Source organism: Stenotrophomonas sp. GD03877, assembly GCF_029840555.1.
GTDB lineage: Bacteria > Pseudomonadota > Gammaproteobacteria > Xanthomonadales > Xanthomonadaceae > Stenotrophomonas > Stenotrophomonas geniculata.
Genome location: NZ_JAOCCT010000032.1, coordinates 1 through 56,891 on the forward strand (window position 1 = coordinate 1; position 56,891 = coordinate 56,891).

Here is a 56,891-nt window from a genome sequence, read left to right on the forward strand (position 1 = left end):
ATGCTGCGAAGTTTCCTTCGTAGCGAGCCGCCCATTATGCCAGACTTTTTCAGTCCGTCAACACCCTCGTTCGATCATCTCGTTCGGCGGTGGTGGGCGCCCTGATGTCGCTGAAGCCCCTTGGTGGCGACCCCTGCGACGGGGGAGGAGAAGTATGTCCCTATTCCCATCATTTGTGAAGGGGGTGTGGCGATTTTTTTCAACGGATGTTGCATCTGTTCATCCGTCGCGCTGGGGGAGGACCGCTCGAAGAGCAAGCCAAGCGCGGGCTTGGCTCTACAAGAGCATCAAGGAAGGGCCGGCTGGCGCCGGCCCTTCCTTTGTCTCAGGCGGCGACCAGGCGCACGCGGGCGAAGGTGCGCTTGCCGACCTGCAGCAGGCCTTCGAAGCCCGGCTGCAGCACCTGCTGGCCGTCTTCCACTACTTCGCCGTCCACCTTGACCGCGCGTTCCTTGAGCTTGCGGTTGGCTTCGGAGTTGCTCGGGGTCAGTCCGGCCGCGGTCAGCAGTGCGGCGATGCGCAGGCCTTCGGCCGGGATCGCCACGTCCTGCAGCGGCAGCTGGGTGATGTCGCCCTGCCCGGTCACCGCCGCTTCCCAGCCGGCAATGGCCTGCTCGGCCGCCGCAGCGTCGTGGAAGCGGGTCGCCAGCTCACGCGCCAGGCGCAGCTTGACCACGCGCGGGTTCAGGCCGCCATTGGCCACCTGCTCGCGCAGCTGCACGGCTTCAGCCTGGCTGATGTCGAAGGACAACAGCTCGATCCAGCGCCACATCAGGGTGTCGTCCACCTTCATGGTCTTGGTGATGATGTCGATGGCCGGTTCGCTGATGCCAATGTAGTTGCCCAGCGACTTGGACATCTTGTTGACGCCGTCCAGGCCTTCCAGCAGCGGCATGGTCAGCACCACCTGCGGCTTCTGGCCGTGATGTTCCTGCAGGCCACGGCCCATCAGCAGGTTGAACTTCTGGTCGGTACCGCCCAGCTCGACGTCGGCCTCCAGGGCCACCGAGTCGTAGCCCTGCACCAGCGGGTACAGGAACTCGTGGATGGCGATGGACTGCTGGGCGGCGTAGCGCTTGGCGAAGTCATCGCGCTCGAGCATGCGCGCCACGGTGTGCTGGCCGGCCAGGCGGATCATGTCGGCCGCGCCCATCTTGCCGAACCACTCCGAGTTGAAGCGGACTTCGGTACGGCTGCGGTCCAGCACCTTGAACACCTGCTCCTCATAGGTACGGGCGTTGGCCAGCACGTCCTCGCGGCTGAGCGGCTTGCGGGTCAGGCTCTTGCCGGACGGGTCGCCGATCATGCCGGTGAAGTCGCCGATCAGGAAAACGACCTGGTGGCCGAGGTCCTGGAACTGGCGCATCTTGTTCAGCAGTACCGTATGGCCCAGGTGCAGGTCGGGCGCGGTGGGGTCGAAGCCGGCCTTGATCCGCAGCGGACGGCCTTCCTGCAGGCGCGCACGCAGATCCTCGAGCTTGAGGATCTCGTCGGCACCGCGGCCGATCAGGGCAAGGGCTTCTTCAATCGAGGACACGTGACTACTCCCGGCAACGCCGATTCTTGTGTGGGGTGTTAAAGCAAAGTTAACCCGATTGGCTTCACAAAAGCCAATGGGCACAAGGGTTTGACGCGGTTTTCTCAGGTGTCTATGGTAACCGGCGATCAGGCCCGCGCTCCCGGGCTGCCAGGAAAAAACCGCCTATGCACAATTCCGAACAAGGGCGCGCACGCAAGCAGCGCTTCCAGGAACGCCTCCACGTCCTGCACGACAACGCCCTGCATCGGAAGCTCAGGCAACATCTTCCCGCCGCCTTCAATGAGCGCTGGACCCGCCGCCATTGGATGCATGCCAGCCTGTTCGCGACCATCGGCGCGCTGGTGGCAACGATCGTCCCAGGCTTCTCGCACACCATCGACGCCCCCTTTGCCGACAGCCATACCAGCCTGGCGCTGCCGTTGCCGCCGCTGACCATGGCCCGCCAGCAGCAGGTGCCCGGTGACAGCTGGCAGGTGCTGCGCGTGCAGCGCGGCCAGACCCTGAGCGACCTGTTCGACAAGGCCGGCATCCCGGCCACCACCCTGCACCGGGTACTGGACCACCCGGGAGCGCGTGAGGCGCTGACCAAGCTCCGCCCGGGTGCCGAGATCGCCTTCGACATGCCGCTGTCCGGTGACCTGCGCAGCATCCGCTTCGACCGCGATGCCGACAACCGGGTGGAACTGAGCCTGACCGGCGACGACATCAAGGAGAAGGTGACCCAGCGCGAGACCTCCACGCGCACCGTGGTCACCAGCGGCGAGATCACCAGTTCGCTGTATGCCGCGGCCCGCCGCGCCGGGCTGTCGCCGTCAGCGATCGCGACGATGACCGACGACATCTTCAAGTACGACATCGACTTCTCGAAGGACCTGCAGCCGGGCGACCGCTTCAGCGTGGTGATGGATGAAACCTGGCGCGAAGGCGAGAAGGTGGATACCAGCAAGATCCTGGCGGCAACCTTCACCACCGGTGGCAAGACCTATTCCGGTTTCCGCTTCGACCGCAACGGCAAGTCCGAGTACTACGACATCAACGGCCGTTCGCTGAAGAAGAGCTTCATCCGCATGCCGATCCCCTTCGCACGCTTGAGCTCGACCTTTGGCGCGCGCAAGCACCCGGTGCTGGGCAAGATGCGCATGCACAAGGGCGTGGACTACGCCGCGCGCACCGGCACCCCGATCATGGCCGCCGGCGATGCCCGCGTGCAGTTCGCCGGCGTGCAGCGCGGCTACGGCAATGTGGTGATCCTCGACCACGGCCGCGGCCACACCACCCTGTACGGGCACATGTCGCGCTTTGCGAACATCAAGACCGGCCAGCGCGTGGCCCAGGGCACGGTGATCGGCTATGTCGGCTCGACCGGCCTGGCCACCGGCCCGCATCTGCACTACGAATTCCGCGTCAACGGCGAGCACCGCAACCCGCTGACCGTGACCATGCCGCCGCCGGAGCCGTTGAAGGGCGCCGAGCTGGTCGCCTTCCGCGCGCAGACCGCGCCGGCGATGGCCCGCATCCAGGGCATGGAAAAGCTGATCTACGCCGATGCCAGCCCAGCACCGACCAGCCGCGACGAGGCCGCCCCCGAGGTGGCCAGCGCCAAGGACAAGAGCAGCACCGGCCGCAAGCGCGGCTGAGCCCCTGCGTTGACGAAGAAGGACGCGGCAGCACAAGCTTGCCGCGTCCTTTTTTTATGCCCGCCATGAACACGACTGCCGACGCTGACGCCCCCCTGTACCTTGGCCTGATGTCGGGCACCAGCGCCGACGGCATCGATGCCGCGCTGGTGCAGTTCCCCGCCGGCGGCGGCTGCCGCTTCGTGCACGGGCTGACCGCCCGCTGGGAGCCGGTGCTGCGTGCGCGGCTGGTGGCGCTGGGTGAGGGCGGCCCGCTGGACTCGCTGGAGGAGCTGGGCGAGCTGGATGCGCGGATCGCGATCAACTTCGCCGAAGCCGCCAACCAGCTGCTGGCCGAGGCCGGCGTGGACCGCAGCCAGGTCCGCGCGATCGGCTCGCACGGCCAGACCGTGCGCCATCGCCCGCTGGCCAACCCCGCCTTCACCGTGCAGCTGGGCGATGGCAACCGCATCGCCGAGCTGACCGGGATCACCACGGTATCCGACTTCCGCCGCCGTGACGTGGCCGCCGGGGGCCATGGTGCGCCGCTGATGCCGGCCTTCCACCTGGGCATGCTGGGCGCCGCCGATGAGGACCGTGCGGTGCTGAACCTGGGCGGCATCGCCAACCTGACCCTGATCCCGCGCGAAGGCGCAGTGCGCGGCTTCGATACCGGCCCGGCCAACGCGCTGATGGATGCCTGGTGCCAGCGCCATACCGGCCGCACCTTCGATGCCGATGGTGCGTACGCTGCCAGTGGCGCGGTAGACGAGGGCCTGCTGGCCGGCTGGCGCTCGGACCCGTGGTTCGCGCTGCCACCGCCGAAGAGCACCGGCCGTGAGCAGTTCCACCTGGCCTGGGCCGAGGTGCACATGGGCGAAGGCCAATACGCTGCCGCCGATGTGCAGGCCACCCTGCTGGAGCTGACCGTGGCAACCGTGGCCGATGCGCTGCTGGCGCAGCAGCCGCAGACCCGGCGCCTGTTGGTCTGTGGTGGCGGCGTACGCAACCGGCAGCTGATGAAACGGCTGGCGGCGCGGCTGCCGGGGGTGCAGGTGGAATCCAGCGCGGTGCACGGGCTGGACCCGGAGTACGTGGAGGCCATGGGCTTTGCGTGGCTGGCGCAGCGGACGATGGACGGGCTGGCCGGCAATCTGCCGAGCGTGACCGGGGCCAAGGGGCCGCGGATCCTCGGGGCGATCCACCTGGCGTGAGGTGGCGTCATCCACGCATGGCGTGGATCTACCGGGCAGCCGAGCGTGGGCTCGGCTCTACAGCATTGCGGCGCGGCCGCTAATCGAAGCCCTGCCCTGCGGGCAAGGCCTGCAGGGCGGCGATGGCGTCGGAGAGCGCGTCCACTTCGGGATCACCGAAGCCGGAGCGGACCTCCAGTTCACTGCTGAACAGGCCCTGCTCCAGCAAAGCGGCGCAGGTCTGTTCGTGGGTCCAGCCGCGGGCGACCGCGACGCGTTTGATGCGTTCCAGCAGCAGCGGGTCCAGGTCCCGCAGCACAACGTCGGCCATGCTCGCTTCCCCGTTCGCAAGGCACCGCCCCCTCGGCGCGTCGGGGCGATGATCCCGCAGACCGGACGGGCAGGCAATCAGGTCGAGCTGGAGGCCTGGCGACGGCGCTGCTGCAGGATCAGCAGGGCGCAGAGGATCACCACCGGGATCGCCACCAGCGCGGTACCGACGAAGAACAGCGCGTAGCCTTCCAGCAGCGTCCGGCCCTGTGCGAGCGTCTGTACCGACCACCCCGAGAGCCCCTTGAGCGCCTTGCCGGGCATCGCGTAGAACGAACTCAGCAGCGCGTACTGGGTTGCGGTGTATCCGATGCTGGTCAGGCTGGACATATAGGCGATCAGCGCCGTACCGGCGAAACCGCTGGCGAAGTTGTCGATGGCCATGGCCACAGCAAAATGGGTCGTGTCTGGGCCCGAATAGGCCAGCCAGGCAAACGCCAGGTTGGAGGCCGGCCCCAGCACGGCACCCACCATCAGCGCCGCCAGCACCCCCCAGCGAACCGAGACCAGGCCCGCCGCAGCAATGCCGACGAAGGTCGCGACCAGGCCCACCGAGCCCCGCACAGCACCCACGGTGTCCTCGTCCAGGCCGAGATCGACGTAGAACGGGTTGGCCATCGGCCCCATGACGAAGTCGGCCATGCGATACACGCTGATGGCCACCAGGATCAGGATCGCACCGCTGCGATGCTCGCGGACGAAAGCGATGAACGGCCCCGCCACGGCGTCGAACAGGCCGCGCGGCGTCCACAAGGAGGTCGCCTGTGCCTGCACGGCAGCCACTTCCCGCGCGGGTTCACGGGCCATGACCACGGCTACCACGCCAAGCGCCATCAGCACCGCCATGATCTCGTAGGAGACCTGCCAGCCAACACGGGCCGCGATGATCAGGATCAGCGCATCGGTGACCAGCAAGGCAGTGCGGTAGCCCAATGCCGAGGATGAGGTCAGCAGGCCAAGCTGCTCGCTGTTGTCAGCACTTTCAATGCGCCAGGCATCGATGACGATGTCCTGGGTGGCCGAAGCAAACGCCACGATCACGGCCATTACGCCGAACACGACGATGTGCTGCCAGGCGATGCCCAGGAACTGGATCTGGCCGCCCTTGGGCTGGACCAGCGCCATGCCGACAAGGCCCACCACTACGACCAGCTGCGACAGCAGCATCCAGCCGCGGCGGCGGCCAAAACGACCGAACAGAGGCACGTCGGTCTTGTCGACGATCGGTGCCCACAGGAACTTCATGGTGTAGGCCAGCCCGACCCATGACAGGAAGCCGATCGTGCTCAGCTCGATGCCTTCCTTGCGCATCCAGAAGCCGAGCGTGTTGCCCACCAGATAGATCGGCAGGCCGGAACTGAAGCCGAGCAGCAGCATCGCCAGCACCTTGCGCTGGCTCAGGTTGGAAACCACCTGCTGCCACGGCCGGCGCGGCTTGGCAACCTCGGTCACAGGTCGTAGTCCACGGTGAACGGCGCGTGGTCGGAGAAGCGCTCGTCGCGGTAGATCGAGCAGCTGCGCAGGCGGTCACGCAGGCCCGGGGTGATGAACTGGTAGTCGATGCGCCAACCGACGTTGTTGGCACGGGCGGCGCCACGGTTGCTCCACCAGGTGTAGTCCTCGCCGGTGGGGTTGAGCAGGCGGTAGGCATCGGCCCAGCCGCGGCCTGCGGCGACATCGGTGGCCTGGCCGTGGTCGGCGCAGAGGGCGTTGAGCCAGTCGCGCTCCTCCGGCAGGCAGCCCGAATTCTTCTGGTTGGACTTCCAGTTCTTGATGTCCAGCGCCGAACGCACGATGTTCCAGTCGCCGCACAGCACGTAGTCGCGGCCGCTGCGCGCCCACTCCTCCAGGATCGGCCGCAGCCATTCCATCACTTCGAACTTGAAGCCCTGGCGCAGGTCGCCCGAGCTGCCGGACGGGATGTAGAAGGAGACCACGCTGAGGTTGCCGTAGCGCGCCTCGATGTAGCGGCCTTCGTCGTCGAACGGGGCCCAGCCCAGCGAGGTGATGACCTGGTCCGGCTCGCGCTTGCTGTAGATGGCCACCCCGCTGTAGCCCTTCTTGGTGATGGCATCGCGGTAGAAGCAATGGTGGCCATCCGGGCGGAACATCGGGTCGGTCAGCTGGTCTTCCTGGGCCTTGGTCTCCTGGATGCACAGGACGTCGGCGTCCTGGGCACGGAACCAGTCGAGGAAGCCCTTGGTCGCGGCGGAACGGATGCCATTGGCGTTGAAACTGATGATGCGCATGCAAGGGACCTACGACAGGAAACCGGGCAAGCATACCGGTTGCCCGCGGGGCTGCGCAGTCTGCCCGGCCAGGCCGCGACGCCCTTCACACGGGTCCGGACGAGCGCGAAACGCCCAGCTGGATTAGGATTTATGCTCCAAATGAAGATGAATCGAGTTTTGATGAGCGACCACCGCCACCGTTTCCTGCAGCTGGCCCTGACCGCCGACGCCCTGCGCTTCGGCCAGTTCACCCTCAAGTCCGGCCGGCTGAGCCCCTATTTCTTCAACGCCGGTCGTTTCGACTCCGGTTCGCTGCTGTCGCAGCTTGGCGCCTGCTACGCCGATGCCATCGATGCCACCGGAATCAAGTACGACGTGGTGTTCGGCCCGGCCTACAAGGGCATCCCGCTGGCCACCGCGATGGCCTGTGAGCTGGCCCAGCGTGGCCGCGACCTGCCGCTGTCGTTCAACCGCAAGGAAGCCAAGGACCATGGCGAAGGCGGCCAGCTGATCGGCGCCGACATGAATGGCAAGCGCGTGCTGATCGTCGACGACGTGATCACCGCCGGTACCGCGATCCGCGAAGCGCTGGGCATCATTCGCGCTGCCGGTGGCACCCCGGCCGGCATCGTGGTGGCGCTTGACCGCCAGGAGATCGCTTCGGAAACCGATCGCCGTTCGGCGGCGCAGTCGGTGGCCGAGGAGGCCGGCATTCCGGTGATCGCCGTGGCATCGCTGGCCGATCTGCTTGATTTCGCCTCCGGCAACCCGGAACTTGTGGGCTACCGGCAGCCGCTGGAAGCCTACCGGGCCCAGTACGGCGTCCGTTCGATCCGCTGACCGACCAGGGGAAAGGTCATGTCCCGAGTTCCTGCTGTTCTCTTTGCCGGCCTGCTGCTGGCCATGCCGTTCACGCTGCCGGCGCAGTCGCGGGGTGGCGACAAGGTGGAGAAGAAGCTGTACTGCTGGAACGAGGGCAAGGAGCGGATCTGCAGTGATTCGCTGCCGGCCGATGCGGTCAACCATGCCCGCGAGGAATTCAACGCGAAAAGTGGCCTGCGCAATGCGCAGGTCCAGCGCGCGTTGACCGACGAAGAGCGTGCCGCCGCCAGCACGGTGGCCGCGCAGCAGCAGCTGGACCTGATGGCCGAGCAGACCCGCCAGCGCACCGAGCAGGCGATGCTGACCACCTATGGCAGCGAGGACGACCTGCGCCGGGTGTTCGCCGAGCGCCAGGAAGTGCTGGACAACAACCTGAAGACGGCCGAGTACAACGTCACCAGCCTGCGCGAGTCGCTGGTGGCCCTGCTGTCGGCCGCCGGTGATCGCGAACTGGCCGGCGCCAAGGTGGCCGACAAGCAGGCCGAGGCGATCCGCCAGCGGCACGTGCAGCTGCAGTCGCAGCAGCGCCTGCAGGCCGGGTTCCTGCAGCAGCAGCAGGCGTTGAAGGCGGAAATTGAAAGCACCCTGCAGCGCTATCGCGAGCTGAAGGGCGTGGCGCCGGCTGCCCCGGCAGGCTGACGACGCTCCTGCCGCCGGGCATGGCCCGGCGCTACCCCGGGCCCGGTTACGGGTTGGCCCACGGAATTTATGCACTCTTTACGCGTCGGCCCGGTCCGGCGCGTAGTGCGTTTATGGTGGGCAGGACGACTATGGCGACCTGAGGTGGAGGGGTTCCACCAGGACGCTATTGCAATGTCCCCCTGGCTGTCGTTGTTGTGTGGCGTGCTGGTGCTGGTCGCCGCCGCCTATCTTCTTTATGTCGTGCTGCGGCCCGAGTCGTTCTGAGCGGAGCCGGCCATGACTGAGATGCTTGTGATTATTGCCGCCAGCCTGCTGCTGGCGTGGCCGCTGGGCCTGTACCTGGCCCGCGTGATGCGGGGCACGCCGATGAAGGTCGACGTGCTGTTCCACTGGATCGAGAAGCCGCTGTACAGGGTGTTCGGCGTCGATCCATCGCGCTCGATGTCCTGGCGCGGCTACGTGCTGGCCTTCGTCCTGAGCAACGTGGTGGTCGCGGTACTGACCCAGGCGGTGTTCATGACCCAGGCCTGGCTGCCGCTGAATCCGGATCAGATCCCGAACATGCGCTGGGACACCGCGCTGCACACGATGATCTCGTTCCTGACCAACACCAACCAGCAGCACTATTCGGGCCAGGCGCAGCTGTCCTACCTCTCGCAGATGACCGGCATCACCGGCCTGCAGGTGGTGACGCCGATGATGGGCCTGGCGCTGGCGGTGGCCACGCTGCGCGCGTTGTTCTCGCGTGCGCCGCAGACTGCGGCCGCCACCGGTAGCGGCGATGACCGCCAAGTGGCGGTGGGCAACTACTACGTGGACGTGGTGCGCCTGTGCGTGCGCTTCCTGTTGCCGCTGTGCCTGGTGTGGACACTGGTGCTGACCAGCCAGGGCGTGCCGTCGACGATGGCCGGTGGACCACAGGCCACGCCGATCGATGCCAGCGCCGGCATGGCCGGACAGAAGCTGCCGTTGGGCCCGGTGGCGGCAATGGTCGCAGCCAAGCAGCTGGGTGCCAACGGTGGCGGCTGGTACGGCCCGAACAGCAGCTTCCCGCTGGAGAACCCGACCCCGCTGTCGAACGCGCTGGAGATCGTCGGCATCCTGCTGGTGCCGATGGCGGTGATCTTCATGATCGGCGCGTTCACCGGCCGGCGCCGCTTCGGCGCCCTGGTGTTCAGTTGCATGCTGGGCATGTCGCTGCTGTCCACCGGCGCGATGATGTGGAGCGAAGGGCATAGCGCCAGCGCCGCCACGCCGTTGCTGATGGAAGGCAAAGAGGTGCGCTTCGGTGCCGACGGCACTGCGCTGTGGGCGGCAGTGACCACCCAGGTCTCCAACGGTTCGGTCAACGGCATGCACGATTCGCTGGCGCCGCTCAGTGGCGGCATCGCGATGGTCAACATGCTGGTCAGCGCGATCTGGGGCGGCATCGGTTGTGGCCTGCAGCAGTTCATCGTGTACCTGCTGCTGGGTGTGTTCCTGGCCGGGTTGATGACCGGACGTACGCCGGAACTGTTCGGCCGCAAGCTGGAGACGCCACAGGTGCGCCTGCTGGCCCTGCTGGTGCTGCTGCAGCCGATCACCCTGCTGGTGTTCACCGCGATCACCCTGGCCGTACCCGGCCTGGCGGGCACCTCCAACCCCGGTTTCCATGGCATCAGCCAGGTGTTCTACGAGTATGTCTCGGCCTACGCCAACAACGGCTCGGGTTTCGAGGGGCTGGGTGACGCCACGCTGTGGTGGAACCTGAGCTGCTCGCTGGTGCTGCTGCTGGGCCGCTTCCCGCTGCTGATCATCCCGCTGGTGGTGGCCGCACAGCTAGCCGCCAAGCGCCAGGCGCCAGAGTCTGCCGGCAGCCTGCAGATCGAAACCCCGACCTTCGCCCTGACCCTGGTCTCGGTGATCGTCATCCTGACCGTGCTGCAGTTCCTGCCGGCGCTGGTACTCGGCCCGATCGCCGACCACCTGAGCCTGGGACTGCACTAAGGACACCCCGATGAGTACCCACGCAAGTTCAACCCGCAGTTCCCTTGCTCCGCGCCCTGCCCTGCTCGATGGCGCCGGCCTGCGCCGTGCGCTGGTCGACGCAGTGCGCAAGCTGTCACCGATGCACCTGGTACGCAGCCCGGTGATGGCAGTGGTGATGGCCGGCACGATCGTCGCCGCCATCGTCACCCTGACCGGCAATGCGCCGCTGGGCTTCGGCCTGGCGGTGACCGCGATCCTGCTGGTGACCGTGTTGTTCGGCAACTTCGCCGAGGCGGTGGCCGAAGCGCGCGGCCGTGGCCAGGCCGCCTCGCTGCGCCGTGCCCGCCAGGATCTGGTGGCGCGCCGGCTGGCTGCGCCGCAGCCGGGCGCGGCCGAAACCCAGGTACCCGCCGCCGAACTGCGCCCGGGCGACCATGTGATCGTCAGTGCCGGTGAGCTGGTGCCGGCCGACGGCGAGATCGTGCAGGGCCTGGCCACCATCAACGAAGCGGCGGTGACCGGGGAATCGGCACCGGTGCTGCGCGAGGCTGGCACCGACCGTTCCGGTGTGATCGGCGGCACCAAGGTGCTGTCCGACCAGATCATCGTGCGGGTGACCGCCGAGCCGGGCCACAGCTTCCTGGACCGGATGATCGCGCTGGTGGAGGGTGCCAACCGCCAGAAGACCCCGAACGAGATCGCGCTGACCCTGCTGCTGGCGGCGATGACGCTGACCTTCCTGGTGGTGGTGGCGACGCTGCCTGCGATCGGCGCCTCCGTGGGCGTCAAGGTCGACCCGCTGTTGCTGATCGCGCTGCTGGTGTGCCTGATCCCGACCACCATCGGCGGGCTGCTGCCGGCCATCGGCATCGCCGGCATGAACCGTGCGCTGGCCGCCAATGTGCTGGCCAAGTCGGGCAAGGCGGTGGAGGTGGCCGGCGACGTCGACGTGCTGCTGCTGGACAAGACCGGCACCATCACCTACGGCGACCGCCAGGCCAGCCACTTCCATCCGTTGGCCGGTATCGATGCCAGCCAGCTGCGTGAAGCGGCGCTGCTGTCTTCGCTGGCCGACCCGACCCCGGAAGGCAAGTCGATCGTGCGCCTTGCGCGCGAACAGGGCTGCGCCACCGCCGAACCGGACCATGCCGACTACCTGGCCTTCACTGCCCAGACCCGCATGTCCGGCGTGGACCTGGAACATGGGCGGCAGATCCGCAAGGGTGCCGCCGATGCGATCCGTGCTCACGTGCAGGCGCTGGGTGGCAACGTGCCTGCGGAACTTGCAGGTCGCGTCGAGCAGGTGGCGCGCAACGGCGCCACCCCGCTGGTGGTGGCCGAGGGCCGCCACGTGCTGGGCGTGATCGAGCTGTCGGACGTGGTCAAGCACGGCATGCGCGAGAAGTTCGCGCAGCTGCGGGCGATGGGCATCCGCACGGTGATGATCACCGGTGACAACCCGCTGACCGCCGCCGCCATCGCTGCCGAGGCCGGTGTGGACGACTACATCGCCGAAGCGCGGCCGGAAGACAAGCTGGCGCGCATCCGCCAGGAGCAGGCCGGTGGCCGCCTGGTGGCGATGGTCGGCGACGGTACCAACGACGCCCCGGCGCTGGCCCAGGCCGACATCGGCCTGGCGATGAACTCCGGCACGCAGGCGGCGAAAGAGGCCGGCAACATGGTCGACCTGGATTCGGACCCGGCCAAGCTGCTGGCGGTGGTGGAAGTGGGCAAGCAGCAGCTGATCACCCGCGGCGCGCTGACCACCTTCTCGCTGGCCAACGACGTCTCCAAGTACTTCGCGATCCTGCCGGCACTGTTCGCCGCTGCCGTTCCGACCATGGCCGCACTGAACGTGATGCAGCTGTCGAGCCCGCGCAACGCCGTGCTGGCGGCGCTGATCTTCAACGCCCTGGTGATTCCCGCCCTGATTCCGCTCGCCCTGCGTGGCGTGCGCTTCCGCCCGGCCACCGCAACGGCGCTGCTGCGCCGGAACATGCTGGTGTACGGCCTCGGCGGCGTGCTGCTGCCGTTCGCGGCAATCAAGGCGATCGACCTCCTTCTTGTCCTGGTATTCGGCGCATGAACCGTACTGTTTCCACTTCGTCTTCTCTTCCCCGCGAACAGAAAGCCGAGGCCCGCGTGGCCAGCCTGCAGGATGGCGCAAGCTGGCGCCCGGCGATCGGCCTGGGCCTGGCCACGCTGCTGCTGGCCGGCGCGGTCTACGCCGGTATCGCCACCGGTTTCGCCGGCCTGGCCTACCCGACACAGGCCGAGGGCAGCCTGCTGCGCGATGGCAACGGCCAGGTACGCGGCTCGGCATGGCTGTCGCAGCCGTTCACCGGTGACGGCTACTTCCAGGCGCGCCCGTCGGCCGCCAACTACGACCCGATGGCCGCGGCCGGTTCCAACATGGCGCGCAGCAACCCGTCACTGGCCGAGCGCGTCGCCGCCAGTACCGCTGCGGTGGCTGCGCGCGAAGGTGTCGCGCCGGCGCAGGTGCCGGCGGATCTGGTCACCCAGTCTGGTGGTGGCCTCGATCCGCAACTGTCGCCGGCCGCGGCGCAGCTGCAGGTGGCACGCGTAGCGCGTGCCCGTGGCCTGCCGGTAGAGCAGGTGCAGGCGCTGGTGCAGGCGCATACCGAAGGGCGCCAGTGGGGCCTGTTCGGCCAGCCGCGGGTGAACGTGGTGACGCTCAACTTCGCGCTGGACCATGCGGCCAAGGCACCGTGATGCCGGCCTGCACCGGCTGCGCGCACAATGGCGGCCATGACAGCGGCACCCATGACTGATGCGCGAACCCGCCAGGCCGATGCCCTGGTCGAAGGCCTGCAACGCGAAGCCGGCGGCAAGCTGACCGTGTTCCTCGGCGCGGCGCCGGGCGTGGGCAAGACCTACACCATGCTGACCCGCGCGCAGGAACAGCTGCGCCGTGGTGTCGATCTGGTGGTCGGGCTGGTGGAAACCCACGGCCGCGCCGATACCCAGGCGCTGCTGGAGGGCCTGCCGCAGCTGTCGCTGAAAGCGGTGGCCTACCACGGCCACACCCTGCAGGAGATGGACCTGGATGCCGTGCTCGCGCGGCACCCAGCGCTGGTACTGGTGGATGAACTGGCCCATCGCAACGCGCCGGGCAGCCGCCATGAGCGCCGCTGGCAGGACGTGATGGAGCTGCTGGACGCCGGCATTGACGTCTGGACCACGGTCAACATCCAGCATCTGGAAAGCCTCAACGATGTGGTGATGCGCATCACCGGCGTACGCGTCAGCGAGACCGTGCCGGACGGTGTGCTCGACCGACTGCACGACATCGTGCTGGTGGACCTGCCGCCGCGCGAACTGATCGCGCGCCTGCAGCAGGGCAAGGTCTATGTGCCCGAACAGGCCGCACAGGCACTGCAGGCGTTCTTCTCACCGGCCAACCTGACCGCGCTGCGCGAACTGGCGATGCAGGAGGCCGCCGACCGCGTCGACAGCAGCCTGCGCGAAACCCGCGCCGCGCGTGGCGAAGGCAATCTGCCCCTGCGTCGCGGCGTTCTGGTGGCCATTGATGGCGGCGGCCAGAGCGAATACCTGGTGCGTGTGGCGCGGCGCATCGCAGAGCGCCGTGACGCGCCGTGGACGGTAGTGACCGTGCAGGGCCGGCGCCAGGACGAGGCGACCCGGCGCGAGATCGATGCGGCCTTTGCGCTGGCAAGGCGGCTGGGCGGCGACGCCGAACTGCTGCATGGATCGAGCATCGCCGATGCCCTGCTCGACCATGCCGCACACAACGGCGTGTCGACCCTGGTGCTGGGCCGGACCCGCGAACGTCCACTGGCACGGATGTTCAACCGCACCCTGACCCAGCAGCTGATCCAGCGTGGCGCACATTACGAGATCACCATCATCAGCACACCGCAGGCACGCGCACGCTCGCGCCGCGAGAGCCTGCTGCCGCCAATGCGCGGTATCAGTCATGAACCGGCACAAGCCCTGATCGCTACCGCGCTGGCCTGTGCGGTGGCGTGGCTGGCCGAACACTGGGTGGGCATGGCCGACCTGTCGATGGTGTTCATCGTCGCGGTGGTGCTGGTGGCGGCGCGCACCCGCGCCAGCGTGGCGGTGATGGCGGCGATCCTGTGCTTCCTGGCCTACAACTTCCTGTTCATCGCGCCACGCTTCACCTTCGCCATCGGCGCGCGCCAGGGCGTGATCACCGTGTTCCTGTTCCTGGCCGCCGCGCTGGTGGCCGGACGCCTGGCCTCGCGCCTGCGCATGCAGGTGATCGCGCTGCGTGCCGCCAACCGCCATGCGCGTGCGCGCCAGCAGTTGGGCCGCCAGCTGGCCAGTGCCGCCGGCAACGGAGAGGTGGCGCAGGCGGGTCGGCATGCACTGGAACAGGCCATGGACGTGCCGGCGTGGCTGCGGATCGGCGCCGATACCGCAACCGGTGGCCGGAGCCAGCCTGGCGATACCGATCTGGCCGCCGCCGACTGGGCGCTGCGCCACGGCCAGCCCAGCGGCCGCTTCACCGACACTCTGGCCGGCGCGCAATGGTGGTTCCTGCCGCTGCTGGATGGCGAAGACCGCGCGATCGGCGTGGCCGGCCTGTACCTGCCCGGCGCGCAGGCGCGCCTGCTGCCCGAGCAGCGGCAGCTGGCCGAAGCGATGGTGGATGACATCGCGCAGGCCGCGCTGCGCACGCGGCTGGTGGCCGAACTGGAACAGGCCCACGTCAGCAACGAGACCGAGCGATTGCGCTCGGCCCTGCTCTCTTCGGTATCGCACGATCTGCGCTCGCCGCTGGCGGCGATGATCGGTTCGGCCGACAGCCTGGCCAGCTACGGTACGGCGATGGATACAGCCGATCGCCGTGCCCTGCTGGACACCATCCTGGTCGAGGGCGAACGGCTGGACCGCTACATCCAGAACCTGCTGGACATGACCCGCCTCGGCCACGAAGGATTGAAGATCAACCGCGACTGGATCGGCGTGGACGAACTGATCGGCTCGGCGGCGCGGCGCCTGCAGCGCTACCAGCCCAAGGTACGGCTGGAGCTGGATATTCCCTCCACGCTGGCGCCGATCTGGGTGCACCCGGCGCTGGTCGAGCAGGCCGTGTTCAATGTGATGGAAAACGCGGCCAAGTTCTCGCCGCCCGATGCCGCCGTGCAGGTGCAGGCGCGCGAGCTGGACGGCCAGCTGCGCATCGACGTGATCGATGCCGGCCCCGGCATTCCCGATGACGAGCGTGCGCGCATCTTCGACATGTTCTACAGCGTCGAGCGCGGCGACCGCGGCCGCCACGGCACCGGCCTGGGCCTGACCATCTGCCAGGGCATGATCGGCGCGCATGGCGGCAGCGTGCAGGCGCTGCCCGGACGCGACGGTCGCGGTACCCTGATCCGCATCAGCCTGCCCCTGCTCAAGCCAGCCTCCCACGATGAGCCCGACCCCGATTGATGCCAGCGTGCCGGCCGCGCGCGTGCTGGTGATCGATGATGAAACCCAGATCCGCCGGTTCCTGGATATCAGCCTGCGCGCGCAGGGCTACCAGGTACGGCAGGCCGCGACCGGCCAGGAAGGCCTGGAGATGGCCGCCAGCGAAGACATGGACCTGGTGATCCTGGACATCGGCCTGCCGGACATGGAAGGCCACGAGGTGCTGGAGCAGCTGCGGCAATGGAGCCAGGTGCCGGTGATCATGCTGACCGTTCGCGCCGGCGAAACCGAGAAGGTGCGGGCGCTGGACAACGGCGCCAACGACTACGTGACCAAACCCTTCGGTACCCAGGAGCTGATGGCGCGGGTACGGGCGCTGCTGCGCACGCGCAGCGTGCCCAGCGACGGCACCCCGCCGGTGTTCGACGATGGCCATCTGCATGTGGACCTGGTGCGCCGTGAAGTGGCACTCGATGGTGAACCGGTGGCGCTGACCCGCAAGGAATACGCGCTGCTGTCGCTGCTGCTGCGCAATGCCGGGCGCGTGGTGACCCAGCCGCAGATCCTGCAGGAGATCTGGGGGCCGACCCACCAGCACGACACCCATTACCTGCGCATCCTGGTCGGCAAGCTGCGGCACAAGCTGGGTGATTCGGCGCTGGATTCGCGCTACCTGTTCACCGAACCGGGCGTGGGGCTGCGGTTCAAGGGGTGAGGGTGTGTCGACCAAGGTCGACACCTACCAACAGCTCCAGGACATTGTCAGGGGTGGGGCGGTGTCGGAGTGCGGGGTGTCAGCCGCATGGATGCGGCTGCCAAGCTTACAGGGACGTACTTGCTGCGTCCCCGCACTCCGACACCGCCCCGCCATCCCACGGATAGCCGGCCTTTGACGTTGACGTTGATTCGGCGGGTGCCGGGCGCAGCCCGGCCCCACCTCAGAACCCCAGCGGGGTCTCGCCCAGCACCGGTTGCAGCTGGCTGCGGAACAGCGCTTGGATGCGTTCCAGTGCCGCCTCGTCGTTGCCCTCGAAGCGCAGCACCAGCACCGGCGTGGTATTGGAGGCACGCACCAGGCCCCAGCCATCGGGGAAGTCCACACGCAGGCCGTCGATGGTCGACAGGCGGCCGCCCACATACGGGTTGTCCGGCGACTGCGCCGCCGCCACCAGCATCGCCACCAGCGCATGTGGCGTACCGTCGGCCACCGGCACCTTCAGTTCCGGCGTGGCCACCATCTCCGGCAGCTCTGCCAGTACCTCATCCGGGGTCTCCTCGCGCTGGGCCAGGATCTCCAGCAGGCGCGCCGCCGCATACAGGCCATCGTCGAAACCGAACCAGCGCTCCTTGAAGAAGAAGTGGCCGCTCATCTCGCCGGCCAGCTCGGCGTCGGTCTCGCGCATCTTCGCCTTCATCAGCGAATGCCCGGTCTTCCACATCAGCGGACTGCCACCATTGCGCAGCACGTGGTCGGACAGCTTGCCGGTGCACTTCACGTCGTAGATCACCATCGCGCCGGGGTTGCGCATCAGCACATCGGCGGCAAACAGCATCAGCAGGCGGTCGGCATAGATGATCCTGCCTTCGCCGGTGACCACGCCCAGCCGGTCGCCATCGCCATCGAAGGCGACGCCGAGGTCGGCGCCGAAGCGCTTGACCGTCTGCACCAGGTCTTCCAGGTTGGCCGGTTCGCTCGGGTCGGGATGATGGTTGGGGAAGGTACCGTCGACATCGCAGTACAGCGGAATGACTTCAGCACCGATCGCTTCCAGCAGCTGCGGTGCGAGCGCACCGGCGACGCCGTTGCCGGCATCGGCCACGACCTTCAACGGGCGGTCCAGCTGCACGTCGTCGGCGATGCGCTGGATGTAGTCGGCACTGACATCGCGCTGCTGGTAATCGCCCGGCTCGGCGGTCTGTACCAGGCGGCCTTCGATGATGCGCTGGTAGAGATCGGTGATGGCGTCGCCGGACAGCGTCTCGCCGCCGATGACCACCTTGAAGCCGTTGTACTCGGGCGGGTTATGACTGCCAGTGACCGCCACGCAGGTGCCGGTGCGCAGATGGAAGGCGGCGTAGTACACGACCGGGGTCGGTGCCAGGCCGATGTCGATCACCGCGCAACCGGCGCGCCTCAGACCCTCGGCCAACCCTGCGGCCAGTTCCGGGCCGGACAGGCGGCCGTCGCGGCCGATCACCACCTCGCGCAGCCCCTGCTCCAGTGCCACGGTACCGATGGCCTGGCCGATCAGCGCCGCCGTCTTCGGCGTCAGTTGGCTGCCCACCACACCGCGAATGTCGTAGGCGCGGAAGATACCGGCCGCCAGTTCCTCGGCCGGAACCGGCGGCGGGGGCGGCGGTGCACTTTCAGTTGTGCTGGCCTCGGCCACCGGCGGCGGCGCCATCTGCAGGCTCTCGCTCAGGGTCGGGCCATGATCCGCTTCCGCCACGGCCGCACGGCGCGGCAGCGGCAGCGTCTTCGGCAGGCGGCCGCGACCCACCACCAGCAGCACGGCGATGAACGCCAGCAGCAGCGCGACGATGGCGCTGGCCAGCGAACCCAGGCCCAGCGGACCGGGTTCGACATTGGGTACCGCCGCCACCAGCCGCAACGGCGTACCCGGAATCGGCCGCGCCAATGCTTCGGCACTTTCGGCCAGGCTGGCATCGCCCTGGGCGACGAGGTCATGCGCGCCCTGGCGCAGGCCAAGGAAACCGGCCGATGGCGCACTCACCTGGTCCAGCGGCGAGGTCAGTCGCAGCAATGGCTGGCGCACGTAGAGCACTGCCGGGCCCAGGCTGCCCAGCGGCACCGGTGCCGCCAGGCCAAGACGATTGCCCCCCCCATCGCGGACCACGCGCAGGCTGGGGCCGGTGTCGGCCAATGCGGCTTCCAGCAGTGCCAACCGGGCATAGCCGAAGGTCGCCGGGTCGGCATAGGCGTTGGCCAGATCGGCGGTCAGCACTTCGGCATGCTCGACGCCGGTCCAGCTCTCGCGGACCGCGAGTGCCGCCGCAGCGGCATCGCCGGCCTGCAGCGCCTGCTGCACGCGCTCGTTCTTCAGCTGCTGCTGCAGCTGCTTCAGCTGGCCGGCAGCGGCCTCCTGCAGGCCTTGCACGGCCTGGTCACGCGCAGCTTCCAGCGCCTGGCCGTTGGCCTCCTGGCGCCATTGCTGCACCGCGCTCCATCCGAACCAGCCAGCCAGCAGAACCAGCAGCACCCCCAGTAGTGGCGCACTGCGTCCCAACGACCGTCCCCGCTGTCCTTCCCCGATGCCGCTCATCGATGTCCCCTGTCAACGCACCCCGGTATGGCCGAATCCACCCGTTCCCCGCACGCTGTCGGTGAAAGTATCCACCACCTGCAGGCTGACGCGGGCAATCGGCACGACCACCAGCTGCGCGATGCGATCGCCCGGCTCGATGGTGAAGGCCTCGCGGCCACGGTTCCAGACACTGATCAGCAGCGGGCCCTGGTAATCGGCGTCGATCAGGCCGGTGCCGTTGCCGAGCACGATGCCGTGGCGGTGACCCAGCCCGGAACGCGGCAGGATCACCGCGCACAGGTTCGGATCGGCGATATGGATGGCCAGGCCGCTGGGCACCAGCGCGGTGTCGCCCGGCTGCAGGGTCAGCGCGGTATCCAGCGCCGCGCGCAGGTCCATGCCGGCGCTGGCTTCGGTGGCGTAGGCCGGCAGCGGCCAGCTGTCGCCGAAGCGCGGATCGAGCAGCTTGACCTGCAGCGGTTGGGAAGTGAAAACCTGGGTCATGCCTGGAGTCTCCGCGCGATCAGCGCCAGCAGTTGTTCGGCCAGCTCGCGCTTGGAGGTGGCCGGGAATACCTGTTCACCGTCCTGCCAGAAGGCAGTGGCGGCGTTGTTGTCGCTCTCGAAACCGCCGCCGCTGATGCCGACCTGGTTGGCGATCACCAGGTCCAGGCGCTTGTCGACCAGCTTGCCACGCGCGTACTTCTCCACGTCGTGGGTTTCGGCGGCAAAGCCGACCACCAGCTTCAGCGACTGCGTCTGCGCGGCGACTTCGGCCAGGATATCCGGCGTGCGCACCAGCTCGATCACCAGCGACTGGCTGTCGGCGGTCTTCTTCAGCTTCTGCGCAGCCACTTGGCGCGGTGTGTAGTCGGACACCGCGGCGGCACCGATATAGATGTCGGCCGGCAGCGACTTCAGCACGGCATCACGCATCTGCGCGGCCGAGCGCACGTCCACGCGCTGCACGCCGGGCGGCGTCGGCAGCTGCACCGGGCCGCTGACCAGCACCACCTGGGCGCCCATCGTCGCGGCGGCCGCGGCCAGGGCAAAGCCCATCTTGCCGCTGCTGCGGTTGCCGACGTAGCGCACCGGATCGATGTCTTCATAGGTCGGGCCAGCGCTGATCAGCAGGCGCAGGCCCTGCAGCGCGCGGGTTTCCGGTGCGGCAGCCGCCGCCGTGGTACTGCCATTGGCGGCCAGCGCGGCGACGATGTCGCCGGGCTCGGCCAGACGGCCGGGACCGGATTCGCCCTCGGCCAGCGGACCGTCGACCGGGCCGATCACCTGCGCGCCGCGCTGGCGCAGCAGGGCGATGTTGGCCTGGGTGGCCGGATGCAGCCACATGCGGTGGTTCATCGCCGGGCAGATCGTCAACGGCGCGGTGCTGGCCAGGCACAACGTGCTGACCAGGTCATCGGCATGGCCCTGCGCCAGCCGGGCCAGCAGATCGGCGGTCCCCGGGGCGACCACGATGCGGTCTGCCCAGCGGGCCAGCTCGATGTGGCCCATGGCCTGTTCGGCGGCGCTGTCCCACAGCGTGGTGCGGGTCGGCTGCCCGGACAGGGCCTGGAAACTGAGCGGAGTGACGAACTGCTGGGCACCGGCGGTCATCGCCACCTGCACCTGGGCACCGGCGTCGCGCAGGCGCCGCACCAGTTCCAGCGCCTTGTACGCCGCGATCCCGCCTCCGACACACAACAGCAGTTTCTGACCTTCCAGCGCGCGCGCCGGCGCGGGGGAAGCGTTGGGGGAGTCAGCCACCTGGAATTCCTGTGCAAACGAGGGCGCTAGCTTACCCGATGGCCGGTAATGTCCCGGTACAGGGCGCACATAGCGGGCGGCTATCAGCAGATGGAATCCGCCTGCGTTGACCCGGGATTCACCCGGTAACAGTTTCGGACCTTTCCTATACCCCTACGTCTCTGTGCTTTTGCAGAATCAGGCATTGGCTGCCGCCCGCCGTGGCCTGTTCGACCTTCGAGGAGCCTCGTGCATCCACGCATCATCATCGCCGACGACCATCCCGTGGTCTTGCATGGCATCCGTGTCGTGCTGCAGACCCACCTGATGGACATCGTCGGCAGTGCGCGTGACGGCGCCCAGCTGCTGGAGCTGGTGGACCAGCACGACTGCGATGCGGTGCTGACCGACCTCTCGATGCCGGGTGCCGGCCCGGACGGTCCGGAGCTGATCGACGCGCTGCGCATGCGCCGCCCTGGCCTGCCGGTGGTGGTGCTGACCGGCGCCCGTCATCCCGGCCTGCTGGACGGACTGCTGCGGGAGGGCATCAGTGGCCTGGTCGACAAGTGCGCCGATTTCGCCGAACTGCCCCAGGCGCTGAACGCCGCGATGGCGGGGCAGGTATTCGTCTCCCAGCAGCTGCGCCACCACCTGCAGGCACGCGACCTGCTGTTTCCGCGCGAGCCGGCGCCGCTGTCGGCACGCGAGCAGGAAGTGCTGGAGCTGCTGGCGGCCGGTCTCAACGTGAACCAGGTCGCCGAGCGCTGTGGGCGCAGCCCGAAGACCATCAGCCGGCAGAAGGCCGAAGCCAAGCGCAAGCTGGGCCTGCAGAACAACCAGGAACTGTTCGACTACCTGCAGACCCGGCGCGACTGAGGCATCGACCGACCCGGGCCCGCGGCAAGCCCCGATGGGAGATGCCGCCGAAGCTGGCGATGATGCAGGCATGCCCATCCACGACTGGCCCGAACAGGAACGCCCCCGCGAGAAGCTGATCGCGCGCGGGCCCACGTCACTTTCCGACGCCGAGCTGCTGGCCCTGTTTCTCGGCTCCGGGTTCGGTGGCCGCGATGCCGTGCAGACCGCGCGCGACCTGCTGCAGGCGCATGGCCCGTTACGGGTGCTGCTCGATCGCCCCGCACGGGAGCTGGCGCGCCTGCCCGGGCTGGGTCCGGCGCGCAGCTGTACCCTGGTTGCTGGGCTGGAACTGGCCCACCGCTACCTGGCCGCCGAGCTGGAACACGGCGAAGCGGTCGGCAACAACCCGGCCGCGGTCGGACGCTATCTGCAGCACCGCCTGCGGGGGCAGGCACGGGAGATCTTCATGGCCCTGTTCCTGGACAATCGCCACCGCCTGATCGCCTGCGAGGAACTGTTCCACGGCACCATCAACGCCGCACCGGTCTACCCCCGCGAAGTGGTGCGGCGCGCCCTGCTGCACAACGCAGCGGCGGTGATCCTCAGCCACAACCACCCTTCCGGCGACCCGGAACCCTCCAGCGCCGATACCCGCATCACCGACGAACTGCAGCAGGCGCTGGCGATGGTGGACGTGCGCCTGCTGGACCACTTCGTGGTGGGCGAGGGCCGTCCCGTTTCATTTGCTGAACGGGGACTTCTGTCCGCGCCCCAGCCGCGCCTGTTCGGCTGAGCACGGCCCCTTCAGGCGCCATCGGCCGCCCCCACAGGCATGTTCTGGTCAGCGTGGGCGCGGGTATCTGCGCTAAAATGGGCGATTCCGCCGCTCATTCTCACAGCAGGCCTCGTGAAAAATCTCCTCCGCGCCCTGATCAGCCAAGGCATCGAAGCCTTGCGCGCCAATGGCACCCTGCCCGCCGACTCCCTGCCGCCGGACTTCGTGGTCGAGCGCCCGAAGACCCGCGACCACGGCGACTTCGCCACCAACGCCGCGATGCTGCTGGCCAAGGCCGCGCGCAGCAATCCGCGCGCACTGGCACAGGCATTGGTCGAGGCGCTGCCGCGCAGCGAGGACGTCAGCAAGGTCGAGATCGCCGGCCCCGGCTTCATCAACTTCCACCTGGCCCCGGCCGCGTACCAGCGCGAAGCCGCCTCGGTCATCAAGGAAGCCCACGACTACGGCCGCAATCTGTCCGGCAATGGCCGCACGGTGGGCGTGGAGTACGTATCAGCCAACCCGACCGGCCCGCTGCATGTCGGCCATGGCCGCGCGGCGGCGATCGGCGACTGCGTGGCGCGCGTGCTCGACGCCAACGGCTGGAACGCCAAGCGTGAGTTCTACTACAACGACGCCGGCGTGCAGATCGAGAACCTGGCGCTGTCCACCCAGGCGCGGATCAAGGGCATCGCGCCGGACCAGGACGGCTGGCCGGAAGGTGGCTACCGCGGCGAATACATCGCCGACGTCGCCCGCGCCTACATGGCCGGCGCCAGCGTCGACCTGGAAGGCAGCACCGTGGTCGGCGCCAAGGACCCGGACGACATGCAGGCGATCCGCCGGTTTGCGGTGGCCTACCTGCGCAACGAGCAGAACCTGGACCTGGCCGCGTTCGGCGTCGACTTCGACATCTATTTCCTGGAAAGCTCGCTGTACGCCGACGGCAAGGTAGCCGAAGCGGTGGCCAAGCTGCAGGCGTCGGGTCATACCTATGAAGAAGGTGGCGCGCTGTGGCTGCGCAGCACCGACTTCGGTGACGACAAGGACCGCGTGATGCGCAAGTCCGACGGCACCTTCACCTACTTCGTGCCGGACGTGGCCTACCACCTGTCCAAGTGGCAGCGCGGCTACGAGCGCGCGATCACCGAACTGGGTGCCGACCACCACGGCTCGCTGGCGCGCGTGCGCGCCGGCCTGCAGGCGATGGAAGTGGGCATTCCGCAGGGCTGGCCGGAATACGTGCTGCACCAGATGGTCACCGTCATGCGTGGCGGCGAGGAAGTGAAGCTGTCCAAGCGTGCCGGCAGCTACTTCACCCTGCGCGACCTGATCGAGGAAGCCGGCCGCGATGCCACCCGCTGGTTCCTGATCGCGCGCAAGCCCGATTCGCAGCTGACCTTCGACATCGACCTGGCCCGCCAGCAGAGCAACGACAACCCGGTGTTCTACGTGCAGTACGCGCACGCCCGCGTCTGCAGCCTGCTGCGCCAGGCGCAGGAGAAGGGCCTGGTGTACGAACAGGGCAACGGCCTGGCCAACCTCGGCCGCCTGGCCGACGACGCTTCGCTGCTGCTGATGAACGAGATCTCGCGGTACCCGGAAGTGGTGGAGGCGGCCGGCGTGGCGCTGGAACCGCATCTGGTGGCGCAGTACCTGCGTGAATTGGCGCACGCGTTCCACACGTGGTATCACGGGACGCCGGTGCTGGTGGATGACGCCGCCGACCGCAACGCCAAGCTGACCCTGGCCTGCGCCGCGCGCCAGGTGCTGGCCAACGGCCTCGAACTCCTGGGCGTCAGCGCCCCGGAAAAAATGTAAGCATCAGGAGACGCAGTACACATGGCAGCACGACGCGGCAAAAACCAGGCACGACGCAACAGCAGCAGCCAGGGAACACCCGGATGGGTGTGGCTGGTCGCTGGCGTGGCGATTGCAGCCGTGGTGTTCCTGGCGGCGCCGAACCTGTTCAAGGGCGAAGGCGATGGCTTCCTTCGCGCCGGTCCGCAGCCGAACCCGAACGCGCAGCCGGCCCCGGTCGCGGATGCCGACAGCGATGTTGGCGCCCAGCCGGCCGCGCAGCCGGCCACGCCGAAGCCGGCCGAACCGGAGAAGCCGGCCGCCACCCAGTACGACTTCTACACCCTGCTGCCGGGCAAGGAAGTTGAAATGTCCGACGCCGAACTGGCCGCCAGCGCGCGTGCCGAAGACCAGCGCCGGGCCAAGGCCGAAGCGCAGCGCGCGCAGGCGGCTTTGGAAGGCAAGCCGGTTCCGGCCGCCGCCGCTGCACCAGCACCAGCACCGACAGCAACCGCCAGCGTGGCCAGCACCGCACCGGTAACCGCCACCAGCCGTCCGCTGCCGGCACCGCTGAGCGAACGCCCGGCTGCGGCAACGCCTCCGGCCAGCACGCCGACGGCGTCGACCAGCGCCGCCGCCGCCACTCCGGCAGCGCGCGCGGAAACCCCGCCGACCGCGGCCAGTACCCCGGCCGCTGCTGCGCCGGCCGCCGCCGACAACGCCCGCTACATCCTGCAGGCGGGTGCGTTCGGTGCCTCCGGCGATGCCGAAGCGACCAAGGCCAAGCTGGCGATGATGGGCCTGGCGGCACGCGTGGAATCGGCGCAGATCAACGGCAAGACCGTGTACCGCGTGCGCATGGGGCCGTATGGCAGTGCCGGCGAGTTGTCCGAAGCCAAGCAGAAGCTGGACGGCACCGGCCTGCAGGCGATGGCGATCAAGGCGCAGTAAGCCTGCGGCTGTGAACGAAAAAGCCGGGCATTGCCCGGCTTTTTCGTTTCTGTAGAGCCGAGCCATGCTCGGCTGAATCCAGACGAAGCCGAGCATAGGCTCGGCTCTACAGGACCCGCGAAGCAGGTCAGCCTTCGCGGGCGACCTGGAAACCGGCGAAGGACTGGCTGACCGGCATCAGTTCAAGGCGATTGATGTTCAGGTGCGGCGGCAGGCTGGCTACCCAGAAGATCTGTTCGGCGATGTCTTCGGCGGTCATCGGGTTGGCGCCGGTATAGAGCTTGTCCGACGCCGCCTGGTCGCCATGGGTACGCACCACCGTGAACTCGGTTTCGGCCATGCCCGGCTCGATCGTGGTCACGCGCACGCCGGTGCCATGCAGGTCCGAACGCAGGCCCAGCGAGAACTGGCTGACGAAGGCCTTGGTACCACCGTAGGCGTTGCCGCCCGGATACGGGTAGACGCCGGCCACCGAGGAAATGTTGATGATCGCGCCCTTGCGCTCCACCAGCTGCGGCAGCAGGCGATGGGTCAGGGTCACCAGCGCGGTGATGTTGGTGTCGATCATCGTGATCCAGTCCGACAGCCTGGCGCTCTGTGCCGGCGCGGTGCCCTGCGCCAGGCCGGCATTGTTGACCAGCAGATCGATCTCGCCGAAGGCCGGCGGCAGTGCCAGCAACGCGGCTTCCATCGCCACCGGATCGCGGATGTCGAAGGCAGCCGCGTGCACCACGTCCTTGCCGTAGCGCTCGACCAGCGGCTGCAGGCGTTCACCGCGGCGGCCGGTGGCGATCACCTTCCAGCCCGCCTGGGCGAAGCGGTGGACGGCGGCGGCGCCGAAGCCGGACGTGGCGCCGGTAATCAGGACAGTGCGGGTCATCAGGCAACTCCAGGGGGGGAAAACCGGACGCCCATTCTGGCACCGTCGGCCGGCCCCTGCGTTGCCGATGCCGGCTGACCACGCCCGAGGCGTGCGCGGCTCAGCGCACGCGGAATACCCGGGCCTTGGGCAGGTCTTCGTCGACCTGCAAGAACCAGCGCCCGGAAATTCCTGGAACAACGGCGATCTGCGGCGACTGCAGCACCTTGCGCAGCTTCATCTGCCCCTTCATCACCTGCCATTGCTGGCCGTTATCAAGGGTGAACAGCGTGCCGGGCTGCCAGCCTGCGACCTCTCCGACCACGCGTGCATTGACCGGTCCTTCTTCCAGGCCCAAGTGCATTGCTGCCGGTGCCGGCACATTGGCAGGCAGCGGCGCAGCGGCGGGGGCCACCGCTGCCGTCGGCCCGGTGGCCGCGCGCTCGGCCTCGCGCAGTACCCGGTTCAGTGCCTGCAACTGCGCCGGACTGAGCCCGACCTCGGCCAGTTGGGATGCACTGAGGCGCCGCTCGACGGGTACGAAGCGGTCCTGGGCGAAGGCAGCGAAGCTGCTGGCGAGCAGCAGTGCGGAAAACAGATACCGGCGCATGCAAGGGTCCCAGCGAACGAGTGCCCACGATGCTGCAGTTCGATGACAATCCGGTGACACGCCAGGGGCCGCTACAATTGGGCCATGATCAACAACGATGTCCTGCGCAGCGTGCGCTACTCCCTGGACCTGGGCGACCACCACGTGGTGACCCTGTGCCAGATGGCCGACCCGGCCTTCGCCGTGGATCCCGAGCAGGTCAAGGCCTGGCTGCGCCGCGAGGACGAAGCCGGTTTCGAGGCGATGAGCGACAGCGCGCTGGCGCACTTCCTCGATGGCCTGATCGTGCACCTGCGCGGTCGCGACGAGAGCCAGCCGCAGCGTGCGGTGGAAACCCGCATCGACAACAACCTGGTGCTGAAGAAGCTGCGCGTGGCGTTCCAGCTGCGCGACGTCGATCTGATGGAGATCTTCGCCAGCGCCGGTTTCAACGTGTCCAAGTCGGAAGTGGGCGCGCTGTTCCGCCAGCCCGGCCACACCAACTACCGGCGTTGCCTGGACCAGATGCTGCGCAATTTCCTCAAGGGCCTGAGCCTGCGCCTGCGCGGCTGAGCACGGCCTCGACGAACACCCGCGCCGCCGGTGTCGGCAGCCGCTGCCAGACCAGGTGCACGCGGCGGGTCGGGGTCGGCTGCAGCGGAATCCGCACCACGCCTTCAAAGCCTTCGGCGATCAACGCCGGCACGATGCCGACCGCCAGCCCATGGCGGACGAAGCGTTCGACCAGCTCCATCAGATTGACCTCGAAACGCACGGTGTGCGGCAGGCCAGCGGCGGCGAAGGCATCGTCGGTCTGCCGCCGCGCACCAGTGCCGCGCGGGAAGTCGACCAGCGCCTCGTCCTGCAATTCGGTCAATGGCAGCCGCTTGCGCCGGGCCAAGCGGTGCGACGGCGCCAGCACCGCCACCAGGTCTTCTTCCTGCAGCATCTGGTGGCAGACCCCGTCCAGGCCGGCCGAGGGTGACAACCCGACCAGCGCCACATCCAGGTCGCGCGACTGCACCTGCGCGATCAGGTCCTCGCTCTTGTCCACCCGCAATTGGAATTCCACCTGCGGGTGCACCTGCTGGAAGGCGGCCAGCATCGCCACCACGTCGATGCCGGTCAGCGAGGAAATCTGCCCGATCGCCAGCAGCCCGCGCACCTCGCCACTCACCGCCGCCACGTCGGCACGCAGATGGCGCAGGCTGGCCAAGGCCTGCCGCGCATGCACCAGCATGGCCTCACCGGCGGCGGTGGCCCGCACCTGGCGCGGCAGGCGTTCAAACAGCGGCGTGCCCAGTTCCTGCTCCAGTGCGGCGATCTGGTGGCTGAGTGCAGACTGCACCACATGGCAGCGTTCGGCGGCGCGGGTGAAGTTGCCTTCCTCGGCCAGGGCGACGGCAAACTCGAGCTGCTTGAGGTTCACCCTGCTATCTCGTTTCCAGATGACAGGGATGATGATGATTCATTTCCATCATCGCTGCAGCAGGCGGACACTGTGCACCCCGCTTCTCTGGAACACCGCGTGAGTCAGTCCCTCCCCCCTCTGCACCGCTGGCAGGTGCTGCTGATGTCGGTGGCTACCGGCGTGGCCGTGGCCAGCAACTACTATGCGCAGCCGCTGCTGCACACCATTGCCGATGCCTTCGGTGTGCCGTTCGGCCAGGTTGGCATGGTGGTTACTGCCGCACAGCTGAGCTATGCCGCCGGACTGATCCTGCTGGTGCCACTGGGAGACCTGTTCGAACGCCGCCGCCTGATCGTGGTAATGAGCCTGCTGTCGGCGGGCGGGTTGGTGATCAGTGCCTGTGCGCCGTCGCTGACCTGGCTGCTGGTGGGCACCGCGATCACCGGCCTGTTCTCGGTGGTGGCCCAGGTGCTGGTGCCGTTCGCCGCCACGCTGGCGGCGCCCGAGCATCGTGGTCGCGTGGTCGGCACGTTGATGAGTGGCCTGCTGCTGGGCATCCTGCTGGCACGTACCGTGGCCGGCCTGCTTTCCAGCCTGGGCGACTGGCGCCTGGTGTACGCGATCGCCGCCGGCACCCTGGTACTGACCGCGCTGGCACTGCAGCGCGGCCTGCCGCGCTTCCACCACAGCGCCGGCCTTGGCTACTTCGCGTTGCTGCGCTCGATCGGTGTGCTGTTCGTACAGGAACCCGTGCTGCGCCAGCGCACGCTGCTTGGCGCCTGCAGCTTCGCCATGTTCGCGATCTTCTGGACGCCACTGGCGTTCCTGCTGGCACAACCGCCCTACGCCTACAGCGACGCCACCATCGGCCTTTTCGGACTGGTCGGCGCCGCCGGCACGCTGGCGGCTGGCCTGGCCGGCCGCATGTCCGACCGCGGGCAGACCGGCCGCGCCACCGCCATCGCGCTGGCGCTGTTGCTGCTCTCGTGGCTGCCACTGGGGCTGTCGGCACACTCGCTGCTGGCGCTGCTGGTCGGCGTAGTGGTGCTGGACCTGGCCGCGCAGCTGCTGCACGTCAGCAACCAGAACCTGATCTATGCACTGCAACCAGCCGCACGCAACCGCCTCAATGCCGGCTACATGACCGGCTACTTCATCGGCGGTTCGCTGGGGTCGCTGCTGTCGGCGCAGGTCTACCAGCGCTTTGGCTGGACCGGCGTCTGCGTGGCCGGTGCTGCGGTGGCCGTGCTGGCCCTGCTGCTGTGGCTGCCCGGCGCGCTGCGCGCGCGCCAGGCCTCGGTGGCCAGCTAGAAACTGCCCTGCAGTGCCAGCTCCCAACGCCCCCCGGCGTTGCCCGGAAACAGGCGCTTGGCCGCGCTGTCGGTGTCATGCACGGTGGCGCGCAGTTCCCATGCCGGGGTCAGCGAGGCGACGGCACTGAGCTGGCCATGCAGGTAATCCGGGCCCTGCGCGGTGGCCAGCCAGTACTGGCCCACCGCCGCTTCCAGGCGGAAGCGTTCACGCAGCGGCACCCGTACGCCGAGCTGGGCATAGGTGCCGCGATGGCCACCGGCCAGCGCGTCGCTGGAATGCGCGACCTGCAGCCAGGCACGCTGCTTCCAGGTCACGGTGGTATTGAGTTCGGTCCAGTCCAGCGCGCGGCCGGTGCCCGGATACATGTAGCGGGTCAGGTTGGCATCCAGTGTCCAGTCCGGGGCCAGCGCACCGGACCAGCCCGCCACCAGGTCGAACTCGCTGCGCGCGCCGTTGTCCGGCTTGAACGAAACGTTGGAGCCCCACACGCTGGCGTACCAACCCGATGGAATAGAAACCTTCGCGCCCGCCTGCACCGCCGGGTCGCCGTCGCTCTGCGAGCTGCCACGCCACACGTAGTCACTGGTCAACGCCGCACTGCCACTGACCTGCACCTGTGCCTGCGCGCTGCCGATCCCGAGCAGCCCTGCCAGGGCGGCCACCACCGCCGCCATCATCCCCTTGCTGTTCACTGCACTGTGTTCCTCGTCGAAGGCGGTCACGCCGCCGGGAACGCAGTGTCGAGGCGGTGGCCGTAACGGATCGAGGGTGCTGCCGGGCCCGTGGCGCAAATTCGGCGTAAATCCCGTGGATCGGGGCCACATGCCAGCAGCGCGGTATCATGGCGCCCTGTTTCCAGGAACCAACCGCGTGGACGCCATCCTGACCCCGGTATCGATCGGCGAGCTGATCGACAAGATCACCATTCTCGAGATCAAGGCCGAGCGCATCGACGATGCAGCCAAGCTGAGCAACGTGCGCACCGAGCTGGACGGCCTGCTGCCGTTGCTGCAGCAGCAGCTGCAGGCACAGCCGGCGCTGGCCGCGTTGAAGCAGCAGCTGAAGGCGATCAACGAGCGCATGTGGGACATCCAGGACCAGCTGCGCGACAAGGAAGCGGCCCAGGTGTTCGACGATGCCTTCATCCAGCTGGCACGCGGTGTCTATGGCACCAATGGCGAGCGCGTGCAGGTGAAGAACGAGATCAACCGCGTGGCCGGTTCGGCGCTGGTGGAAGAGAAACAGTACCAGGGCGAGTAAGCCCGCTCATCCGCATTCGAGCAGGTGCCGGATGCGGAACAGCTCACCATCGCTGTGGATGCCCAGCTTCTCGTAGGCGGTCCGCTTCTGCGTGCTGACCGTACTGGCCGTGCGCCCGAAGCGCCGCGCCACCTCCCCGGTGGTGCAGCCCTGCAGGACCAGCCGGAGCACCTCGCGCTCGCGTCGGCTCAAGGGCGTGAGCACCGGCGCCGGTGTGCGCCGCATGCGCGATCGGCTCAACTGCGTGCGCAACTCCGGGGGCACGAAGCGGCCGCCACGCGCCAGTACGTCAACTGCGCGCCGCAGCATCTCCGGCGTGGTTCCCTTGGACAGAAAGCCGCGCGCGCCGGCCTGCATCGCCATGGTCACCGTGCTGGCATTGCAGTGCGCAGACAGCACCAGCACCGGCAGCAGCGGCCAGCGCCGCGACAACAGCCGCAACAGGGCCAGGCCCTGTTCGGGTCCGCACGGCGCCAGCAGGTCGATCAGCAACAGGTCGATGCCATCCGGCTGGCGCTGCAGCAGATCGAGCAGATCACCTTCGCGGGTGAAGCTGCCACAGACCTGCACGCCACCGTGCTGGCAAAGCACCACCTCCACCCCCAGGCGCAGCACGGGATGCGGCGCCAGCATTGCCAGGCGGCGGGGCCGATCGAGGGGCCGATCGAGGGGCAGAGCGGGAACGGCAGGCGGCATCACATGGATCCGACGGTACGAAGTGCCCACCGTAGGCCCGCGCCGGGAGCAGCGGAATCCAATTTATTGCAACGCAGCAGTGGCCCCGGAATATGCTCAGCTGCGGTTTCGGGTCGTCAAAACGCAACAGGCCCGGCATAAGCCGGGCCTGTCGAGGCATCGTCAGCGCGCAGGCGCGCCGAGGTAGCTATTACCAGCTGAAACGCGGGCCGACGGTGTATTCCTTGTCGCCGTCGCGGTTCATCTTCAGCTCGCCATTGATGCCCCAGTTCTGGTTCAGCTTGACCTGGCCACCCAGGCGACCGTACCACTGGCCTTCCGGATTGATGCCGTGCTTCTTCGAGAAATCTTCGTAGCCGACCATGCCGTAGACTTCGGCGTGGGCACCGAAGGCGGTGCGGATACCCGCTTCAGCGCTGTAGCCGTTGAAGTCCAGGCCGTGCTTCTGGTCGCGCTTCTGGTAAGCAACGCGGGCAACGAAGTCGGTGGTCGGGGCGATTTCAACGTTGTAGCCGGCGCCGATCTTCCACTGGTCCAGCTTGATGTTGGTGTGGTCGATTTCCTGGCGGCTGTACTCACCGAAAGCGTGGAAGTTCGGCAGGAAGCCGTACGAACCCTTCACGCCCCAGCCGTCGGCCTTGAACGCGTCGATATCGGTCTTGGCGTAGTCGGCTTCGGCGTAGTTGTACGACAGGTTCTCAGCAGCCGAGGCGGTGAACGGCAGGGCAGCGGCCAGGGCCAGAGCAATCAGCGAATTCTTCATGGGGGTACACCTTTTACTTTCTTATGGTGTGCAGCAGCGCCAGGGCGCCATCGCATCGGGAATGTAAATTCTCCGTTATTCGCCACAACGCTCCCTGAAAACAGCGTTCTTCGCATTGCTGAATTTTTTGGCTTGATTCAGGCTGTCTCTGGCATACGCGCGCGGCGCGCGTGCATTTGTGGTTCGTCACCGACTGCAACAGGAGGTTGCCTTGCACGTTTCCGATCCGCTGCTGATGCCTGTTCGCGCCGCCCTCCTGGCCTGCGCCTCCCTGTTTCCGATCCATGCTGCGCACGCGCTGCAGGCGGCTGACTACCAGCGCGCCGAACGCGTGCATGACAGTCATCTGCGCGGTGCGCTGCGCAATGCATCGGTCCTGCCCCAGTGGCTGGCCGATGGGCGCTTCTGGTACGAACGCGAAGACACACAGGGCCGGCGCCAGGCGATACTGGTCGATCCAATCCAGGCTACGCGCCAGATCCTGTTCGAACCCGATGCGCTGGACGCCGCAGTTGCACCTCTGGGTGCCAGCGGGCCACGCCTGCGCTTGAACAACGTGCAGGTACTGGATGATGGCCTGCGCCTGCAGTTCAACGGCGAGGCGGAGATCAACTGCCAATGGCCACGCCTGCAGTGCACGGCCGCACAACAGGCGTTGCCGCCGGCTGATGCACTGCCGTCGCCCGGCGGTGATGCCTGGCTGCAGGTACGCGACCACAACCTGTGGCTGCAGCGCTCTGGAGCGGCGCCGCAGCGACTGACCCAGGGCGGTGAAGCTGGGCATGGCTATGGCGTACTGCCGGACTTCACCCTGCGCGGCATTCCACGCCGTCTGGGCCGGATGCCGGCACGACCGTTTGCGGTGAGCTGGTCACCCGATGGCCGTTACGCAGCCGGCATCCGCTACGACGAGCGCGCGCTGCAGGACTATCCCTATCTGGAAAGCAGCCCGACCCACAGCGCGCGGCCGCGCGTGCATACCGTGAAGCTGGGGGTACTGGGCGATGCACAGCAGGTATGCGACAGCCTGTATGTGATCGATATCCCCAGCGGCAGGCAGCATGACATCGCGCTGCCCGAGGGCTGGAACACGCTCAGTGAGGCCGGCATCCTGGGTTGGGACGGCGATCGGTTGTATGCCGTGATCGCGCACTTCGGCACGCCGCGCAGGCTGCGCCTGGTGGAGATCGATGCCAACAGCGGTGCATTGCGCACGGTTGTGGAAGAAGCCAGCGACACTCGCCTCCAGCTCAACGTGTATTCCTACAACCGGCCAGCGGTGGCCATCCTGCCCGGGCAGGACACCGCCGTGTGGTTCTCGCAGCGCGATGGCTGGGGCCATCTGTACCGGGTGCGCCTGTCCGATGGCAAGGTGCTGCGCCAGCTCACCCGCGGCAAATGGGTGGTGCGCGACCTGCTGGGTGTGGACGCTGCGGGTGGCTGGGCGTACTTCAGCGCCGGTGGCGTCGACGGTGGCGACCCCTACGTGCGCGGCCTGTACCGGGTATCGCTGCAGGGCGGTCCGATCCAGCGCCTGGCCGCCGATGGCAACGACCACATGGCCGATGCCGGTACCGGCGCGCTGTTCGGGGGGCGCGCTCCCCAGGCGCTGTCGCCTGGCGGTGGGTATCTGGTGGATACCGTTTCCCGTCTCGACCAGCCACCACGCACCGTGCTGCGGGCCAGCGATGACGGACGTGAAGTGATGGTGCTGGAAACAGCCGATGACAGCGCGATCGTTGCTGCCGGCTGGCGCGCACCACGGCGCGAACGGCTGCTGGCCGCCGATGGACGCACGCCGATCTTCGCCACCGTCTACCTGCCCCGCGACTATCGCGATGATGGCAGCTTCCCGGTGATCGACGCGATGTACGGTGGTTCCTTCATCAGCAATGCGCCGGTGACCTACGCCGAGGCGGTGTCTGCCCTGAATCCGGTATCCCGCGCCAGCCTGGCCGAACTCGGCTTCATGGTGGTCAGCATCGATGCGCGCGGCACCGGTGGCCGCAACAAGGCGTTCCATGACAGCAGCTTCCTGCGCGCCGCCGATGTGCAGCTGGATGACCATGTGGCTGCGCTGCGCCAGCTGGGCGAACGCTACCCGGGCATCGACCTGGAGCGGGTCGGCATCTACGGGCATTCGTTCGGCGGCTATAGTGCAGCGCGCGCCCTGCTGCGCTATCCCACGTTCTACAAGGTGGGCGTGGCCTCGGCTGGCAGCCACAATTTCCAGGGTATGTACGGCGGCGCCCTGCACGGCATGGACCGGCTGTTCGGTGGGGTGCTGCCGGCCACGCCCACTGCCGAAGGCGTGCCGGCGCCCTTTGCCGGGCTCGACAATGCGGCACTGGCCGGCAACCTGCGCGGGCATCTGCTGCTGGTCTATGGCGAACTGGACGAGAACGCGCCACCGGCGCTGACCCTGCAGCTGGCCGCCGCCCTGAACAAGGCCCAGCGCAGCTACGACCTGCTGTACCTGGCCCGGCAGGACCACGAACTGTTCCGCAACGACGCCACCTACACGCACCGCATGTGGGACTACTTCGTGCGCCACCTGGCCGGCCAGCAGCCACCGGATACGGTGCTGGCGCCGCTGCCCGGTGGCCCGGGCTGAACAGGCGCACACAGGGTGTCGATCCACGACGCCCTGGTTCGTCGGGTACTTGAAGGCCGTGCATGCGGCACGGTCCATCCGGAGGCAGGCAATGAGCTACATCGATGGTTTCGTCCTGGCGGTGCCCACCGCCAACAAGGAGAAGTTCCTCGCCCACGCACGCACAGGAGATCCCGTTTTCATCGAATACGGCGCGCTGCGCGTGGTCGAGTGCTGGGGCGATGACGTGCCGCACGGCAAGACCACCGACTTCTTCGGCGCAGTGAAAGCCACGCCGGACGAGACGGTGGTGTTTTCCTGGATCGAATGGCCGGACAAGCCGACCCGCGACGCCGGCATGAAGAAGATGATGGAAGACCCGCGGTTTGATCCTGCGAAGAATCCGATGCCGTTCGACGGCGCGCGGATGATCTACGGCGGCTTCGTGCCGCTCTACGAGCTGACGCGCTGAACCGGGCGGACGTGCTCAGCGCGCGTCCGTTTCATCGCTGGCAGACGCATGGCCGGCGCCCAGAGCGGCGCCGGCGCCGAGGCCGACACCCCCCATGCCAGCGCCCATTCCGCCACCGCCACCTCCTCCACCCGCACGACCGCCCTTGGCATCGCCCTCGTTGCGGCCCTTGCCGCCGCCACTGGCGCCACCCGGCCGGGTCGGCCCCTGCGGCGGTATCTGCAGGTCGGCCGGAATCGGCGCCAGATCCAGCGCTTCGCGCACGAAGTCGCGCAGCGAGACCACCAGTTCGTGGGTATGTACCGGCCGCCCCTGTGCCAGTTCATTGGCGGCACGCGCGGCCAGCCGCACCTGTTCGTCGGTGCCCAGCAGCAGGATGTCCGACAACGCCGCTTCAACGGCATCACGGATGCGGCGCGCGCGATCCGAACGGGGCTCGGCGATGCCCTCGGCATCCTCGCGCTGGCGCAGGTCACGGCGATGGCTGGGATCCACACCCAGTTCGCCGGTGAACGAACCGCCCAGGGTCTTGTAGGCCGCCATCAGCGTGCGCAGCCGTTCGTTGATCTGCCGGTTCTCGCGCTCGCGGCGCTGTTGCAGGGTCTGCATCACCAGCAGGCGGATGCCCACGCCGAGCAGGGTGATCAGGACCAGGCCGGCCAAGGTGGACAGCACGCCCTGCCAGGAACTGAAGTCGATACCACGCATGCCCGGGGCTCCGGCGGGAACAACCTGCATCTTGCCCCAGACCGCGTCCCAGAAACGCGAAAGGCCCCACCACCCGGGGGGTGGCAGGGCCTTCGGTCACGGCGCGATTACTTGCGCTTGGCGACCTTGCGCACGGCCTTCTTGGCCGGAGCCTTCTTGGCGGCGACCTTCTTCAGCGGCGCAGCCTTCTTGGCGACCGTCTTGCGGGTGGCGGCAACCTTCTTGCCAACTGCCTTCTTGGCAACGGCGGTCTTCTTGCCGACAACCTTCTTGGCAGCGGCGGTCTTCTTGCCGACGGCCTTCTTGGCGACAGCAGCCTTCTTGCCCACAACCTTCTTGGCGGCAGCGGTCTTCCTGGTGGCGACCTTCTTGGTGGCGGCAACCTTCTTGCCGACAACCTTCTTCGCAGCCACGGCCTTCTTGCCAGCGACCTTCTTGGCGGCGACGGTCTTCTTGGCCACGGCCTTCCTGGCGGTAGCGACCTTCTTGCCGACAACCTTCTTGGCGGCCGCGGTCTTCTTGGCAACGGTCTTCTTCGCGACGGCAGCCTTCTTGGTGGCGGCCTTCTTCACGGTAGCGACCTTCTTGCCGGCAGCCTTGGTGGCGGCCTTGGTGGTCTTCTTGGCAGCGGCGGCCTTCTTGGTCACAGCCTTGCCTGCAGCTGCCTTCTTCTTGGCCACTTCCTTCTTCAGGGCAGCGGCTTCGGCCTTGGCGTTCTTCTTGGCGGCTTCCAGCTTCTTCTTGGCGTTGGCAACAGTCTTGCCGACCGACTTGGCTGCCTTCTCGGCCTTCTTGGCAACGGTCTTCTCGACCTTGGCCACGGCCTTCTTGGCCTTGGCAACGCGGGTACCGGCAGCCTTGGTGGCGCGCTTGACGGTCTTCTTGACCGACTTCACTGCGTCTTCGGCAGCGTGGGCGATGGTCTCGCCAACGTTGGTGGCGGTTTCTTTGACGTTCTCGACGGCGTCGGTCACGACCGACACACCATTACCGTTGCTCATGTTGCCCTCCTGGGGGCCTTAAGTATCAAAACGGGGCGATGCTATACCGACATTGACGATCGTGGAACGGGGCATGCACCAGCAATCGCATCTGCTGCGACGGCAATGGTGTAGCCGGGCACCCTCGCGAGCACAGTGGGTTGACAGGAAACCCCTTTTTTTCAGTGCTGCGCCGCACGATCCGGGTAGCGGCAGGTGCTGCCTGCGTGCACCAGTCCGAATACAGCGAAAGGCATGCGATATGGCGCATCGCGGCACCAGGATGCGCAGAACTGCGCAAGTATCGGCCTGTATCCACTTGCGCTTCGGCAGACGTCGGCACGTTGAGAAGCACGCCCGATGTTGTCGGTACCGCCCCACAGATGGCGATGCCGACCTGCGTTCCGGGCGCCGGGTTTTCATGGCGCATTTATCCAGATCGCGACACACTCATTCAGCTTGTTTTACCGTAGGGCCGAACCGCCCCCACCCACGCCAGCGAACCGACTCCCATGCGACCGCTTCCCACCCTGCTCACGCTCGCAATCGCCGCCGCCTTCGGTGGCTTCGTTGCCACCGGCATCAATGCCCACCTGGACAACCGTGCCGATGCCGCGCCGCTGCCAGCGGTGCTGCCGACCACGGCGGCATTGCCCGCCTCGGTAGCCGGACAGGCGGTGCCGTCGCTGGCACCGATGCTGGAGAAGGCGATGCCGGCAGTGGTCAGCGTCAACACCAAGCAGGTGGTGCGCGTGCGCAACCCCTTCTTCAACGACCCGTTCTTCCGCCGCCTGTTCCCGGACATCCCGCAGGAACGCATCAACGAATCGCTGGGCTCGGGCGTGATCATCGACGCCAAGGAGGGCCTGGTGCTGACCAACCACCATGTCATCGACAACGCCGATGACGTACAGGTGACACTGGCCGACGGGCGCACGGTCAAGGCCGAATTCCTCGGTTCGGACCGCGATACCGACATCGCGCTGATCCGCATTCCGGCGCAGAACCTGACCGACATCAAGCTCGGCAACAGCGACCAGCTGCGCGTGGGCGACTTCGTGGTGGCCATCGGCAATCCGTTCGGCTTCAGCCAGACGGTCACCTCGGGCATCGTCTCGGCGGTGGGCCGCAGCGGTATCCGCGGGCTGGGCTACCAGAACTTCATCCAGACCGATGCGTCGATCAACCCGGGCAACTCGGGTGGCGCACTGGTCGATCTGCAGGGCCAGCTGGTCGGCATCAATACCGCCAGCTTCAACCCGCAGGGCAGCATGGCCGGCAACATCGGCCTGGGCCTGGCGATTCCCTCCAACCTGGCACGCAGCGTGGTCGACCAGCTGGTCAAGCACGGCGTGGTGGTGCGCGGCACGCTGGGCGTGGAAAGCCAGAACCTGACCGCGCAGATCGCGCAGGGCCTGGGCCTGGGCGAAACCCGCGGTGCGCTGATCACGCGCGTGCTGGCCGGTTCGGCCGCCGCCGCAGCCGGGCTGAAGCCGGGCGACGTGGTGGTCTCGGCCAACGGCCAACGCGTGGACAGCGCCGAAGCCCTGCACAACGTGGAAGGCCTGGCCGCGGTCGGCAGTGCATTGACGCTGGACGTGCGCCGCGAGGGCAAGCCGCTGCAGATCAAGGCAACGTTGAAGGAACAGGCGCGCGCGGTCACCGGCGAGAGCCTGGACCCGCGCCTGACCGGGGCCATCTTCGTCGACCTGCCCGAGTCATTGCGCCAGTCCGGTGTCGGCGGCGTGCTGGTCAGCGAGGTCAAGCGCGGCAGCCGCGCGGCCAGCAACGGCCTGCAGCAGGGCGACATCATCACCGATGCCACGGTGGGCGAATTCGCCGACCTGGCCAGCTGGCGCGCCAACTTCCAGCAGCGCCCGCCGACCCTGGTGATACGCGTGCTGCGCAACAATGGCCAGCAGCAGGGCCAGCTCGTGATGCGCTGATCGCCCTGCCGTAACACCCCCTATACCCCGGCAATGCTATTGCTGTCAGTCCAGGTCGGCACCGCCGACACCCGTTCCCCCATCGCAACAGGAGTGATTCGATGAGCCCCACCAATACCGAGAACCTGAAGGAACACCTGGGTGAAGCCGGTTCCCACCTGAAGCAGGCCGCGTCGGCCGCCGGCGGTGCGATCAAGGGTGCAACCGGCGCAGCCGGCGACGAACTGCGTATCGGCAAGGCCAACGTCAAGGCTGAACTGTCCGACAGCGCACTGTCCGGCCTGGCCGCCGCCGAGTTCGGTGGTGCCGCCGCCAAGGAGCAGGTGGATGCGCTGATGGACAAGGGCAAGGACCTGATCGACAGCGCCGCGGAGCTGATCCGTGAACGTCCGCTGGCCTCGTTCGGTGTTGCCTTCGCTGCCGGCTGGATCATCGCCAAGCTGGCCCGCGGCAGCAGCGACAAGTAAGCCGCGGCGTGAGCGAAGACAACGCGCAAGCCCCTGATCCAGCGGCTACCCCGCCGCTGGATGAGAGCATCCGCCAGGTCGGTGCGGCCGGTCGTGCCGCTGCCGATTCGGCCAAGCACACGCTGCGCTCGCTGCGCCGGTTGGCCTCGGCCGACTTCGCGATGGCACGCAGTGCGTTCGGTCGTGCACTGGCCTGGGCCGGCGTGGCGATCGTGTTTGGTGCCTCGGCCTGGCTGCTGATGGCCGCCACCCTCATCGCCCTGCTGCAGAGCTGGGGCCTGAGCTGGCTGCAGGCCCTGCTGATCACCTCGCTGCTGAGCCTGGCCGTCACCGGTTATGCGATCTGGCGGGTGTCCTACTTCTTCCACCACACCGGCATGCACGCTACCCGGCGCCAGCTGTCACGCCTGGGCCTGTTCGACGAACCCAGCGAAGACGATCCCGATGCCGAGGTGCAGCTGCCCGAGGGCAAGCCATGAAGTTCGGCGCGCTGCAACGGCGGGTGAAACGCTGCGAACAGGTGGTGACCGTGCGTCTGGGCGAGACCCAGGACCACTGGTCCACGCTCAGCGACGTCTGGCGAAAAGGCTGGTCGCCGCTGCGCATCGTGGTGGTCGGCCTGGCCGGTGGCTTCATCGCCGGCAAGCTGGAAGTGCCGGGCAAGGTCAACGGTGCCCGCTGGCTGCAGATGGTGGGCTCGGTCTCGAACCTGTTCGCCAGTGCACAGGCGGCGTTCGCCACGGCGATGGCGGCGCAGGCCGCAGCCACCGCCGACGACGCGGCCGAAGAAGCCGACGAGGCCAGCGAACAGGCACAGGCGGCGGCCTCCGCTGCCGAAGCACGTCCGGCACCGGCACCACGCTCCGTGCCGGAGCCAGGACCGGAACCGGACCTGCGCGGACCGCGTCCGGCCGAAGCGGCCACCGAGCTGTCCGAACGTTGAACCATGGAATCCGCCGCGCCGATCGCGGCCGGCGGATAATGCGCTCCCCTTCCCGGTTGGTGCGTCGATGAGCGAGTCCCTCCTGTCCCCGTCACCGGCCGGCCCCGAACAGCCCGACGTTCCGCTGCCGCCCGCATCGCGCCCGCGCGGACCGATGTCGCTGGTGGTGCTGGCCCCCCTGGCGGTGGGCTACACCCTGTGGGCGGCACAGGACATCATCCTGCCGGTGCTGCTGGCGATGTTCTTCGCGCTGGTCGGCAATCCGATCCTGCGCCTGCTGCAGAAGCTGTGGATTCCACGCGCACTCGGCGCACTGCTGATCCTCGGCGCCGGCCTGGGCGTGACCGGTTCGCTGGCGGTGCAGCTGATCGGCCCGGCCATGGAATGGGCGCAGGAAGCACCACAGCAGCTGCGCAAGGTCGCCCGCCAGGTGCAGGACCTGACCAAACCGGTGCAGCAGGCCAACCAGGCGGCGGAAAACTTCGCCCGCGTGGCCGGTGGTGACAGCAACCACAAGGTGCAGGTGATCCGCACCCAGATGGACGACCCCTATCGCATGCTGACCCGCGCGCCGCGGCTGGCCGCCTCGGTGCTGGCGGTGGTGCTGCTCACGCTGTTCTTCATGATCTATGGGCAGAGCCTGCAGCGCGCGGCCATCGCCCTGTTCCCGAACCGCCAGCAGCAGCGATTCACCAGTGACATCCTGCGCTCGATCGAGCGCGAGGTTTCGCGCTATGTGCTGACCATCAGCGTGATCAATACGCTGGTCGGATTGGTGTTCGCTGGCGTGCTGATGCTGCTCGGCATCGGCCTGCAGGAGGCGCTGCTGTGGGGCACGGTAGCGGCATTGCTGAATTTCGCCCCGTATGTCGGCCCCCTGATCGGCGTAGCACTGATGCTGCTGATGGGCTTCGTTGAATTCCGCGACCCACTGCAGGCCCTGCTGCCGGCCGCCGCCTACCTGGGCCTGCACACCCTGGAAGGGCAGATGGTGACCCCGATCGTGCTGGGCCGTCGCATGAAGCTGTCGCCACTGGTACTGATCCTGGCGCTGATGGTGTTCGGCTGGGCCTGGGGCATGATCGGGCTGCTGCTGGCGGTGCCGTTGCTGGTATGCATCAAGCTGGTGCTGGCACGCCTGGACGGCATGCAGGGCTGGGCACGGCTGCTGGAATAACGGCATCAGTAAATGAAGGACGCCGATGGCGGAACCCGAAACAGGAATGAAGTGGCAGACTATGGCCCCCTTTTCGGATGGATCCGTTCGGATGATCTCTTTCGCCACCCGTTGCGTTGCCCTGGCCTGCCTTGCCGCTCCCGCGCTCGCCGCTGCACCCCCGACTGCCGACCAGGCACGCACCCAGCTTGCCGACGCGGTAACCTGCAAGCGGCACCTCACGCCCAAGCAGTTCGACGCCATGGCCCGGCTGCTGGCACCGGCCCCGGCGCGGGCGCAGAACGGCGAATCCAGCGGCGAGTTCCGGTTGACCACGCCGCTGATGGTGCTGGGCCAGCCCGTGAACCGTCTGCAGTCGTATGACGGCGACAGCGGCGAGGACGGCATCGACAGTTTCACTGCGTACTTCAGCTCAGCGAGCGTCGAACAGATCGCGGCACTGGCGAAGATGTCCGACCCGGTGGCGGGCACCTATACGAAGGAAGTGGGCCGGCACAACCTGGACGTGCAGCAGTTCGACGGCCAGACCACCATCGCCTGCTCGTACAACCTGCGCTGACCCCGTCCTGCCCCAGCGCCCCCCGCCCGCCGCGCCGCATGAAAGCCCGCGCGGGCAGGGGTAGAATGGCGGGGTGAATTTCCCCGTCCAAGCCATCACCCTCGACCTTGACGACACGCTGTGGCCGTTCGCTCCGATCGGCGCCCGCATCGACCTGGTCCTGCACGAGTGGATGCGTGAAAACAGCCCCGCCACGGCCGAGATGTATCCGGTGGCGGCAATGCGCGAACTGCGCGAGCGCCTGTACCACGCCCATCCGCACCTCCATCACGACCTGAGCGCACTGCGCCGGCTGACCCTGCACGAAGCGCTGCACACCAGTGGCGCCAGCCTGGATCTGCTGGAGCCGGCGTATGAAGTGTTCTTCGCCGCGCGCAATCAGGTCGAGTGCTACCCCGATGCGATCGACGCGCTGGCGCGGATTGCCGCGCGGGTACCGGTCGCAGCGCTGAGCAACGGCAATGCCGATCTGGAGCGGATCGGCCTGGCCCATCATTTCGCCTTCCAGCTGGGCGCGCGCGAGCACGGCGCGGCCAAGCCGGAGGCGAGCATCTTCCACGCCGCCTGCACCCGACTGGGTGTGGCACCGGCACAGGTACTGCACGTCGGCGACCACGCCGACATGGACGTGGCCGGGGCGATCGCCGCCGGCCTGCGCGGCTGCTGGATCAACCGCGACGCAGCCACCTGGACCCATCCGCAGCTGCAGCCGGACCTGCAGTTCGACACCCTTACCGGCCTGGCCGACTGGTTGGACGCCAACCTCGACGCTGCCGCATCCCGGAGTACCTGACGCATGAGCGAGATCACTGGTTTCACTGCCGATACCGCCGCAGCACTGCCGCTGTACGTGCTGGACCGCGAGCAGTTCGCGGCCTGGAAGGACGGCCAGCCGGCTGCCACCCAGGCATGGCTGGCGTCGCAGGGCTTCACCGCCGGTGCCTTCACCACGGCGTTGCTGCCCGGCGCCGATGGCCTGGCCGGAGCGGTGATCGGTGTCGGTGATCGTGCCGATGCCTACAGCTATTCGCATGCCCCGCATGCCCTGCCGGAAGGCAGCGTGTGGCAGCTGGCCAGCGAACTGCCGGCCGCCGAACTGGCGCTGCTGCAGCTGGGCTGGGGCCTGGGCAGCTACCGCTTCGACCGCTATCGCAAGCGCCACCGTGCGCCGGCGCGCCTGGTGGCCGAGCCGACCGGCGAAGTGGCTGACCTGATCGCCGCCAGCCTGCGCGTGCGTGACTGGGTCAACACCCCGACCGAAGACATGGGTCCGCAGCAGCTGGAAGACGCCGCGCGCGCGCTGGCCGACGCGCACGGCGCGCAGGTCGAGGCGATTACCGGCGACGAACTGCTGAAGCAGAACTTCCCGGCCATCCACGCGGTGGGCCGCGCCTCGCACCGCTCACCGCGCCTGGTCGTGCTGCGCTGGGGCAAGGACACCGATCCGGCACTGGTGCTGGTCGGCAAGGGCGTGTGCTTCGATACCGGCGGCCTGGACATCAAGCCGGCCGACGGCATGCGCAACATGAAGAAGGACATGGGCGGCGCCGCGCACGCACTGGCCCTGGCCGGCCTGGTGATGGCACGCGGGCTGCCGGTACGCCTGACCCTGCTGGTGCCGGCGGTGGAAAACGCGATCGGTCCGGACGCCTTCCGCCCGGGCGAAGTGATCGCCACCCGCAAGGGCCTGAGCGTGGAGATCGACAACACCGACGCCGAAGGCCGCGTGATCCTGTGCGACGCGCTCACCTTCGCCAGCGAGCAGAAACCCGACCTGGTGCTGGACTTTGCCACCCTCACCGGCGCCGCGCGCATCGCGCTGGGCCCGGATCTGCCGGCGCTCTTCAGCAATGACGACAATGTGGCGCAGCAGTGGCTGCAGGCCGGTGATGCGACCCGCGACCCGGTCTGGCGCATGCCGCTGTGGCGCCCTTACCTGCGTTACCTGAGCAGCGGCATCGCCGATCTGGCCAACGCCGGCTCGCGCATGGCCGGCTCGGTCACCGCCGCGCTGTACCTGGAGCGCTTCCTGGAAGACGGCCAGCGCTGGGCGCATCTGGATGTGTATGCCTGGAACGACGGTGAGCGCCCGGGCCGTCCGGCCGGTGGCGAAGCGCTGGCGCTGCGCTCGGCGTGGGCGATGCTGAAGGCGCGTTACAGCTGATCGGGTGGGTGCCGACCTTGGTCGGCACGCCGTCCCGGCAATCTTGACGAAAATTTGAATACCGGGCCTGGAAGGGTTCTGCGAGGATGTGTGGGTCGACCACCCACACGTTCCGTGAAGGCAGGACTCCGACCATGTCGCTCTTCCGCTACACCCGCGCTGGCCAGACGCCGGGCGCACCACGCAAACATTCGCCGCTGCCCTGGATCGCACTGATCGCGCTCATTCTGGGTGCGGTCGCGCTGGCCTTCGCCTGGCTGGCCGGATGGATCGGCGACCGCCTGACCGCGCAACGCTTCACCGACACCATCGAGGCCACCGGCCCGGCCCATCCAGGCTTCCGACGCGCGCACAGCAAGGGCGTCTGCGTGAACGGCTGGTTCGAACCGAGCGCGCAGGCCCCTACCCTGTCCAGCGCCCGCGTGTTCTCGCAGCGCCGCGTACCGGTGATGGGCCGCCTGTCGATCGGCGGCGGCGACCCCTACGGCGCCGACAACACCGCACGCGTGCGCAGCCTGGCGGTGCAGATGGTCAGCGATGACGGCCAGGAATGGCGGATGGCGATGAACAGCTTCCCGTTCTTCGCCGTGCCCGATGCCGAGGCGTTCTACGCGCAGACACGCGCCTCCATTCCGGACCCCGCCACCGGCAAGCCCGACCCGCAGAAGATGGCTGCAGTGCTGGCGAAGTACCCCAGTGCACAGGCGTTCCAGCAGTGGGCCAAGACGGCACCGTGGACCAGCAGCTGGGCCGACACCACCTTCAACAGCGTCAACAGCTTCTGGTTCACCAACGCGCAGGGCCAGAAGCGTGCCGTGCGCTGGCGCTGGCAGCCACAGGCGCCGGTGGTGGAGATGGATGCGGAAACGCGCAAGCAGGCCAGTGTCGATTTCCTCAGCCAGGAACTGCAGCAGCGCCTGGCCAGCGGCCCGGTACGCTGGAACCTGGTCGTGACCACCGCCGAGCCCGGTGATGCCATTGATGATCCGTCGGTGCCGTGGCCCGAGTCGCGTGATCAGGTGGTGGCCGGCGTACTCAGCCTGGACCGCATGCAGTCGCAGGAACAAGGTGCGTGCGGCCAGATCAACTTCGATCCGCTGATCCTGCCCAGTGGCGTGCGCGGCAGTGATGATCCGATCCTGGCCGCCCGCTCGGCGGTGTATTCGCAGTCCTTCAACCGTCGGGAACGCGAGCGCGCCAGCGGCAATGTCGAGCAACCGAAGGAGGCCGCACGATGAACACCGGCAACGGCCACTTCAACCTGCTGGCGCGGGTGCTGCACTGGTCCATGGCGCTGATGATCATCGCCATGCTGTTCGTCGGCGTGACCATGGTCGCCTCGTTGCATCTGCGGCCGATGCTGATCGATCTGCACCGCCCACTGGGTATCGCCATCGGCGTACTGGTGCTGCTGCGCCTGTACAACCGCCTGCGCCACCGCCCGCCGCCGCTGCCTTCCGACCTGCCCGCCTGGCAGGTGCTGGCAGCAAAGGCCTCGCACTGGATGTTGTACGCGCTGATGCTGGCGATGCCGCTGATCGGCTGGGCGATGCTGTCGGCCGGCGGCTACCCGATCGTGCTGTGGGGTGGCCTGCACCTGCCGCCGATCGTGCCGCACACTCCGGCGCTGTATGCCGCGTTGCGCAATGCGCACAGCCTGCTGGCGTATGTGTTGTTCGCCACGGTGCTGATGCACGTGGGTGCGGCGCTGTTCCACCTGTGGGTGCGGCGCGATGGCGTGTTCCAGGCGATGGCGCGCGGGAAGGATTGATCGGGTTCGCCGGGCGTTCCCGGCGGATCGTTTCCGCGACTGCGGTGGGGTGTCACTTTTCTTTTCGCGCGAAAAGAAAAGTAACCAAAAGAAACGCGCCGCCAGAGCGCGAGCCGGTGCTGCGCACCGGTGCCCTGTGCTTCTCGGTGAATCAGGGGACGGCGCCGAACTCGCTACGCTCAAACACCGGCGCCTCTTCGCCCCTGATTCCCCTGCGATGCTCGGCTCGCTCAAGGCGGACCCAACATCAAGAGCGACAGCTGCACCCAGTAGATCCACGCCATGCGTGGATGCTGTTGCCGTTGATCTTGACCTTCCAGTCCGCCTTGAGCGAGCCGAGCACCGCAGGTCCGGCGAGGGCGAAGAGGCGCGGGTGTCTGAGCGCAGCGAGTTCCCGCGCCGCCCCTCGACGGACCGAGGAGCGCAGGGCACCGGCGTGCGAAGCACGCCGGCTCGCGGCCGGCGGAGCGTTTCTTTGGTTACTTTCTTTGCGCGCAAAGAAAGTGACACCCCTCCGCAGGCGCGGGAATGATCCGCCGGGCATCGCCCGACGCTACCAGTGTGTCGGCGCACGCCGCTACAACCACCCCTTCTGCCGCGCCAGCCGGTACGCCTCGATCCGGTTGGCCACACCCAGCTTGCCGATGCACTCGGACAGGTAATTGCGCACCGTACCGTGCGACAGCCCCAGCTGCTCGGCAATCTCGCTGGCGGTACGGCCTTCGCCGGCCAGCCGCAGCACGCGGCGCTCGCGGTCGGTCAGTGGGTCGGCCTGCGACCAGGCATCGAGTGCCAGTTGCGGGTCGATCGCACGGATACCCTGCTTCACCTTGCGCAGTGCATCGGCCAGGTTCTCCGCCGGTGCGTCCTTCAACAGGTACCCCAGCACGCCCGCTTCCAGCGCGCGGCGCAGGAAACCGGCGCGGGCGAAGGTGGTCACGATCACCACCTTGATCGGCAGCTCATGGCGGGCGATGCGCTGTGCCAGCTCCAGCCCGGACAGGCCCGGCATCTCGATGTCGGTCACCAGGATGTCCGGCTGCAGCTGCTGCAGCATGCGCCAGGCAGCCTCACCGTCGGCGGCGCTGCCCAGCACCTCGATATCCGGCTCCAGGCTCAGCAGTGCCGACAACGCGCCACGCACCATCGCCTGGTCTTCGGCCAGCAGGATGCGGATCATGCAGCACCATCCTGAGCCAGTGACGCTGGCGACAGCGGCGTGGTCGCGGCCACCAGTGGCACGCGCACGGTCACTACCGTGCCCTCTCCGCGCGGCGACTGCAGTGACAACTGTCCACCCAGCGCCATCGCCCGTTCGCGCATGCCGCACAATCCATTGCCTTCGGCCTGTACGCCGCCACGGCCATCGTCGCGGATCTGCATCGCCAGCATTCGTCCTTCCAGCATGAATTCCACCCGCGCCTGGGTCGCCTGCGCGTGGCGCACGATATTGGTTGCCGCCTCGCGCAGCACCAGCGCCAGTCCGCGCTCCACGTCCACCGGCATCGGCGGTGGAGGCGCGTACTGCAGGTGCACCTGCTGGCATTCCAGCAGCAGGCGCGCCGAGGCCAGTTCGCCGGCCAGGTCACTGGCGCGGATGCCGGTGACCGCACTGCGTACCTGGGCCAGCGCTTCGCGGGCGATGTCCTCGGCTTCGCCGATCTCCTGCCGCGCACGGGCATCGCCACGGTCGTGCAGCTTGCGCGCCAGCTCCAGCTTCAACGTGATCAAAGACAGGGTATGGCCGAGCAGATCATGCAGATCGCGGCCGATGCGCTCGCGCTCGGCGGTGGTGGCCAGCCGCCGTACTTCCTCCTGCGAAAGCTGCAATGCGGCATCCTTTTCCTTGTTCACCGTCTCCACGTTCACCACCATGCCGATGATGAACGACACCGCCGGCACCCAGACCAGGCTCTGCCACGGGTAGTGCGCAAGGTAGGCCACCAGGTAGAACACCGCGTTGAGTACGACCAGCAGCAACAGATAACGCCACCAGCTGCTGCGACCGCAGACCCGCAGCATCACGCAGCCGAAAATGAAGTAGCTGATGCCCGATGGGTACCAGGGCACCAGCACGATCGCCAGCGCGGTCATCGCCAGTGCATAGCGGGGCGCATGGTGCCGCGGCGACAGCAGCAGGCGCGCATACAACAGCAGGAACAACGGATAGCTGGCCAGGGTGAACCACAGCCAGCGCAGCGTGTACCCCCCTGAAAACAGCGGCGTCATGAACACCCATACCGTCCACAGCAGGTGGATGGCATCGGCCCAGGCCGGCTTGCCGCGGCGCAGGTTGTCGGCCACCGCCGAATCCGGTGCGGGGCGCAGCAGGGACGCAAACCAGCTCGACGACACGGGGTGATCCAGGCGGGGACGATCGCTGCCGATCATGCCAGTTCAGCCGATCCGGCGCAGGCGGCGGCGCGCCAGCAGCAGCGCCACCACCGTGACCAACAGCAGCACCAGCAGATGGCCTGCCATGCTGCCCACCGACGGCAGCCCGACTACCGGCAGCGCCAGCTGCGCCAGATGCCAGGTCGGCCACAGCGGTGCCATCGTCGAAAACACCTTGGGCAACGCCGACAGCGGCAGCCACAGGCCCGACAGCAGGGCCAGTGGCAGGTAGACCAGGTTGACCATCGCCGGCGCTGCGCTGGCACTGACATGGCTGCCGATCAGCAGGCCGATCGCCCCCAGCGGCAGCGCAGCCAGGCCCGCCACCGCCAGCAGCTGCAGCACCTGCAGGGCGTGCAGCTGCACACCCCCCAGCACAGATGCCACGCCGATCAACAACGAGGCCACCAGCAGCGCGAACAGCACGGCCATCGCCAGTCGCGCCAGCAGCGGCGCCGCCGGCGGCATCGGCAGCGCCCGCTTGAGCGTAAGCAGCCCGCCTTCTCGGTCCAGCGCCAGCTGCACGCCGAAGCCGAACAGCGCCGGGGCCATCGCGCCGAACACGCAGTAGGTGGCCAACAGGTACAGCGGTGCGTGGCCACGGCCCAACAGCACGCCGAACAGCAGGTAGAAAAGCACCGGGAACAGCAGCGAAGGTACGGCAAAGGCGGGCGTACGCCAGGCGCGGCGCAGTTCGGCCACCAGCTCAGCGCGGTACGGACGCAGGGCTTGGCGCCAGGCAGATGCCTGCGCCGGTGCGGTACCGGTGCGGGTCATCGTGTTCATGCGGCCTCCCGGGTCAGGTCGAGGAAGGCGTCGGCCAGCGCCGCGCCCTGTACTTCCAGCTCACGCAACTGCGCGTCGGCCGCCAGCAGGCGTGCCACCACCGGCTCGGCCGGGCTCGCCAGCAGCTGCAGATGCTCGCCGTCGCGCTGCACCTGCTGCACGCCCGCCCAGTGCTGCACGTCCTCGACAGCCAGCGCGCTGCGGCAGCGGATGCGGCGCGGCCGGTCGGCCAGGCGCAGCTCGGCCAAGGGTGCGTCGGCCAGTACCCGGCCGCCTTCCAGCACCACGACGCGCTGCGCCAGCGCCTCGGCCTCTTCCAGATAGTGTGTCGTAAGCAGCACGCCGCAGCCTTCGGCCACCAACTGCCGCACCGCCTGCCACATCGCCTGCCGCGCCTGGATGTCCAGCCCGGTGGTGGGCTCGTCCAGAAACAGCACCCGCGGGCGGCCGCACAGCGCGATGGCGAACTGCACGGCGCGCTGCTGGCCGCCGGACAGCTGGCCGTAGCGGCGGCGCGCCAGCGCCTGCAGTCCGGCGCGCTGCAGTACCTCCGGCAACGGCATCGGGTCGGGGTAACAGGCACTGGCCTGGGCCACCAGCTCGTCCACCTGCAGCATCGGCGGCAGGTTCGTGCTCTGCAGCATCACGCCCAGGCCCAATCGGCTGGCCCGCTGCTGCGGGTCGCCACCGAGCAGCTCGACCAGGCCAGCATCGGCGCGACGCTGGCCCAACAGCACGCTGATCGCGGTACTCTTGCCGGCACCGTTGCGGCCCAGCAATGCCAGCACCTGGCCAGCGCGGACCTGCAGGTCGATGCCATGCAGGGCGGTATGGTCGCGGTAGCGCACCTGCACCTGCTGCAGGCGGGCCAGCGACGGGGCGATCGGATCCATGGGCGGTACCGGTAGCGGGGACGTTGCCATCCTGTACCGGCGTGGTCACATTTCGCAGTTGCCGCCGTCAGTGTCATCGGGTGACAGCTGTCACTGCCGTCATCGCCGTACCTGCCTTCATGCTGTGCCGCACGCTCCACCGCCGGAACCGCCGCCGTCTGCCCTTCCGGCCACACCCGCCCGAACGCCTGTGATGGAACGAATGAACGCTTCTGCCGAGCTGTTGAAGGAACTCCGTATCGACCGCAAATCGCCCCCGCCGGCCTCCGGTGGTGGCAGCAACGGCGGTGGTCGCCGTTGGTTGTGGATCGCGATCATCGTGGCCGTGCTGCTGATCGCCGCCGCCGTCGCCTTCCTGTTCGGCCGTGCGCCGGCCGTGGAGGTGGAAACCGCGCCCGCCGTGGCCATCCAGCAGGGCAATGCCAGCAGTTCGGTGCTCGACGCCAGCGGCTACGTGGTCGCCCGCCGCATGGCCACGGTCTCGGCCAAGATCACCGGCAAGGTGCGCGAGGTGATGATCGAGGAGGGCATGCGCGTGGAACAGGGCCAGATCATGGCCACGCTGGACCCGATTGATGCCGACGCCCAGCGCAGCCTGTATGCCTCGCAGCTTCAGGCCGCACGCAGCCAGGTGGCCGGGCTGGAGGCGCAGCAGAAGCAGGCCACCGCCGAAGCCAGCCGCCTGCAGGCACTCGTCGGCCAGCAGCTGGTATCGCGCTCACAGTACGACCAGGCCGTGGCACAGCGCGACAGCCTGCGTGCGCAGCTGGAGACCGCCCAGCGCAACGTCAAGGTCGCCAACGACCAGCTGGCCATCGCCGATCTGGGCGTGGACAACAACATCGTGCGCGCGCCGTTCTCCGGGGTGGTCACCGCCAAGGCCGCGCAGCCCGGCGAAATCGTTTCGCCGCTGTCGGCAGGCGGTGGCTTCACCCGTACCGGCATCGGCACCATCGTCGACATGGACTCGCTGGAGATCGAAGTCGAGGTGGGCGAGGCCTTCATCGGCCGCGTGCAGCCGAAGATGCCGGTGGAAGCCACGCTCAACGCCTATCCGGAGTGGAAGATTCCGGGCGAGGTGATCGCCATCATCCCCACCGCCGACCGCGGCAAGGCCACGGTGAAGGTGCGCGTGGCGCTGAAAGTGAAGGACCCACGCATCGTGCCGGAGATGGGCGTGCGGGTCAGCTTCCTGGAACAGGCCCAGCCGCAGGCAGCCGCCAAGCCGCAGGGTGTGCGCGTGCCGGGCGGCGCCGTGGTGCAGCGCGAGGGCGCATCGGTGGCCTTCGTGCTGGGTGACGAAAACCGGGTACAGCACCGCAAGGTCGAGGCCGGCCAGGCGATGGGCAAGGACCGCCAGATCCTCAAGGGCGTGAGTGCAGGTGAATCGGTGGTGGTGAACCCGCCGGACACCCTGCGCGATGGCGCCAAGGTGCAACAGAAACAAGCGCAGTAACGGCCTGGCGCCAACGGGCGCCGCCGGCAACACCGCTTGACGCACGCCTGCGGCCACCGCAGGTGCGCTTCCTCGTTTCCCGCCTTCCGTGGAGAACCACCCATGTCGACCCTGGTTTCACTGCGCAACATCACCAAGACCTATCAGCGTGGCCCCGAGAAAGTGCAGGTGCTGCACGGCATCGACCTGGACATCGCCAGCGGCGACTTCGTCGCGCTGATGGGCCCGTCCGGTTCGGGCAAGACCACCCTGCTCAACCTGATCGGTGGGCTGGACAACCCCAGTGGCGGCGAAATCAGCATCGAAGGCGAGCGCATCGACCAGATGAGCGGTAGCCAGCTGTCGACCTGGCGCAGCCACCACGTTGGCTTCGTGTTCCAGTTCTACAACCTGATGCCGATGCTGACCGCGCAGAAGAACGTGGAACTGCCACTGCTGCTGACCCACCTCAATGCGGCGCAGCGCCGCCGCAATGCGGAGATCGCGCTGACCCTGGTGGGCCTGGCCGATCGCCGCAGCCATCGCCCGAATGAACTGTCCGGCGGCCAGCAGCAGCGCGTGGCGATCGCCCGAGCGATCGTCTCCGACCCGACCTTCCTGATCTGCGACGAACCGACCGGCGACCTCGACCGCCAGTCCGCCGAGGAGATCCTCGGCCTGCTGCAGCAGCTCAACCGCGAACACGGCAAGACCATCATCATGGTCACCCATGACCCGAAGGCCGCCGAGTACGCCACGCACACGGTGCACCTGGACAAGGGCGAGCTGGCCGACGCGCCGCTGGCCCACTGACGGAGGCCACGGCGATGAAATACTTCTCGTTGGTGTGGGCGCAGCTGTTCCGCAGCCGCACGCGCACCTTGTTGACCCTGCTGTCGGTGGTGGCCGCGTTCCTGCTGTTCGGCATGCTCGACTCGGTGCGCGTGGCGTTCTCGTCCGGCGGCAGCGTGGAAGGCGCCAACCGCCTGGTGGTGGCCTCGCGGCTGTCGATCACCCAGTCACTGCCGATCCGCTTGGAAACCCAGATCCGCCAGGTGGCCGGCGTGCGCGACGTGGCCTATGGCATGTGGTTCGGTGGCATCTACCAGGACCCGAAGAACTTCTTCCCGAACTTCTCGGTGTCGCCCAACTACTTCGATGTCTACCGCGAGCTGCAGATCGATCCGGCGCAGCTGGAAGACTGGAAGCAGACCCGCACCGGCGCCATCGTCGGCGAAACCCTGGCCAAGCAGTTCGGCTGGAAGATCGGCGACACCATCCCGCTGCAGGCCACCATCTTCCCGCGTGGCGGCAGCAACGACTGGCCGCTGGAACTGAAGGGCATCTACCGCTCGAAGGATCGCGCGCTGGCGGCCAATGAAGAACGCCAGTTGATGATGAACTGGAAGTACTTCGATGAATCCAACGACTACATCAAGAACCAGGTGAGCTGGTACACGGTGACGCTGGACAATCCGGATCAGTCGTCGCGGGTGGCGCAGGCCATCGATGCGATCTCGGCCAACTCCGACCACGAAACCAAGACCCAGACCGAGTCGGCGTTCCAGCAGGCGTTCGTCAAGCAGTTCGCCGACATCGGCATGATCGTCACCTCGATCATGGGCGCGGTGTTCTTCACCCTGCTGCTGTTGACCGGCAACACCATGGCGCAGGCGGTGCGCGAGCGTATTCCGGAACTGGCGACGCTGAAGACGCTGGGCTTCAAGGACAGCACCGTGCTGACCCTGGTGATGGTCGAATCGGTGCTGCTGATCGGCCTCGGTGGACTGCTCGGCATGGGCCTGGCGGCGTTGATCCTGCCGGCCATCAGCCCGAAGAGCATGGGCATGCTGCCGCCGCACGTACCGACGCCGACCTGGCTGGTGGGCATCGTCCTGATCGTGGTGATCGGCATCGTGGTCGGGCTGCTGCCCGCACTGCGCGCCAAGCGCCTGAAGATCGTCGACGCGCTCGCCGGCCGCTGAAGAGGACACCGACATGAACAAGCTCAAGAAGTGGCTGGGAAACGCGGTGACCGTGCTGTTGCTGGCCGTCGGCCTGGCGGTGTGGATCGGCCTGCCGTGGATCGGCGTGCTGGCCATCGCGGTGCTGGTGGGGCTGTGGCTGGCGCTCACCCGCAGTGGACGGCTGGCGCTGGCCGCCACCCGCATCGGCATTGCCAGCCTGCCGCAGCGCTGGGGTGCGTCCTCGGTGATCGTGGTCGGCATCGCCGGCGTCGTCGGCGTGCTGGTGGCGATGCTGGCGATGGGCGAAGGCTTCCAGGCCACGCTCAACAACACCGGCGATGACACCACCGCGATCGTGCTGCGCGGCGGTTCGCAGGCCGAGACCAACTCGGTCATCACCCGCGAACAGGTCCCTACGCTGTCCACGCTGCCCGGCATCACCCGCGATGCGCAGGGGCGACCGCTGCTGTCGCCGGAGCTGTCGCAGGTGGTCAACCTGGTGTCCAAGGCCGATGGTACCGACGTCAACGCGCAGTTCCGCGGCGTCGGCCCGCAGGCGTGGGCGGTGCACGACAAGGTCAAGATCGTCGAAGGCCGCACGTTCGCCACTGGCCTGCGCGAGATCGTGGTCGGCCAGGGCGCCAAGGGCCAGTTCCGCAATCTGGATGTGGGCAGGACGCTGACCCTGGGCAACCAGACCTGGACCGTGGTGGGCGTCTTCGCCACCGGCGATGCACATAATTCGGAACTGTGGACCGACGCCGATACGCTGGCCACCACCTACCAGCGCAGTGCGTGGCAGTCGATCAGCGTGCGCACCGATGGCAAGGCCGGCTTCGAGCAGTTCAAGGCCGCCGTCGCCGCTGATCCACGCCTGAAGCTGGACGTGGAAACCACCCGTGTCTACTACAGCAAGCAGGGCGGTGGGCTGACCAAGCTGATCGACATCCTCGGCAAGGTAATCGGCACGATCATGGCGGTCGGTGCGGTGTTCGGCGCGCTCAACACCATGTATGCGGCCGTGGCCACGCGTGCGCGCGAGATCGCCACCATGCGCGCGATCGGCTTCCGGGGCCTGCCGGTGGTGACCGCGGTGATGCTGGAGACGATGCTGCTGGCGCTGCTGGGTGGCCTGCTCGGCTGTGCGGTGGCATGGCTGCTGTTCAATGGCTACAGCGTGTCCACCATCGGCAGCAACTTCAGCGCGGTGGTGTTCAAGTTCCATGTGTCGCCGGAACTGCTGTGGACGGGTTTGAAATGGGCGCTGGGCATCGGCCTGGTCGGCGGCCTGTTCCCGGCGCTGCGCGCGGCCCGGTTGCCGATCACCACGGCGCTGCGCGAAACCTGAACATTTCTCAGCGATAGATTGCGCATCCTGCAGAGGGACGGAGCCAAGGCTCCGTCCCTTTTTGTTTGCACATCATCCATGCATGGCGCGGATGGGTGCCTGCGCACACGCACTGCTACAGATCGGCGGAAATCCGCCGCTATCGATGCCTCTGCCCATCGCGCATGCAACGTGCGTGACGCTGCGCACGTCGCATCTGTGGATTGTTGGTTGCGATTCATCTTCGCGCACATTCAGCGGCAGGGCGACAAACAGTTACGAATGGAAACACTCTAGAATCCCGGCCCCCACGTTGGTTTGCAGCACCCCACGCGCCCACAGAACGGACGCTTGTTTTCCTGAAACACGAGATGTCACGGATGTCCCTGAAAACCACTCCGCTGCGCAACGCGATCGTCATCGCGCTGGCCGCCAGCTGCACCACCCCCGCCTTCGCACAGAGCGCCGGCGATACCCCGACCAACCTCGACCGCATCGAGATCACCGGCTCGCGCATCCGCCAGGCCAGCGTCGAGACCGCACAGCCGGTCGTCGCGCTCAGCCGCGCCGAGATCGAGAAGAAGGGCTACATCAACGTCGCCGACATCCTGCAGGACGTCACCGCCGCCGGTGCTCCGAGCCTGAGCCGCTCGTCGTCGCTGAGTTCTTCGCGCGACTTCGGCGGCACGTACGTCAGCCTGCGCAACCTCGGCCCGGAACGCAGCCTGGTGCTGATCGACGGCCGCCGCATGGGCGTCAGCGCTGGTGGCTACTCCGACCTGGCTTCGATTCCGTCCGCCATCGTCGAGCGCGTGGAAGTGCTGACCGACGGCGCATCCGCGCTGTACGGCTCGGACGCCATCGCCGGTGTGGTCAACATCATCACCCGCAAGAACTTCGACGGTGGCGAAGCCAGCGTCTACGTCGGCCAGTACGGTGAAGGCGACGGTCAGAAGCGCTCCTACAGCGCCACCTTCGGCAAGACCTTCGACCGCGGCTGGTTCAGCGTCGGCGCCGAGCGCACCAAGGAAGACGAGATCCTCGGCAGCGAGCGCGAGTTCAGCCGTTACCCGGGTGGCCCGCGCCACGCCGATGACGTCGACGCGCTGAGCCCGACCACCCAGTGGGGCACCGTCACCGTCGGCGGCAAGCCGCTGACCGTGGGCCCGGGCGGTAATCCGAGCCAGGCTGGCAACTTCCACACCCCGGACCCGGCTGATGGTGCCAACGCCAAGACCAACATGAGCCTGCTGAGCGGTCTGGAGCGCACCTCGGTGTTCGCCAACGGTGGTTTCTCGATCACCGACAACCTGCGCATCGTGGCCGACGCGCTGTACAGCAAGCGCGAGTCGACCAAGCACCTGGCCGGCTACCCGTACTCGGTATCGGCCGCACAGGCCCGCAATGGCACCCGTGCTGCCTTGTCCAAGGACAGCACCTTCAACAAGTGGGGCCAGGACGTCCTGTTCTCGCACCGCACTGAAGAACTGCCGCGCGGCACCGAGAACAACCTGGACACCAAGCGCGCCAGCATCGGCCTTGAAGGCAGCTTCGAAACCGGTTCGCGTTACTGGGACTGGAACGTCAGCTACATGTACAACCGCAATGAAGGCGAGCGCATCGGTACCGGCAGCATGTACCAGCCGCACGTCGACCTGGCGGTCGGCCCGTCCTTCATGGATGGCACCGTGGCACGCTGCGGCACCCCGGGTGCGGTGATCGCCGGCTGCGTGCCGTGGAACCCGGCCGCACCGATGGGCTATGCGGGCCCGGGCTCGCTGGGCAACCAGGACGTGCAGGACTACCTGTTCACCCGCTTCGTGGACAAGATGAAGAGCACCACCAAGGTGGCCAGCGCCAACATCTCCGGCTCGCTGTTCACTCTGCCTGCCGGTGACATCATGGGTGCGATGGGCTTCGAGCACCGCAGCGAAGAGGCCAGCTACACCCCGGACCTGATGGTGCAGAAGGGCCAGATCGCCGGCACCACCGGCCAGCCGACCCGTGGCGATTACTCGCTCAACGAGGTCTACCTGGAAATGCAGGTGCCGCTGCTGGCCGACATGCCGTTCGCGCGTGAACTGTCGCTGGACCTGGCCGGTCGTTACACCGACTACAACACCTTCGGTTCGACCACCAACAGCAAGTTCGGCCTGAAGTGGAAGCCGATCGACAGCCTGCTGGTGCGCGCGACCTACG

At 67.7% G+C, this 56,891-nt stretch carries 53 protein-coding genes (1 of these 53 running past the window's edge); 34 read left to right on the forward strand and 19 right to left on the reverse strand.

Annotation, left to right across the window (positions count from 1 at the left end; genetic code table 11):
• Positions 1-325 precede the first annotated feature (325 nt).
• Entirely contained in the window at positions 326-1,537 is a 1,212-nt protein-coding gene (gene tyrS, locus N5D20_RS19555) for a tyrosine--tRNA ligase (RefSeq protein ID WP_279914938.1), read from the reverse strand.
• Between the two features lie 167 nt (positions 1,538-1,704).
• Between tyrS and N5D20_RS19560 the strand changes: the two genes are divergently transcribed.
• Entirely contained in the window at positions 1,705-3,177 is a 1,473-nt protein-coding gene (locus N5D20_RS19560) for a peptidoglycan DD-metalloendopeptidase family protein (protein WP_043403159.1), read from the forward strand.
• Positions 3,178-3,242: 65 nt separating this feature from the next.
• Entirely contained in the window at positions 3,243-4,370 is a 1,128-nt protein-coding gene (locus N5D20_RS19565; protein ID WP_279914937.1) for an anhydro-N-acetylmuramic acid kinase, read from the forward strand.
• A gap of 79 nt (positions 4,371-4,449) precedes the next feature.
• Here the strand turns inward: N5D20_RS19565 and N5D20_RS19570 are convergent, their stop codons facing one another.
• The 3 genes from N5D20_RS19570 to N5D20_RS19580 form a co-directional block, all read right to left on the reverse strand.
• The gene (locus tag N5D20_RS19570; protein WP_005407775.1) at positions 4,450-4,680 is read right to left on the reverse strand and encodes a hypothetical protein; all 231 of its coding nucleotides are present in this window, start codon (positions 4,678-4,680) and stop codon (positions 4,450-4,452) included.
• Positions 4,681-4,757: 77 nt separating this feature from the next.
• Positions 4,758-6,131, reverse strand: coding sequence for an MFS transporter (locus N5D20_RS19575; RefSeq protein WP_279914936.1), 1,374 nt, complete (start codon positions 6,129-6,131; stop codon positions 4,758-4,760).
• The gene (locus tag N5D20_RS19580; RefSeq protein WP_005412008.1) at positions 6,128-6,928 is read right to left on the reverse strand and encodes an exodeoxyribonuclease III; all 801 of its coding nucleotides are present in this window, start codon (positions 6,926-6,928) and stop codon (positions 6,128-6,130) included. Before N5D20_RS19580 ends, N5D20_RS19575 begins: the two co-directional genes overlap by 4 nt.
• Before the next feature lie 162 nt (positions 6,929-7,090).
• On the opposite strand from N5D20_RS19580, the gene pyrE reads away from it, so the two are divergent.
• From pyrE to N5D20_RS19620, 8 genes are all read left to right on the forward strand, one after another.
• Positions 7,091-7,750 (forward strand): orotate phosphoribosyltransferase, encoded by a 660-nt coding sequence (pyrE, locus tag N5D20_RS19585; protein ID WP_010486876.1) that lies wholly within the window; start codon positions 7,091-7,093, stop codon positions 7,748-7,750.
• Positions 7,751-7,768: 18 nt separating this feature from the next.
• Positions 7,769-8,431: a hypothetical protein gene (locus N5D20_RS19590; RefSeq protein WP_279914935.1), complete on the forward strand. Its 663-nt coding sequence runs from the start codon at positions 7,769-7,771 to the stop codon at positions 8,429-8,431.
• Between the two features lie 174 nt (positions 8,432-8,605).
• Positions 8,606-8,698 (forward strand): potassium-transporting ATPase subunit F, encoded by a 93-nt coding sequence (locus tag N5D20_RS19595; protein ID WP_005407770.1) that lies wholly within the window; start codon positions 8,606-8,608, stop codon positions 8,696-8,698.
• A gap of 12 nt (positions 8,699-8,710) precedes the next feature.
• Positions 8,711-10,420 carry a potassium-transporting ATPase subunit KdpA gene (kdpA, locus tag N5D20_RS19600; RefSeq protein ID WP_279914934.1) on the forward strand — a complete coding sequence of 570 codons (1,710 nt, stop codon included), beginning with the start codon at positions 8,711-8,713 and terminating at the stop codon, positions 10,418-10,420.
• A gap of 10 nt (positions 10,421-10,430) precedes the next feature.
• Complete coding sequence (gene kdpB / locus N5D20_RS19605; protein ID WP_053442400.1) at positions 10,431-12,488, forward strand: potassium-transporting ATPase subunit KdpB; 2,058 nt, start codon at positions 10,431-10,433, stop codon at positions 12,486-12,488.
• Entirely contained in the window at positions 12,485-13,135 is a 651-nt protein-coding gene (gene kdpC / locus N5D20_RS19610; protein ID WP_197655005.1) for a potassium-transporting ATPase subunit KdpC, read from the forward strand. Before kdpB ends, kdpC begins: the two co-directional genes overlap by 4 nt.
• 51 nt (positions 13,136-13,186) lie before the next feature.
• Positions 13,187-15,847 carry a sensor histidine kinase KdpD gene (locus N5D20_RS19615; protein WP_279914933.1) on the forward strand — a complete coding sequence of 887 codons (2,661 nt, stop codon included), beginning with the start codon at positions 13,187-13,189 and terminating at the stop codon, positions 15,845-15,847.
• Positions 15,828-16,541 (forward strand): response regulator transcription factor, encoded by a 714-nt coding sequence (locus N5D20_RS19620; protein WP_019338804.1) that lies wholly within the window; start codon positions 15,828-15,830, stop codon positions 16,539-16,541. The genes N5D20_RS19615 and N5D20_RS19620 overlap by 20 nt, the downstream gene beginning before the upstream one ends.
• A 223-nt stretch (positions 16,542-16,764) precedes the next feature.
• On the opposite strand, the gene N5D20_RS19625 is transcribed toward N5D20_RS19620, so the two are convergent.
• Genes N5D20_RS19625 through coaBC form a run of 3 tightly spaced genes read right to left on the reverse strand, consistent with a single transcriptional unit; the run spans position 16,765 to position 20,855 of the window.
• On the reverse strand, positions 16,765-19,110 hold the full coding sequence (locus N5D20_RS19625) for a phosphomannomutase/phosphoglucomutase (RefSeq protein WP_227199605.1): 2,346 nt from the start codon (positions 19,108-19,110) through the stop codon (positions 16,765-16,767).
• Positions 19,111-19,122: 12 nt separating this feature from the next.
• Positions 19,123-19,596, reverse strand: coding sequence for a dUTP diphosphatase (gene dut / locus N5D20_RS19630; protein WP_227199604.1), 474 nt, complete (start codon positions 19,594-19,596; stop codon positions 19,123-19,125).
• Positions 19,593-20,855: a bifunctional phosphopantothenoylcysteine decarboxylase/phosphopantothenate--cysteine ligase CoaBC gene (gene coaBC, locus N5D20_RS19635; protein WP_010486895.1), complete on the reverse strand. Its 1,263-nt coding sequence runs from the start codon at positions 20,853-20,855 to the stop codon at positions 19,593-19,595. The genes dut and coaBC overlap by 4 nt, the downstream gene beginning before the upstream one ends.
• A gap of 228 nt (positions 20,856-21,083) precedes the next feature.
• On the opposite strand from coaBC, the gene N5D20_RS19640 reads away from it, so the two are divergent.
• The 4 genes from N5D20_RS19640 to N5D20_RS19655 all read left to right on the forward strand — a co-directional run bounded on the left by N5D20_RS19640 (position 21,084) and on the right by N5D20_RS19655 (position 25,218).
• Complete coding sequence (locus N5D20_RS19640; protein ID WP_019338987.1) at positions 21,084-21,710, forward strand: response regulator transcription factor; 627 nt, start codon at positions 21,084-21,086, stop codon at positions 21,708-21,710.
• A 70-nt stretch (positions 21,711-21,780) separates the two neighbouring features.
• A complete protein-coding gene (gene radC, locus N5D20_RS19645; RefSeq protein WP_029550913.1) occupies positions 21,781-22,485 on the forward strand; it encodes a DNA repair protein RadC in 705 nt (234 codons plus the stop codon).
• A gap of 114 nt (positions 22,486-22,599) precedes the next feature.
• Positions 22,600-24,288 carry an arginine--tRNA ligase gene (gene argS, locus N5D20_RS19650; protein WP_010486900.1) on the forward strand — a complete coding sequence of 563 codons (1,689 nt, stop codon included), beginning with the start codon at positions 22,600-22,602 and terminating at the stop codon, positions 24,286-24,288.
• Between the two features lie 21 nt (positions 24,289-24,309).
• A complete protein-coding gene (locus tag N5D20_RS19655; RefSeq protein ID WP_279914931.1) occupies positions 24,310-25,218 on the forward strand; it encodes an SPOR domain-containing protein in 909 nt (302 codons plus the stop codon).
• A gap of 127 nt (positions 25,219-25,345) precedes the next feature.
• Here the strand turns inward: N5D20_RS19655 and N5D20_RS19660 are convergent, their stop codons facing one another.
• Both N5D20_RS19660 and N5D20_RS19665 read right to left on the reverse strand, forming a co-directional pair.
• Positions 25,346-26,098 carry an SDR family NAD(P)-dependent oxidoreductase gene (locus tag N5D20_RS19660; RefSeq protein WP_010486904.1) on the reverse strand — a complete coding sequence of 251 codons (753 nt, stop codon included), beginning with the start codon at positions 26,096-26,098 and terminating at the stop codon, positions 25,346-25,348.
• Between the two features lie 100 nt (positions 26,099-26,198).
• Entirely contained in the window at positions 26,199-26,687 is a 489-nt protein-coding gene (locus N5D20_RS19665) for a hypothetical protein (RefSeq protein ID WP_019337644.1), read from the reverse strand.
• Between the two features lie 84 nt (positions 26,688-26,771).
• Here N5D20_RS19665 and N5D20_RS19670 point away from each other — a divergent pair, with 84 nt between their 5' ends.
• The gene (locus N5D20_RS19670) at positions 26,772-27,239 is read left to right on the forward strand and encodes a DUF1456 family protein (protein ID WP_005411992.1); all 468 of its coding nucleotides are present in this window, start codon (positions 26,772-26,774) and stop codon (positions 27,237-27,239) included.
• On the opposite strand, the gene N5D20_RS19675 is transcribed toward N5D20_RS19670, so the two are convergent.
• Positions 27,208-28,095 (reverse strand): LysR family transcriptional regulator, encoded by an 888-nt coding sequence (locus N5D20_RS19675; protein WP_019337642.1) that lies wholly within the window; start codon positions 28,093-28,095, stop codon positions 27,208-27,210. The two genes, N5D20_RS19670 and N5D20_RS19675, sit on opposite strands and share 32 nt — an antisense overlap.
• Positions 28,096-28,239: 144 nt before the next feature.
• Between N5D20_RS19675 and N5D20_RS19680 the strand changes: the two genes are divergently transcribed.
• Positions 28,240-29,388 (forward strand): MFS transporter, encoded by a 1,149-nt coding sequence (locus N5D20_RS19680; RefSeq protein WP_329837460.1) that lies wholly within the window; start codon positions 28,240-28,242, stop codon positions 29,386-29,388.
• Here N5D20_RS19680 and N5D20_RS19685 read toward each other — a convergent pair.
• Positions 29,385-30,083, reverse strand: a complete 699-nt coding sequence (locus N5D20_RS19685; protein WP_049455514.1) for a TorF family putative porin — start codon at positions 30,081-30,083, stop codon at positions 29,385-29,387. The two genes, N5D20_RS19680 and N5D20_RS19685, sit on opposite strands and share 4 nt — an antisense overlap.
• Before the next feature lie 178 nt (positions 30,084-30,261).
• Between N5D20_RS19685 and N5D20_RS19690 the strand changes: the two genes are divergently transcribed.
• Positions 30,262-30,651: a DUF6165 family protein gene (locus N5D20_RS19690; RefSeq protein WP_080398841.1), complete on the forward strand. Its 390-nt coding sequence runs from the start codon at positions 30,262-30,264 to the stop codon at positions 30,649-30,651.
• Between the two features lie 6 nt (positions 30,652-30,657).
• Here N5D20_RS19690 and N5D20_RS19695 read toward each other — a convergent pair whose 3' ends face one another.
• A complete protein-coding gene (locus N5D20_RS19695; protein ID WP_019337639.1) occupies positions 30,658-31,347 on the reverse strand; it encodes a response regulator transcription factor in 690 nt (229 codons plus the stop codon).
• Between the two features lie 190 nt (positions 31,348-31,537).
• Entirely contained in the window at positions 31,538-32,110 is a 573-nt protein-coding gene (locus N5D20_RS19700) for an Ax21 family protein (RefSeq protein WP_010486919.1), read from the reverse strand.
• A 211-nt stretch (positions 32,111-32,321) separates the two neighbouring features.
• On the opposite strand from N5D20_RS19700, the gene N5D20_RS19705 reads away from it, so the two are divergent.
• Entirely contained in the window at positions 32,322-34,724 is a 2,403-nt protein-coding gene (locus tag N5D20_RS19705; protein WP_248854228.1) for a DPP IV N-terminal domain-containing protein, read from the forward strand.
• A 91-nt stretch (positions 34,725-34,815) separates the two neighbouring features.
• Positions 34,816-35,175, forward strand: a complete 360-nt coding sequence (locus tag N5D20_RS19710) for a DUF1428 domain-containing protein (RefSeq protein WP_049455507.1) — start codon at positions 34,816-34,818, stop codon at positions 35,173-35,175.
• A gap of 15 nt (positions 35,176-35,190) precedes the next feature.
• Here the strand turns inward: N5D20_RS19710 and N5D20_RS19715 are convergent, their stop codons facing one another.
• Positions 35,191-35,883 (reverse strand): hypothetical protein, encoded by a 693-nt coding sequence (locus tag N5D20_RS19715; RefSeq protein ID WP_010486925.1) that lies wholly within the window; start codon positions 35,881-35,883, stop codon positions 35,191-35,193.
• A 107-nt stretch (positions 35,884-35,990) separates the two neighbouring features.
• On the reverse strand, positions 35,991-36,884 hold the full coding sequence (locus tag N5D20_RS19720) for a hypothetical protein (RefSeq protein ID WP_049412131.1): 894 nt from the start codon (positions 36,882-36,884) through the stop codon (positions 35,991-35,993).
• Between the two features lie 491 nt (positions 36,885-37,375).
• Between N5D20_RS19720 and N5D20_RS19725 the strand changes: the two genes are divergently transcribed.
• From N5D20_RS19725 to N5D20_RS19770, 10 genes are all read left to right on the forward strand, one after another.
• Positions 37,376-38,809 (forward strand): Do family serine endopeptidase, encoded by a 1,434-nt coding sequence (locus tag N5D20_RS19725; protein ID WP_279914924.1) that lies wholly within the window; start codon positions 37,376-37,378, stop codon positions 38,807-38,809.
• 101 nt (positions 38,810-38,910) lie between these two features.
• A complete protein-coding gene (locus N5D20_RS19730) occupies positions 38,911-39,276 on the forward strand; it encodes a hypothetical protein (protein ID WP_032128158.1) in 366 nt (121 codons plus the stop codon).
• Between the two features lie 8 nt (positions 39,277-39,284).
• Entirely contained in the window at positions 39,285-39,755 is a 471-nt protein-coding gene (locus N5D20_RS19735; protein ID WP_010486934.1) for a phage holin family protein, read from the forward strand.
• Positions 39,752-40,219 carry a hypothetical protein gene (locus tag N5D20_RS19740; RefSeq protein ID WP_019337636.1) on the forward strand — a complete coding sequence of 156 codons (468 nt, stop codon included), beginning with the start codon at positions 39,752-39,754 and terminating at the stop codon, positions 40,217-40,219. Before N5D20_RS19735 ends, N5D20_RS19740 begins: the two co-directional genes overlap by 4 nt.
• Before the next feature lie 67 nt (positions 40,220-40,286).
• Positions 40,287-41,396: an AI-2E family transporter gene (locus N5D20_RS19745; protein ID WP_279914923.1), complete on the forward strand. Its 1,110-nt coding sequence runs from the start codon at positions 40,287-40,289 to the stop codon at positions 41,394-41,396.
• Between the two features lie 91 nt (positions 41,397-41,487).
• Positions 41,488-41,955 carry a hypothetical protein gene (locus N5D20_RS19750; RefSeq protein ID WP_010486940.1) on the forward strand — a complete coding sequence of 156 codons (468 nt, stop codon included), beginning with the start codon at positions 41,488-41,490 and terminating at the stop codon, positions 41,953-41,955.
• A 73-nt stretch (positions 41,956-42,028) separates the two neighbouring features.
• Positions 42,029-42,748 (forward strand): HAD-IA family hydrolase, encoded by a 720-nt coding sequence (locus N5D20_RS19755; protein ID WP_029550770.1) that lies wholly within the window; start codon positions 42,029-42,031, stop codon positions 42,746-42,748.
• 3 nt (positions 42,749-42,751) lie between these two features.
• Positions 42,752-44,119 (forward strand): M17 family metallopeptidase, encoded by a 1,368-nt coding sequence (locus N5D20_RS19760; protein ID WP_279914922.1) that lies wholly within the window; start codon positions 42,752-42,754, stop codon positions 44,117-44,119.
• 134 nt (positions 44,120-44,253) lie between these two features.
• On the forward strand, positions 44,254-45,357 hold the full coding sequence (locus N5D20_RS19765; protein WP_010486947.1) for a catalase family peroxidase: 1,104 nt from the start codon (positions 44,254-44,256) through the stop codon (positions 45,355-45,357).
• Positions 45,354-45,890, forward strand: a complete 537-nt coding sequence (locus N5D20_RS19770) for a cytochrome b (protein ID WP_043401779.1) — start codon at positions 45,354-45,356, stop codon at positions 45,888-45,890. The genes N5D20_RS19765 and N5D20_RS19770 overlap by 4 nt, the downstream gene beginning before the upstream one ends.
• 577 nt (positions 45,891-46,467) lie before the next feature.
• On the opposite strand, the gene N5D20_RS19775 is transcribed toward N5D20_RS19770, so the two are convergent.
• The 4 genes from N5D20_RS19775 to N5D20_RS19790 are packed head-to-tail and all read right to left on the reverse strand — an operon-like array spanning position 46,468 to position 49,963.
• Entirely contained in the window at positions 46,468-47,070 is a 603-nt protein-coding gene (locus tag N5D20_RS19775) for a response regulator transcription factor (RefSeq protein ID WP_049480028.1), read from the reverse strand.
• The gene (locus N5D20_RS19780) at positions 47,067-48,281 is read right to left on the reverse strand and encodes a sensor histidine kinase (RefSeq protein ID WP_053442391.1); all 1,215 of its coding nucleotides are present in this window, start codon (positions 48,279-48,281) and stop codon (positions 47,067-47,069) included. Before N5D20_RS19780 ends, N5D20_RS19775 begins: the two co-directional genes overlap by 4 nt.
• Positions 48,282-48,287: 6 nt before the next feature.
• On the reverse strand, positions 48,288-49,070 hold the full coding sequence (locus N5D20_RS19785) for an ABC transporter permease (RefSeq protein ID WP_279914919.1): 783 nt from the start codon (positions 49,068-49,070) through the stop codon (positions 48,288-48,290).
• Complete coding sequence (locus tag N5D20_RS19790; RefSeq protein ID WP_049409931.1) at positions 49,067-49,963, reverse strand: ABC transporter ATP-binding protein; 897 nt, start codon at positions 49,961-49,963, stop codon at positions 49,067-49,069. The genes N5D20_RS19785 and N5D20_RS19790 overlap by 4 nt, the downstream gene beginning before the upstream one ends.
• Before the next feature lie 202 nt (positions 49,964-50,165).
• On the opposite strand from N5D20_RS19790, the gene N5D20_RS19795 reads away from it, so the two are divergent.
• From N5D20_RS19795 to N5D20_RS19815, 5 genes are all read left to right on the forward strand, one after another.
• Complete coding sequence (locus N5D20_RS19795) at positions 50,166-51,419, forward strand: efflux RND transporter periplasmic adaptor subunit (protein WP_279914918.1); 1,254 nt, start codon at positions 50,166-50,168, stop codon at positions 51,417-51,419.
• A 102-nt stretch (positions 51,420-51,521) separates the two neighbouring features.
• On the forward strand, positions 51,522-52,211 hold the full coding sequence (locus N5D20_RS19800) for an ABC transporter ATP-binding protein (RefSeq protein WP_010486958.1): 690 nt from the start codon (positions 51,522-51,524) through the stop codon (positions 52,209-52,211).
• Positions 52,212-52,225: 14 nt separating this feature from the next.
• Positions 52,226-53,383, forward strand: a complete 1,158-nt coding sequence (locus N5D20_RS19805; RefSeq protein ID WP_241877833.1) for an FtsX-like permease family protein — start codon at positions 52,226-52,228, stop codon at positions 53,381-53,383.
• A 13-nt stretch (positions 53,384-53,396) separates the two neighbouring features.
• Positions 53,397-54,713: an ABC transporter permease gene (locus N5D20_RS19810; protein WP_279914916.1), complete on the forward strand. Its 1,317-nt coding sequence runs from the start codon at positions 53,397-53,399 to the stop codon at positions 54,711-54,713.
• 359 nt (positions 54,714-55,072) lie between these two features.
• Positions 55,073-56,891, forward strand: the 5' portion of a protein-coding gene (locus N5D20_RS19815; RefSeq protein ID WP_010486961.1) for a TonB-dependent receptor. 1,040 nt of this gene lie beyond the right edge of the window; only the first 1,819 of its 2,859 coding nucleotides appear in the window; its start codon is at positions 55,073-55,075; the stop codon falls past the right edge of the window.

Excerpts from the sequence above, each read along its gene's own strand:
- N5D20_RS19560 (WP_043403159.1), top strand. The coding sequence starts at position 1,705 with ATGCACAATTCCGAACAAGGGCGCGCACGCAAGCAGCGCTTCCAGGAA.
- N5D20_RS19565 (WP_279914937.1), top strand. The coding sequence starts at position 3,243 with ATGAACACGACTGCCGACGCTGACGCCCCCCTGTACCTTGGCCTGATG.
- N5D20_RS19570 (WP_005407775.1), bottom strand. The coding sequence starts at position 4,680 with ATGGCCGACGTTGTGCTGCGGGACCTGGACCCGCTGCTGCTGGAACGC.
- N5D20_RS19580 (WP_005412008.1), bottom strand. The coding sequence starts at position 6,928 with ATGCGCATCATCAGTTTCAACGCCAATGGCATCCGTTCCGCCGCGACC.
- pyrE (WP_010486876.1), top strand. The coding sequence starts at position 7,091 with ATGAGCGACCACCGCCACCGTTTCCTGCAGCTGGCCCTGACCGCCGAC.
- N5D20_RS19590 (WP_279914935.1), top strand. The coding sequence starts at position 7,769 with ATGTCCCGAGTTCCTGCTGTTCTCTTTGCCGGCCTGCTGCTGGCCATG.
- N5D20_RS19595 (WP_005407770.1), top strand. The coding sequence starts at position 8,606 with ATGTCCCCCTGGCTGTCGTTGTTGTGTGGCGTGCTGGTGCTGGTCGCC.
- kdpA (WP_279914934.1), top strand. The coding sequence starts at position 8,711 with ATGACTGAGATGCTTGTGATTATTGCCGCCAGCCTGCTGCTGGCGTGG.
- kdpB (WP_053442400.1), top strand. The coding sequence starts at position 10,431 with ATGAGTACCCACGCAAGTTCAACCCGCAGTTCCCTTGCTCCGCGCCCT.
- kdpC (WP_197655005.1), top strand. The coding sequence starts at position 12,485 with ATGAACCGTACTGTTTCCACTTCGTCTTCTCTTCCCCGCGAACAGAAA.
- N5D20_RS19615 (WP_279914933.1), top strand. The coding sequence starts at position 13,187 with ATGACTGATGCGCGAACCCGCCAGGCCGATGCCCTGGTCGAAGGCCTG.
- N5D20_RS19620 (WP_019338804.1), top strand. The coding sequence starts at position 15,828 with ATGAGCCCGACCCCGATTGATGCCAGCGTGCCGGCCGCGCGCGTGCTG.
- N5D20_RS19625 (WP_227199605.1), bottom strand. The coding sequence starts at position 19,110 with ATGAGCGGCATCGGGGAAGGACAGCGGGGACGGTCGTTGGGACGCAGT.
- dut (WP_227199604.1), bottom strand. The coding sequence starts at position 19,596 with ATGACCCAGGTTTTCACTTCCCAACCGCTGCAGGTCAAGCTGCTCGAT.
- radC (WP_029550913.1), top strand. The coding sequence starts at position 21,781 with ATGCCCATCCACGACTGGCCCGAACAGGAACGCCCCCGCGAGAAGCTG.
- N5D20_RS19655 (WP_279914931.1), top strand. The coding sequence starts at position 24,310 with ATGGCAGCACGACGCGGCAAAAACCAGGCACGACGCAACAGCAGCAGC.
- N5D20_RS19660 (WP_010486904.1), bottom strand. The coding sequence starts at position 26,098 with ATGACCCGCACTGTCCTGATTACCGGCGCCACGTCCGGCTTCGGCGCC.
- N5D20_RS19665 (WP_019337644.1), bottom strand. The coding sequence starts at position 26,687 with ATGCGCCGGTATCTGTTTTCCGCACTGCTGCTCGCCAGCAGCTTCGCT.
- N5D20_RS19670 (WP_005411992.1), top strand. The coding sequence starts at position 26,772 with ATGATCAACAACGATGTCCTGCGCAGCGTGCGCTACTCCCTGGACCTG.
- N5D20_RS19680 (WP_329837460.1), top strand. The coding sequence starts at position 28,240 with ATGTCGGTGGCTACCGGCGTGGCCGTGGCCAGCAACTACTATGCGCAG.
- N5D20_RS19695 (WP_019337639.1), bottom strand. The coding sequence starts at position 31,347 with ATGCCGCCTGCCGTTCCCGCTCTGCCCCTCGATCGGCCCCTCGATCGG.
- N5D20_RS19700 (WP_010486919.1), bottom strand. The coding sequence starts at position 32,110 with ATGAAGAATTCGCTGATTGCTCTGGCCCTGGCCGCTGCCCTGCCGTTC.
- N5D20_RS19710 (WP_049455507.1), top strand. The coding sequence starts at position 34,816 with ATGAGCTACATCGATGGTTTCGTCCTGGCGGTGCCCACCGCCAACAAG.
- N5D20_RS19715 (WP_010486925.1), bottom strand. The coding sequence starts at position 35,883 with ATGCGTGGTATCGACTTCAGTTCCTGGCAGGGCGTGCTGTCCACCTTG.
- N5D20_RS19720 (WP_049412131.1), bottom strand. The coding sequence starts at position 36,884 with ATGAGCAACGGTAATGGTGTGTCGGTCGTGACCGACGCCGTCGAGAAC.
- N5D20_RS19725 (WP_279914924.1), top strand. The coding sequence starts at position 37,376 with ATGCGACCGCTTCCCACCCTGCTCACGCTCGCAATCGCCGCCGCCTTC.
- N5D20_RS19730 (WP_032128158.1), top strand. The coding sequence starts at position 38,911 with ATGAGCCCCACCAATACCGAGAACCTGAAGGAACACCTGGGTGAAGCC.
- N5D20_RS19740 (WP_019337636.1), top strand. The coding sequence starts at position 39,752 with ATGAAGTTCGGCGCGCTGCAACGGCGGGTGAAACGCTGCGAACAGGTG.
- N5D20_RS19745 (WP_279914923.1), top strand. The coding sequence starts at position 40,287 with ATGAGCGAGTCCCTCCTGTCCCCGTCACCGGCCGGCCCCGAACAGCCC.
- N5D20_RS19750 (WP_010486940.1), top strand. The coding sequence starts at position 41,488 with ATGATCTCTTTCGCCACCCGTTGCGTTGCCCTGGCCTGCCTTGCCGCT.
- N5D20_RS19760 (WP_279914922.1), top strand. The coding sequence starts at position 42,752 with ATGAGCGAGATCACTGGTTTCACTGCCGATACCGCCGCAGCACTGCCG.
- N5D20_RS19765 (WP_010486947.1), top strand. The coding sequence starts at position 44,254 with ATGTCGCTCTTCCGCTACACCCGCGCTGGCCAGACGCCGGGCGCACCA.
- N5D20_RS19770 (WP_043401779.1), top strand. The coding sequence starts at position 45,354 with ATGAACACCGGCAACGGCCACTTCAACCTGCTGGCGCGGGTGCTGCAC.
- N5D20_RS19775 (WP_049480028.1), bottom strand. The coding sequence starts at position 47,070 with ATGATCCGCATCCTGCTGGCCGAAGACCAGGCGATGGTGCGTGGCGCG.
- N5D20_RS19780 (WP_053442391.1), bottom strand. The coding sequence starts at position 48,281 with ATGATCGGCAGCGATCGTCCCCGCCTGGATCACCCCGTGTCGTCGAGC.
- N5D20_RS19785 (WP_279914919.1), bottom strand. The coding sequence starts at position 49,070 with ATGAACACGATGACCCGCACCGGTACCGCACCGGCGCAGGCATCTGCC.
- N5D20_RS19790 (WP_049409931.1), bottom strand. The coding sequence starts at position 49,963 with ATGGATCCGATCGCCCCGTCGCTGGCCCGCCTGCAGCAGGTGCAGGTG.
- N5D20_RS19795 (WP_279914918.1), top strand. The coding sequence starts at position 50,166 with ATGAACGCTTCTGCCGAGCTGTTGAAGGAACTCCGTATCGACCGCAAA.
- N5D20_RS19800 (WP_010486958.1), top strand. The coding sequence starts at position 51,522 with ATGTCGACCCTGGTTTCACTGCGCAACATCACCAAGACCTATCAGCGT.
- N5D20_RS19805 (WP_241877833.1), top strand. The coding sequence starts at position 52,226 with ATGAAATACTTCTCGTTGGTGTGGGCGCAGCTGTTCCGCAGCCGCACG.
- N5D20_RS19810 (WP_279914916.1), top strand. The coding sequence starts at position 53,397 with ATGAACAAGCTCAAGAAGTGGCTGGGAAACGCGGTGACCGTGCTGTTG.